The sequence below is a fragment of the Comamonas brasiliensis genome, from assembly GCF_018292285.1.
In the GTDB taxonomy this organism is placed as follows: Bacteria; Pseudomonadota; Gammaproteobacteria; order Burkholderiales; family Burkholderiaceae_C; genus Comamonas; species Comamonas brasiliensis.
In genome coordinates, this window is record NZ_JAANES010000004.1 from 503,005 (window position 1) to 557,680 (window position 54,676).

General features: G+C 63.7%; 54 protein-coding genes (2 of these 54 running past the window's edge). 35 read left to right on the top strand and 19 right to left on the bottom strand.

Annotation, left to right across the window (positions count from 1 at the left end; genetic code table 11):
- Both DJFAAGMI_RS18755 and fur read right to left on the bottom strand, forming a co-directional pair.
- Nucleotides 1-270: the beginning of a DUF1800 domain-containing protein gene (locus tag DJFAAGMI_RS18755; protein WP_211458274.1), read on the bottom strand. Its footprint begins 1,326 nt before the window's first position; 270 of the gene's 1,596 nt are visible here — the first part of the coding sequence; the start codon lies at nucleotides 268-270; its stop codon lies off the left edge, out of view.
- A gap of 155 nt (nucleotides 271-425) precedes the next feature.
- On the bottom strand, nucleotides 426-851 hold the full coding sequence (gene fur / locus DJFAAGMI_RS18760) for a ferric iron uptake transcriptional regulator (protein ID WP_003060349.1): 426 nt from the start codon (nucleotides 849-851) through the stop codon (nucleotides 426-428).
- Nucleotides 852-996: 145 nt separating this feature from the next.
- Between fur and DJFAAGMI_RS18765 the strand changes: the two genes are divergently transcribed.
- The 5 genes from DJFAAGMI_RS18765 to DJFAAGMI_RS18785 all read left to right on the top strand — a co-directional run bounded on the left by DJFAAGMI_RS18765 (nucleotide 997) and on the right by DJFAAGMI_RS18785 (nucleotide 4,315).
- On the top strand, nucleotides 997-1,542 hold the full coding sequence (locus DJFAAGMI_RS18765) for an outer membrane protein assembly factor BamE (protein WP_043004642.1): 546 nt from the start codon (nucleotides 997-999) through the stop codon (nucleotides 1,540-1,542).
- Between the two features lie 106 nt (nucleotides 1,543-1,648).
- Complete coding sequence (dapB, locus tag DJFAAGMI_RS18770; RefSeq protein ID WP_043004643.1) at nucleotides 1,649-2,482, top strand: 4-hydroxy-tetrahydrodipicolinate reductase; 834 nt, start codon at nucleotides 1,649-1,651, stop codon at nucleotides 2,480-2,482.
- Nucleotides 2,483-2,542: 60 nt separating this feature from the next.
- Nucleotides 2,543-3,202 carry a MotA/TolQ/ExbB proton channel family protein gene (locus DJFAAGMI_RS18775; RefSeq protein ID WP_211458276.1) on the top strand — a complete coding sequence of 220 codons (660 nt, stop codon included), beginning with the start codon at nucleotides 2,543-2,545 and terminating at the stop codon, nucleotides 3,200-3,202.
- Between the two features lie 11 nt (nucleotides 3,203-3,213).
- On the top strand, nucleotides 3,214-3,657 hold the full coding sequence (locus DJFAAGMI_RS18780; RefSeq protein ID WP_211458278.1) for an ExbD/TolR family protein: 444 nt from the start codon (nucleotides 3,214-3,216) through the stop codon (nucleotides 3,655-3,657).
- 280 nt (nucleotides 3,658-3,937) lie between these two features.
- Nucleotides 3,938-4,315, top strand: a complete 378-nt coding sequence (locus tag DJFAAGMI_RS18785) for an HPF/RaiA family ribosome-associated protein (protein WP_003060358.1) — start codon at nucleotides 3,938-3,940, stop codon at nucleotides 4,313-4,315.
- Between the two features lie 119 nt (nucleotides 4,316-4,434).
- Here DJFAAGMI_RS18785 and DJFAAGMI_RS18790 read toward each other — a convergent pair whose 3' ends face one another.
- The gene (locus DJFAAGMI_RS18790) at nucleotides 4,435-5,835 is read right to left on the bottom strand and encodes an aspartate ammonia-lyase (protein WP_211458280.1); all 1,401 of its coding nucleotides are present in this window, start codon (nucleotides 5,833-5,835) and stop codon (nucleotides 4,435-4,437) included.
- Between the two features lie 300 nt (nucleotides 5,836-6,135).
- Complete coding sequence (locus tag DJFAAGMI_RS18795) at nucleotides 6,136-7,068, bottom strand: pirin family protein (RefSeq protein WP_211458282.1); 933 nt, start codon at nucleotides 7,066-7,068, stop codon at nucleotides 6,136-6,138.
- Between the two features lie 232 nt (nucleotides 7,069-7,300).
- Here DJFAAGMI_RS18795 and DJFAAGMI_RS18800 point away from each other — a divergent pair, with 232 nt between their 5' ends.
- On the top strand, nucleotides 7,301-7,582 hold the full coding sequence (locus DJFAAGMI_RS18800; protein ID WP_003060364.1) for a hypothetical protein: 282 nt from the start codon (nucleotides 7,301-7,303) through the stop codon (nucleotides 7,580-7,582).
- 53 nt (nucleotides 7,583-7,635) lie between these two features.
- On the opposite strand, the gene DJFAAGMI_RS18805 is transcribed toward DJFAAGMI_RS18800, so the two are convergent.
- Nucleotides 7,636-8,052: an OsmC family protein gene (locus DJFAAGMI_RS18805; protein ID WP_043004694.1), complete on the bottom strand. Its 417-nt coding sequence runs from the start codon at nucleotides 8,050-8,052 to the stop codon at nucleotides 7,636-7,638.
- A gap of 415 nt (nucleotides 8,053-8,467) precedes the next feature.
- Here DJFAAGMI_RS18805 and DJFAAGMI_RS18810 point away from each other — a divergent pair, with 415 nt between their 5' ends.
- Entirely contained in the window at nucleotides 8,468-9,676 is a 1,209-nt protein-coding gene (locus tag DJFAAGMI_RS18810) for a hypothetical protein (protein ID WP_249334513.1), read from the top strand.
- Nucleotides 9,677-9,693: 17 nt separating this feature from the next.
- Here DJFAAGMI_RS18810 and DJFAAGMI_RS18815 read toward each other — a convergent pair whose 3' ends face one another.
- From DJFAAGMI_RS18815 to tkt, 3 genes are all read right to left on the bottom strand, one after another.
- Entirely contained in the window at nucleotides 9,694-11,196 is a 1,503-nt protein-coding gene (locus DJFAAGMI_RS18815; protein WP_211458286.1) for a rhomboid family protein, read from the bottom strand.
- 209 nt (nucleotides 11,197-11,405) lie between these two features.
- Nucleotides 11,406-12,404, bottom strand: a complete 999-nt coding sequence (gene gap, locus DJFAAGMI_RS18820; RefSeq protein WP_099739225.1) for a type I glyceraldehyde-3-phosphate dehydrogenase — start codon at nucleotides 12,402-12,404, stop codon at nucleotides 11,406-11,408.
- Between the two features lie 141 nt (nucleotides 12,405-12,545).
- Nucleotides 12,546-14,594, bottom strand: coding sequence for a transketolase (gene tkt, locus DJFAAGMI_RS18825; RefSeq protein ID WP_167008024.1), 2,049 nt, complete (start codon nucleotides 14,592-14,594; stop codon nucleotides 12,546-12,548).
- Between the two features lie 153 nt (nucleotides 14,595-14,747).
- Here tkt and DJFAAGMI_RS18830 point away from each other — a divergent pair, with 153 nt between their 5' ends.
- Nucleotides 14,748-15,512, top strand: coding sequence for a nucleotidyltransferase family protein (locus DJFAAGMI_RS18830; protein WP_211458287.1), 765 nt, complete (start codon nucleotides 14,748-14,750; stop codon nucleotides 15,510-15,512).
- A gap of 22 nt (nucleotides 15,513-15,534) precedes the next feature.
- Here the strand turns inward: DJFAAGMI_RS18830 and DJFAAGMI_RS18835 are convergent, their stop codons facing one another.
- From DJFAAGMI_RS18835 to DJFAAGMI_RS18850, 4 genes are read right to left on the bottom strand one after another with little or no spacing between them, the layout of a single operon-like run.
- Nucleotides 15,535-17,343, bottom strand: coding sequence for a flotillin domain-containing protein (locus DJFAAGMI_RS18835; protein WP_211458289.1), 1,809 nt, complete (start codon nucleotides 17,341-17,343; stop codon nucleotides 15,535-15,537).
- Between the two features lie 53 nt (nucleotides 17,344-17,396).
- Nucleotides 17,397-18,023, bottom strand: a complete 627-nt coding sequence (locus DJFAAGMI_RS18840) for a YqiJ family protein (RefSeq protein ID WP_211458291.1) — start codon at nucleotides 18,021-18,023, stop codon at nucleotides 17,397-17,399.
- On the bottom strand, nucleotides 18,020-18,688 hold the full coding sequence (locus DJFAAGMI_RS18845; protein WP_211458293.1) for a PspA/IM30 family protein: 669 nt from the start codon (nucleotides 18,686-18,688) through the stop codon (nucleotides 18,020-18,022). The genes DJFAAGMI_RS18840 and DJFAAGMI_RS18845 overlap by 4 nt, the downstream gene beginning before the upstream one ends.
- A gap of 1 nt (nucleotide 18,689) precedes the next feature.
- On the bottom strand, nucleotides 18,690-19,196 hold the full coding sequence (locus DJFAAGMI_RS18850; protein ID WP_211458295.1) for a hypothetical protein: 507 nt from the start codon (nucleotides 19,194-19,196) through the stop codon (nucleotides 18,690-18,692).
- A gap of 391 nt (nucleotides 19,197-19,587) precedes the next feature.
- Here DJFAAGMI_RS18850 and DJFAAGMI_RS18855 point away from each other — a divergent pair, with 391 nt between their 5' ends.
- The 4 genes from DJFAAGMI_RS18855 (at nucleotide 19,588) to pyk (ending at nucleotide 24,418) form a co-directional block, all read left to right on the top strand.
- Nucleotides 19,588-20,424 carry a sulfite exporter TauE/SafE family protein gene (locus DJFAAGMI_RS18855; protein WP_211458296.1) on the top strand — a complete coding sequence of 279 codons (837 nt, stop codon included), beginning with the start codon at nucleotides 19,588-19,590 and terminating at the stop codon, nucleotides 20,422-20,424.
- 27 nt (nucleotides 20,425-20,451) lie between these two features.
- Entirely contained in the window at nucleotides 20,452-21,861 is a 1,410-nt protein-coding gene (locus DJFAAGMI_RS18860) for an aminopeptidase P N-terminal domain-containing protein (RefSeq protein ID WP_003060382.1), read from the top strand.
- A gap of 22 nt (nucleotides 21,862-21,883) precedes the next feature.
- Nucleotides 21,884-22,663, top strand: coding sequence for a hypothetical protein (locus tag DJFAAGMI_RS18865; RefSeq protein ID WP_043004654.1), 780 nt, complete (start codon nucleotides 21,884-21,886; stop codon nucleotides 22,661-22,663).
- Nucleotides 22,664-22,981: 318 nt separating this feature from the next.
- Entirely contained in the window at nucleotides 22,982-24,418 is a 1,437-nt protein-coding gene (gene pyk, locus DJFAAGMI_RS18870; protein WP_003060387.1) for a pyruvate kinase, read from the top strand.
- A gap of 156 nt (nucleotides 24,419-24,574) precedes the next feature.
- Here the strand turns inward: pyk and DJFAAGMI_RS18875 are convergent, their stop codons facing one another.
- From DJFAAGMI_RS18875 to DJFAAGMI_RS18885, 3 genes are read right to left on the bottom strand one after another with little or no spacing between them, the layout of a single operon-like run.
- Nucleotides 24,575-25,150: a phosphatase PAP2 family protein gene (locus DJFAAGMI_RS18875; RefSeq protein WP_211458298.1), complete on the bottom strand. Its 576-nt coding sequence runs from the start codon at nucleotides 25,148-25,150 to the stop codon at nucleotides 24,575-24,577.
- 26 nt (nucleotides 25,151-25,176) lie between these two features.
- Nucleotides 25,177-25,932, bottom strand: coding sequence for a phosphatase PAP2 family protein (locus tag DJFAAGMI_RS18880; RefSeq protein WP_211458300.1), 756 nt, complete (start codon nucleotides 25,930-25,932; stop codon nucleotides 25,177-25,179).
- Nucleotides 25,933-25,979: 47 nt separating this feature from the next.
- Entirely contained in the window at nucleotides 25,980-26,570 is a 591-nt protein-coding gene (locus tag DJFAAGMI_RS18885; protein ID WP_211458302.1) for a phosphatase PAP2 family protein, read from the bottom strand.
- Nucleotides 26,571-26,725: 155 nt separating this feature from the next.
- Between DJFAAGMI_RS18885 and DJFAAGMI_RS18890 the strand changes: the two genes are divergently transcribed.
- The 22 genes from DJFAAGMI_RS18890 (at nucleotide 26,726) to DJFAAGMI_RS18995 (ending at nucleotide 50,627) form a co-directional block, all read left to right on the top strand.
- Nucleotides 26,726-27,421: a response regulator transcription factor gene (locus DJFAAGMI_RS18890; RefSeq protein ID WP_211458304.1), complete on the top strand. Its 696-nt coding sequence runs from the start codon at nucleotides 26,726-26,728 to the stop codon at nucleotides 27,419-27,421.
- Nucleotides 27,418-28,776, top strand: a complete 1,359-nt coding sequence (locus DJFAAGMI_RS18895; RefSeq protein ID WP_211458306.1) for a histidine kinase dimerization/phospho-acceptor domain-containing protein — start codon at nucleotides 27,418-27,420, stop codon at nucleotides 28,774-28,776. Before DJFAAGMI_RS18890 ends, DJFAAGMI_RS18895 begins: the two co-directional genes overlap by 4 nt.
- 130 nt (nucleotides 28,777-28,906) lie before the next feature.
- On the top strand, nucleotides 28,907-29,971 hold the full coding sequence (gene fba, locus DJFAAGMI_RS18900) for a class II fructose-bisphosphate aldolase (protein ID WP_003072472.1): 1,065 nt from the start codon (nucleotides 28,907-28,909) through the stop codon (nucleotides 29,969-29,971).
- A gap of 213 nt (nucleotides 29,972-30,184) precedes the next feature.
- Nucleotides 30,185-31,861, top strand: a complete 1,677-nt coding sequence (locus tag DJFAAGMI_RS18905; protein ID WP_211458308.1) for a long-chain-fatty-acid--CoA ligase — start codon at nucleotides 30,185-30,187, stop codon at nucleotides 31,859-31,861.
- Between the two features lie 237 nt (nucleotides 31,862-32,098).
- Complete coding sequence (locus DJFAAGMI_RS18910) at nucleotides 32,099-32,632, top strand: cupin domain-containing protein (protein ID WP_003060408.1); 534 nt, start codon at nucleotides 32,099-32,101, stop codon at nucleotides 32,630-32,632.
- Between the two features lie 8 nt (nucleotides 32,633-32,640).
- Nucleotides 32,641-33,519, top strand: a complete 879-nt coding sequence (locus DJFAAGMI_RS18915; RefSeq protein ID WP_211458310.1) for an alpha/beta fold hydrolase — start codon at nucleotides 32,641-32,643, stop codon at nucleotides 33,517-33,519.
- A 5-nt stretch (nucleotides 33,520-33,524) separates the two neighbouring features.
- Nucleotides 33,525-34,331 (top strand): IclR family transcriptional regulator, encoded by an 807-nt coding sequence (locus tag DJFAAGMI_RS18920; RefSeq protein ID WP_043004662.1) that lies wholly within the window; start codon nucleotides 33,525-33,527, stop codon nucleotides 34,329-34,331.
- A gap of 43 nt (nucleotides 34,332-34,374) precedes the next feature.
- Nucleotides 34,375-35,175, top strand: coding sequence for an aspartate dehydrogenase (locus DJFAAGMI_RS18925; RefSeq protein ID WP_211458312.1), 801 nt, complete (start codon nucleotides 34,375-34,377; stop codon nucleotides 35,173-35,175).
- Nucleotides 35,176-35,365: 190 nt separating this feature from the next.
- Nucleotides 35,366-36,352, top strand: coding sequence for a Bug family tripartite tricarboxylate transporter substrate binding protein (locus DJFAAGMI_RS18930; protein WP_211458314.1), 987 nt, complete (start codon nucleotides 35,366-35,368; stop codon nucleotides 36,350-36,352).
- 120 nt (nucleotides 36,353-36,472) lie between these two features.
- Entirely contained in the window at nucleotides 36,473-37,231 is a 759-nt protein-coding gene (locus tag DJFAAGMI_RS18935; RefSeq protein ID WP_211458316.1) for a 5'-methylthioadenosine/adenosylhomocysteine nucleosidase, read from the top strand.
- A 316-nt stretch (nucleotides 37,232-37,547) separates the two neighbouring features.
- Nucleotides 37,548-38,324 (top strand): SDR family oxidoreductase, encoded by a 777-nt coding sequence (locus DJFAAGMI_RS18940; protein ID WP_043004667.1) that lies wholly within the window; start codon nucleotides 37,548-37,550, stop codon nucleotides 38,322-38,324.
- Nucleotides 38,325-38,466: 142 nt separating this feature from the next.
- A complete protein-coding gene (locus DJFAAGMI_RS18945) occupies nucleotides 38,467-39,342 on the top strand; it encodes an IclR family transcriptional regulator (RefSeq protein ID WP_211458319.1) in 876 nt (291 codons plus the stop codon).
- Nucleotides 39,335-40,135, top strand: a complete 801-nt coding sequence (locus tag DJFAAGMI_RS18950; RefSeq protein ID WP_043004669.1) for an SDR family oxidoreductase — start codon at nucleotides 39,335-39,337, stop codon at nucleotides 40,133-40,135. Before DJFAAGMI_RS18945 ends, DJFAAGMI_RS18950 begins: the two co-directional genes overlap by 8 nt.
- A gap of 126 nt (nucleotides 40,136-40,261) precedes the next feature.
- Nucleotides 40,262-41,959, top strand: a complete 1,698-nt coding sequence (locus DJFAAGMI_RS18955) for a thiamine pyrophosphate-binding protein (RefSeq protein WP_211458321.1) — start codon at nucleotides 40,262-40,264, stop codon at nucleotides 41,957-41,959.
- 35 nt (nucleotides 41,960-41,994) lie between these two features.
- Nucleotides 41,995-43,470 (top strand): aldehyde dehydrogenase, encoded by a 1,476-nt coding sequence (locus tag DJFAAGMI_RS18960; RefSeq protein ID WP_211458322.1) that lies wholly within the window; start codon nucleotides 41,995-41,997, stop codon nucleotides 43,468-43,470.
- Nucleotides 43,471-43,479: 9 nt separating this feature from the next.
- On the top strand, nucleotides 43,480-44,439 hold the full coding sequence (locus tag DJFAAGMI_RS18965) for a VOC family protein (RefSeq protein ID WP_211458324.1): 960 nt from the start codon (nucleotides 43,480-43,482) through the stop codon (nucleotides 44,437-44,439).
- A gap of 162 nt (nucleotides 44,440-44,601) precedes the next feature.
- Complete coding sequence (locus DJFAAGMI_RS18970; protein WP_043004673.1) at nucleotides 44,602-45,579, top strand: Bug family tripartite tricarboxylate transporter substrate binding protein; 978 nt, start codon at nucleotides 44,602-44,604, stop codon at nucleotides 45,577-45,579.
- A 136-nt stretch (nucleotides 45,580-45,715) separates the two neighbouring features.
- Entirely contained in the window at nucleotides 45,716-45,937 is a 222-nt protein-coding gene (locus DJFAAGMI_RS18975) for a recombinase-like helix-turn-helix domain-containing protein (protein ID WP_003060438.1), read from the top strand.
- Between the two features lie 24 nt (nucleotides 45,938-45,961).
- Nucleotides 45,962-46,987, top strand: a complete 1,026-nt coding sequence (locus tag DJFAAGMI_RS18980) for an aromatic ring-hydroxylating oxygenase subunit alpha (protein WP_019044145.1) — start codon at nucleotides 45,962-45,964, stop codon at nucleotides 46,985-46,987.
- Nucleotides 46,984-47,943: a PDR/VanB family oxidoreductase gene (locus DJFAAGMI_RS18985; RefSeq protein ID WP_211458326.1), complete on the top strand. Its 960-nt coding sequence runs from the start codon at nucleotides 46,984-46,986 to the stop codon at nucleotides 47,941-47,943. Before DJFAAGMI_RS18980 ends, DJFAAGMI_RS18985 begins: the two co-directional genes overlap by 4 nt.
- Nucleotides 47,944-48,139: 196 nt before the next feature.
- A complete protein-coding gene (locus tag DJFAAGMI_RS18990) occupies nucleotides 48,140-49,204 on the top strand; it encodes a porin (protein WP_211458328.1) in 1,065 nt (354 codons plus the stop codon).
- Between the two features lie 151 nt (nucleotides 49,205-49,355).
- A complete protein-coding gene (locus DJFAAGMI_RS18995; protein ID WP_211458330.1) occupies nucleotides 49,356-50,627 on the top strand; it encodes an MFS transporter in 1,272 nt (423 codons plus the stop codon).
- 229 nt (nucleotides 50,628-50,856) lie between these two features.
- Here DJFAAGMI_RS18995 and corA read toward each other — a convergent pair whose 3' ends face one another.
- From corA to tsaB, 4 genes are all read right to left on the bottom strand, one after another.
- Nucleotides 50,857-51,843 carry a magnesium/cobalt transporter CorA gene (corA, locus tag DJFAAGMI_RS19000; RefSeq protein WP_167008106.1) on the bottom strand — a complete coding sequence of 329 codons (987 nt, stop codon included), beginning with the start codon at nucleotides 51,841-51,843 and terminating at the stop codon, nucleotides 50,857-50,859.
- 212 nt (nucleotides 51,844-52,055) lie between these two features.
- Nucleotides 52,056-52,979, bottom strand: a complete 924-nt coding sequence (locus DJFAAGMI_RS19005; protein ID WP_211458332.1) for a uracil-DNA glycosylase family protein — start codon at nucleotides 52,977-52,979, stop codon at nucleotides 52,056-52,058.
- Complete coding sequence (gene rimI, locus DJFAAGMI_RS19010; RefSeq protein ID WP_211458333.1) at nucleotides 52,970-53,482, bottom strand: ribosomal protein S18-alanine N-acetyltransferase; 513 nt, start codon at nucleotides 53,480-53,482, stop codon at nucleotides 52,970-52,972. Before rimI ends, DJFAAGMI_RS19005 begins: the two co-directional genes overlap by 10 nt.
- Before the next feature lie 7 nt (nucleotides 53,483-53,489).
- Entirely contained in the window at nucleotides 53,490-54,197 is a 708-nt protein-coding gene (gene tsaB / locus DJFAAGMI_RS19015; RefSeq protein ID WP_211458334.1) for a tRNA (adenosine(37)-N6)-threonylcarbamoyltransferase complex dimerization subunit type 1 TsaB, read from the bottom strand.
- 173 nt (nucleotides 54,198-54,370) lie between these two features.
- Here tsaB and dacB point away from each other — a divergent pair, with 173 nt between their 5' ends.
- A protein-coding gene (gene dacB, locus DJFAAGMI_RS19020; RefSeq protein ID WP_211458335.1) for a D-alanyl-D-alanine carboxypeptidase/D-alanyl-D-alanine endopeptidase crosses the window boundary here: on the top strand, nucleotides 54,371-54,676 show its start. The gene runs 1,143 nt beyond the window's last position; the window shows 306 of its 1,449 coding nt (coding positions 1-306); the start codon lies at nucleotides 54,371-54,373; the stop codon falls past the right edge of the window.

Below are 54,676 nucleotides of genomic sequence, written 5' to 3' on the forward strand. Positions count from 1 at the left end.
GGAGGGGCTGAGCTGAGCGGCCAGCCAGCGCTTGAGGCCTTGCTGCTGCAGCTGGGCGGCATCATGGTCGGTTGCACCCCAGGTGACCCGGTCCAGCCATTGCTGGCTTTGCAGCGCGCTGGTCCTGCCGGGCAAGGAGCTGCTGCTCAGCACCTCCAGTACCTCAGGACTGGCGCGGCCTGACGTCGTGGACAGCGGCGCGCAGGCGGTCAGGGCGACGGCAGCCAGACAGAGCAGGGTCTTGGTGGGTGAAAAGTGCAGCAGCCGCATGGACCAAGCCTCCTCAAGAGCGGGAATGACTGCAGCATAAGCAGTCCGGCTCGATATTGGTTTGAGGCCTGGTGCAGCTATGTAAAGAAGTCCTCTCCAAATGTAAAAAGGGCAAGACATCTGCATGTCTTGCCCCGGAGTTCACGCTCGCGCCCTTACTTGGCGGCGCGTGTGGCGCACTCGGCGCACTGGCCATAGAGCGCCATGGAGTGATCCTGAATCACCCAGCCCTTTTCCTTGGCGATCAGGTTCTGGCGTTTCTCGATCTCGGCGTCATAGAACTCCTCGACCTTGCCGCAGCTGGTGCAGACGAAGTGGTCGTGGTGCTGGCCTTCGTTGAGCTCATAGACGGCCTTGCCGCTTTCGAAGTTGCTGCGGATCAGGATGCCGGCCTGCTCGAACTGGGTCAGCACGCGGTAAACGGTGGCCAGGCCAATATCCGAGCGCTCGTCCAGCAGCACGCGGAACACGTCTTCGGCCGTCATGTGGCGTTGGGCGCCCTTCTGGAAGATTTCCAGGATCTTAAGACGCGGCAAAGTGGCTTTGAGGCCCGTGCTTTTGAGTTCATCAATATTTTTCATGTCGGCATCTCTTGGTGGACTACGGGCACATGGAAGGCTGGAATCACTTGTTGGAAGAAGCTTTACACGGGGATAAAGGGAATCTCCAAGTGCCTCCGGGGCCTGCCGCTACAATGAACCCGATCATATCCCTATGCCATTACCCATGCATGTTCAAGCCCGTAGCCGCGCAGGTCTGGCCCTGACGTTGGCAATCGCAGCGGCACTGGCCGGCTGCAACAGTATCGACGGCGCCGCGCACCGTGTCGCAAATGCCGTCACTCCCTACAAGGTCGATGTCGTGCAGGGCAACTTCGTGTCCAAGGAGCAGGTCGAGGCCTTGCAGCCCGGCATGAGCCGTCAGCAGATTCGCGACATTCTGGGCACACCCCTCGTGACTAGCGTGTTCCACGGCGATCGCTGGGAATACGTGTTCACCATCAATCGCCCCGGCGTGGAGTCGCAGATTCGCAAGCTCACCGTCTTCTTCAATGGCGATGCCTTTGCGCGCGCCGAAGGGGACGAGATGCCTTCCGAGTCCGACTTCGTGGCCAGCCTCAAGGGCATGAAGGGCACGCCCAAGGTTCCGCAGCTGGAAGCCAGCGAAGCCCAACTGGCCAAATACCCTGCCCGCAACAACAGCGAAGCCGAGCAGGCTGCGGCCAATCTGCCGCCTGCTGCCACCAGCTATCCACCGCTGGAATCGCGTTAAGCACAAAACAGGCTGTTCCCCGCTTGTAGAAAGCGGTGGATGCTCTCTTTTTATGACGGCCCGGACGCACTCCTGCCGTCTATTCATTTGACCGAGTGATAGCGCCATGACCGCATCCACCACCCATTCCTCCACTCCCCAGCGCGTTGCCGTGGCGGGAGCATCCGGCCGCATGGGCCATATGCTGATCGAAGCGATTCTGAACAGCAGCGACTGCGTGCTGGCTGCGGCGCTGGATCGTGCGGACAGCCCTGCCATCGGGACCGATCCCTCGGCCTTTCTGGGCAAGCCCAGCGGCCTGAAGATCGAAAGCGATGTGCGCGAGGCCCTGTCCAAGGCCGATTGCCTGATCGACTTCACACGGCCCGAAGGCACGCTGGAGCATCTGGCCGTGGCGGCCGATCTGGGCGTGGGCGTGGTCATCGGCACCACCGGCTTCAGCGATGAACAGAAGGCGCAGATCGCCGAGTTTGCCAAGCAGACCTCCGTCGTGCTGTCGGCCAATATGAGCGCTGGTGTGAACGTCACCTTCAAGCTGCTGGAAATGGCCGCCAAGGCGCTGAAGGAAGGTGGCTACGACATCGAAATCGTCGAAGCCCACCACAAGCACAAGGTCGATGCCCCCTCGGGCACGGCCCTGAAGATGGGCGAGGTGATTGCCGAAGCCCAGGGCACCAAGCTGGCAGACCGCGCCGTGTATGAGCGCTTCGGCCACACCGGTGAACGCAAGGCCGACAGCATTGGCTTTGCCACCGTGCGCGGCGGCGATATCGTGGGCGATCACACCGTGCTGTTTGCCGGTACTGGCGAGCGCATCGAGATCTCGCACAAATCCAGCAGCCGTGCCGGCTATGCCACTGGCAGCCTGCGTGCCGTGGCCTATCTGGCCGACAAGAAGACCGGCCAGTACGATATGTACGATGTGCTGAAGCTGCGCTGATCGCGCAATTTGCAAAGGGGCCGTGATGGCCCCTTGCTGTTTCTGGGAGCGAGGTGAGAGATGTCTGCAGGAATGTGGCAATGGCTGGCAGAGGGCGATGCGGTCACATGGGCCACGGCGGCCCTGATGCTGCTGATGTCCGTGCTCAGCTGGGTGGTCATTCTCTACAAGCTCTGGTTCATGGCGGCAGCCCGCCGCAGCGTGCCGCAGGCCGTGGCCGCGTTCTGGCAGATGCCTGATCTGACCCAGGCACTGGCGCAGGTCAGGGCGCGCGACAGGCAAGGTCTGGTGCAGTCCATGGCTGCGGCCGTGGAGCAGGGCAGCGGTGCCGATCAAGGCTCTCTGGAGCAGCGCGCTGCTCCGGGCCAGCGCCTGATGCGCAGGCTGCGCGAGGCCCTGGGCCAGGCATCGACCCAGTTGCAATGGGGACAGACCTTGCTGGCCACCATCGGCGCGACAGCGCCGTTCGTGGGCCTGCTGGGTACGGTATGGGGCATTCATCATGCGCTGGGCACGCTGGCTGGCAGTGGTCAGGTCGACATCGCCCAGCTCGCGGGGCCCGTGGGTGAAGCCCTGGTCATGACGGCTGCCGGTCTTGCCGTCGCCTTGCCGGCCGTGCTGGCCTATAACCTGCTGGGCCGCTCGGCCAGCCAGCTGGAGGCTGTCCTGGAAGGGTTTGCCCATGACCTGCATGCCCAGTTCGGGGCGCAGGCTTCCTGAGGGACAGCGCCATGGCATTCGGTCGCATGAGCCACCGTGAGGGGGCACAAACCCCGATCAACACCATCAACGTCACGCCACTGGTCGATGTGATGCTGGTGCTGGTCGTGATCTTCATTCTGGCCGCTCCCATGCTGGCTGCCAGCTTGCGCGTGCAACTGCCCAAGGCGCAGGCAGCAGTGAAGCCGCTCGCAGTGAGCAAGAGCGATGCCTTGATGGTCGAGGTCAGCCCTGCCGGCGAAATCTGGATTCGGGGTGTCGTGACGGATGATGCTGCAGTGCAGCAGCAACTCGAGGAGCAGGGACGCCGCAATCCTCAGGCCGAGGTGCAACTGCGCGCAGACACCAGCGTGCCTTATGGCCGCGTGGTGCAGGTCATGGGCTGGGCCCACGCGGCAGGTCTGACGCGGATCGGCTTTGTGGCCGAGCCTGAATCGAAGGCTGGCAGTAACTGACGACCCAAGGCGTAAAAACGCCTACTTTTTGCAAGTCACGGGCCAGAATTTTTTTGCTCTGGCGCAAGGGCAAAGCTCGCCGAACATACCCTTGTTGCTATCTCTTTCAAATCGCTGCGAAGCAGCCTCCACAATGGTCAAAGCCCCTGTCCATGGCTGGCGTAAAAAGCCCTGATGGGCAGAACAAGGTTCTGGCGTTACGATGTTTTCGCCTGCCTTTAGGGCACCCCTACAGATTTCGCCGCAGCGGTTGCGGCATTTGGTGACTAGGAGGATTTGCATGCAAGTACAGGTTCATGCCGACGATTCCATCCAGGGTGGAGAGTCTCTGGCTCAATGGGCGCAGGAGGAGATCAATGCCAAGCTGGCCCGCCTGAAGGAGTATGTGGTGCGTGTGGAGGTCTTTCTCACGGGCGTTGATGCCCTGAAGACCACGGGCGGCCCAGGCAAACGCTGTGTGCTCGAGACCCGGGCCACAGGTCGCCCTCCCATTGCAGTGAACGCGGAAGCCGAAAAGGTCAAGGAAGCCTTCAGCGCCGCGATTGAAAAGCTCAAACGTGCGGTGGAAACCGATCTGGGCAAGCTCAAGGACAAGAATCTGCGGGAAAGCGTGCGCGGCGTGGATGACCCCAGTGACGAAAATGCCGCCGTGGCTTGAATGAGGTGTTTTGGGCTTGGTGCGTCTTGAATGCAGGCGCCCCAAGCATGTGAAACCCTGCCAATCAAAAAGGGCATGTTCATGACGAACATGCCCTTTTTTGCTGCTCGGTCGCCTGCTTATGCGGCAGTCAAGGCGCCAGCCCGGGTCAGCTTGTCGGCGACCAGCAGTTTGTTCATGTCGAGCTGGCTCATGATGCCCAGCTCCTCCGCCACCACGGCAATCCGTTTGCCGTTGGCGATGGCGGTCTTGGCAATCCTGGCGGCCTTTTCATAGCCGATCAGCGGGTTCAGCGCCGTCACCAGCGTCACCGATTCGGCAATGCGGGCATCCAGCAGCGCCTCGTTGGCCGCAATGCCTTCCACACAGTTGGTCTGCAGCGTCTTGCAGGCGCTGTTCAGGTGGCTGAGGCTCTTGTGCAGGGCCCAGGCCATCAGCGGCTCGAAAGCGTTGAGCTGCAACTGACCGGCCTCCACGGCCATGGTGATGGCGGCATCGTTGCCGATCACCTCAAAGCAGACCTGGTTCATCACCTCGGGGATTACGGGGTTCACCTTGCCGGGCATGATGGACGAGCCAGCCTGGCGCGCTGGCAGTTTGATGTCTGCCACACCCGCTTGAGGGCCCGAAGAGAGCAGACGCAGGTCGTTGCTGATCTTGGACAGTTTGACGGCAATACGCTTCAAGATGCCGGAAATGTCGGCAAAGGCGCCGGTGTCGCCGGTGGCGGCGATCAGGTCTGCTGCCTTGATCACGGGCACGCCCGAGATTTCCGCCAGCGCCTTGATCACGGCGTCGGTGTAGCCCACGGGGGCGTTGATGCCGGTGCCGATGGCCGTGCCGCCCATGTTGACCTCGGTCATCAGATAGGCGGATTCGCGCAAACGCTTTTCATCGTCGGCGATCATGGCTGCAAAAGCCGAGAATTCCTGGCCCAAAGTCATGGGCACGGCATCTTGTAATTGTGTGCGGCCGATTTTCAGGATATGGGCGAATTCGCCGGCTTTGGCTTCGAAAGCAGAGCGCAACTCGGCCAGGGCGATCAGCAGCTTCTGGATGCCAGCATAGGTGGCGAGCTTGACGGCCGTGGGATAGGAGTCGTTGGTGGACTGCGATGCATTGACATGATCGTTGGGGTGGATCACGTCGTAGCTGCCTTTGGGCAATCCCAGGTGCTCGAGTGCACGGTTGGCGATCACCTCATTGGCGTTCATATTCGTGGAGGTGCCGGCGCCGCCCTGGATCACATCGACCACAAACTGCTCGTGCAGCTGGCCGGAAATCAGATCATCACAGGCTTGGGAGATGGCGGTGGCTTGTTTGAGATTGATGGCGCCAAACTGCAGATTGGCCTGGGCCGCTGCCTTTTTGACAAAGGCAAACGCGCGGATCAGCTCGGGCATGTGCGCGACCGAGTGACCGGTGATGGGGAAGTTCTCCACTGCGCGTGCGGAATGAACACCCCAGTACGCGTCGGGAGGGATGGTTTTGATGCCAATGAAGTCATGTTCTTGACGCATCGATCTGCTTTCTTTGCAAAGTTGAATTGGCCACCGACCCAAGGACAGGACGTGGCAACGCCCTGGATGAAAAAGCGGCGGTCGCAATCTCGTGGCCAGGGCGTTGGCTGGATTATGAAAGCTAGGTGTGCATGAGTCCAAACGTTTCATGCATAACGTCAGGGCTGTGATCTCTTGCAGAAGATGTGTTGCGCCTAAATGCTTTCAAAAGCCATCAAAATTCGCAAAGATGGTTCTATTCATCTGCTCGGAAAATTCAATCCGCACCAATTTGGTGCGAATTGAAACAGGGTCAGATGCCTATCTGGAGGCGCGCAGGCTGACGCCAGCCAGCGACGGAGAGTGCAGGGACTTCAGTGCCGAGGCCACGGGCCTGCCGAAACGGCGTGGCTGGCCGTTGACGAGTTCTGCATCCGTGGCGGCCTCTGCCTCCCACTGCTTCTGGGCCTGTTGCATCTCTTCGGTGGTGCGGGCCACAAAGTTCCACCACAGCAAGATGGCCTCATCCATGGGTTCGCCGCCGATGATGATGAGGCGGCTGCCAGGCGTGCACTCCAGCTGCACCTCCCGGGTGCCGACGGGCAGATAGATCAGTTCCTGGGAGGGCAGCACCTGGCCTTCCACCTTGACTTCGCCTGACAGGCTCATCACCGCATGTTCAAAGTCGGCGCGCAGGGGCATGGTCGCGAGCGACTGGTTGGCCGTGCCGCAGGCCAGCAGGTCCACGCCCATTAGCGGGGAATGGACTTCTGCGGGGGCCGTCAGGCCAAGGGCTTCTCCGGCCAGCACGGTCACGGCAAAGTCGCCGATCTCGGTCCTGGGCAGGTCGGGGTAGTGCTGGAAGCGGGGCGCTATATCGCGATGGCTGTCGGGCAGGGCAATCCACAACTGGGCCGCATGCACGCCCAGTGTCTGAGCTTCTTCGGAATGGGCAATGCCGTGGCCGGCCGTCATCAGATTGACCTGGCCGGGCCGGATGATCTGCTCGCTGCCCAGGCTGTCGCGGTGCAATACCTCGCCCTCGATCATCCAGGTGAAAGTCTGCAGCCCGATATGGGGATGGGGGCCGACCTGCATGCCGGGAGGAGGTGGGAGGGCCGGGCCGGCGTGGTCGAGGAAGCACCAGGCCCCTACCTTGCGCAATGCCGCCTGCGGAATGGCACGGTGGATGGAGATGCCGCCGACATCGGCTATACGGGTGGGAAGGCGTTGTAAGTTCTTTGATTCACTCATGACAAATCCTGACGGCGAGGGGATTCGAGTGTCAGGGATATGCAGTATTCGCGCAATCCGACGGCAGAATGCAGCAGCGCCTTGCACGCAGTTACATCACTGTGAGGATTCAGCCAATCGGCTGACAAGGACTCCGCCCGGAGTCGGCTAACTTAAAGGCGTAGGCCGCTAGCAGTGGCTTTCACGCGGCGCTTTCGTGCGCAGCGACCTAACAACTGCAGGAGGAATCAACATGAACGAACACAGCACTCAAGGCAACCAGATCTCGGCAGTCGAGATCCAGCTGTATCCCGAACACTTTGCCGCCCGTGTCACCGGCAAGGTGGAGCACCGTGTCGGAGATGGCCCGTCCGAGCAGATTCCCATGGGCATAGAGATGAAGGTCGATACCGCCATCGCCAGCTACGTGCTGTCCTGGGTCGATCCTGAGGACCAGCAGCCCGAAACCGCATCGCTGGCCAAACGCGAGTTCGAGCACTATGTGGAAGTGGGCGCGCTGGAAGTATCGGTGTAATCAAGTTACACGCGCCAGCGACCAAGGCCCTGCAGGTGACTGCAGGGCTTTTTTCATGCCTGCGCGGCTTCGGTCAAGGCGGTGGGAATGGAAACCTTGCCTTCCAGCAGCTTGTGCACGGGGCAGGCATTGGCAATCTGCAGCAGGCGCTGGCGCTGCTCGTCGTCCAGCTCGCCATGCAGGGTGATGCTGCGCGTGATCTGGTTGGCATCCGCGGGCTTGCCATCGGGGTTGAGCTGCAGGTCCACATCGACATGGCTTAGCGGCCACTGCTTGCGACCCGCGTACATATGCAGGGTGATGGCCGTGCAGGCTCCCAGGGCCGAGAGCATCAGCTGCATGGGGTTGGGGGCGGAGTCGGCGCCGCCATCATTCACGGGTTCATCGGCATGCCAGACATGGCCTTGGGCATCGGTCAGGGTGATGCGGTACGGGGTGGGGCTGCTTTGTGCGTGTGCGCTGTGAATCATTCGCTGCTTCTCCATAAAACCTGTACCACTTTAAGCGCTGCCTGCAATTCTTGCAGTCGTATCCGTTATCGGTTCAAGGCGGTTTGGCAGGTCGGCTTGGCTGCAAAAGCATTTACGGGGTTTCTGGCAAGAGAAAAAAACAATATGCCGGTGGTTTATCGGTATTTGAATTCAGGGCGAATTTCTACCGCAGAATTCCGCAATGATCCGATTTCAAAGAAAAATCGGGCAATACCAGAGCGGATTCGGTCATTGCAAGCAGGCTTGCAAATGACTCATCAAACCGAGAGTGGGAGAACAGGCATTGAATTCGATACGTGGTGTTCACCAAAAAGGTGATTCTTCCGAGTGGAAAATCCCTCCGTTCTGGCAAAAGCTCAATAGCTTCTTCTTGTTTCCCCTGCAGACAGAGCCTTTGCTCTATGCATTGCTGCTGTCGGCATGCAGTTATGGGCTGATGTTCGGGTGGATGGGGGCTGTGTTCGTGGGTCTGGGCTTGATGCTGGCCGTCAGCCGCTATGCATTCAAGGTTTCGGCACTCGCCTCGCGTGGAATTACCCATAGTTCCGATTTTCGGTCCAGTCAGGTCGATGAAGACTGGAAATGGCTACCCTGGAAGTTTTTCGGGGTACTCGTCGTTTTCGGAATCTTTGTGGGCTTTATGGCAACCCGCAGCCTGACCTTGGGAGTGATTGCCAATCTGCTGGTGGCCTTCCTGATTCCTGCCACCTGGATGGTGCTGATCAATACCAATAGCCTGAGCTCGGCCGTTAATCCCTTCGAGCTGCTGGCGACGATTTTTGGTATCGGCAAGTCCTATCTGCTGCTGTGCTTTTTTCTGTTTCTGCTGCAGCAGGGCTCGCCCATGGTCCTGGCGATGCTGCTCAAGGTTGCGGCGCCCGGACTGGTGCTGCCCCTGGTGAGCTTCGTGATGATTTATTTCAGCTGGGTGATGGCGGCCATGATCGGCTATGTCATGTACCAGCACCATGCGGCTTTGGATATCGATCCCGTGCAAGCGCCCGAGGGGCCTGCGACCGTGCAGATCGACCCTGCGGCCCTGGAGGCCAAGCGCCGCGATGCGCTGGTGGCCAGACTGGTGCAGGACAACAAGATGGACGAGGCTGTTAACCAGGCCCGCGAATGGCAGCGGGAGGACTATGAGAGCCTGCCCGATTGCCGCCGCTACTTCCGGGTACTCAAGCTGACCGAACGCGCGGATGCCCTGGCGGAGCTGGGCCAGCGTTTCATTCCCATGCTGCTCGCCCAGCAGCGCGCCAGCGAGGCCCTGGAGGCCTGGGTGAGCTGCGTCAAGCGCAAGCCGGACTTCAAGCCCGACTCGGCCCAGCTCAGTTACGAACTGGCACAGCAGGCCTGGAAGGCCGGCAAGCCCAGGTATGTGCTGATACTGGCCAAGGATTTTGAAAAGCGCTTTGCCGGCAGTACTTTGATTCCGCCCATGCTGGAGCTGGTGGTGCGCGCTTACAAGCAGGGTTTGGAGCAGCCCATGCAGGGGGTGTCGGTGTACATGCGCATGAAGCAGCACTTTCCCGAGCACGCGAGCACCCAGGAAGCGCAGTGGGTGTTGCGTGATGAGCTGCAGGAGCTGGAGGCCAAGACCTGAGAGCGGCAAGGCGTTGGCTAGTGCTGCTGTGCCAGCCAGCGCGTGAGAGCTTCCTCGGGGGCCGATTGCTGCAGTACGGGCAGCCAGGCTTTGGCATCCTGAATGCGTCCGGCCTGGGCCATGCCGTTGACCAGCAGCAGCAAGCTTGCCGGCCATTGGGGATGGTCTGCCAGCTTGTGCAGCGAGCGGCATAGTTTTTCGGCCTCGGGCAGGGCTCCCAGGCGCACGAAACTGCGCACCAGGCCATGCATGGTGTCCGCGCTCATGCGCATGCCGGGCTGGGCGCGCTGCTGATAGCTGCGATAGCTGGCCAGCTGCAGCTGGCGTTCGGCGTCCGTGGTGGCCGGCAGCTTGAAGATGCGTCGCGCTGCAGCATGAAAGTCCTCGCTGGCGGGCTGATGGCGCGAGCTTTCAAACCAGGCCCGCAGAATGGCCGGGTCCGAGGGGGCCAGACGTGCCGCTTCGCGCCAGGCCGGAGCGGCGCGGCCAAATTCCAGCGCATCGGTATGGCGCTGGGCCCGGGCCACGGCCTCGGCCAGCGGCCGGGCGGCGGCCTGGGCCTGCTCTTCTTCGTTGACCGGCGCAGCAACGGTCTGCAGTCGCATATAGCTCCACATCAGCAGGCTGCCCGCCAGCAGGCCGCCAAAGTGGGCCATATAGGCCACCTGCTTGCCGCCCAGCAGATGCTGCAGCAACTCCACCCCCATCCAGACCGGCAGCATGATCAGGGCCGGCCAGCTTGCATAGTTGAAGTAGAACAGCAGCATGTAGAAGAAGCGGATGCGCCGCATGCGGTACATCACCGCATACATGGCCATGAGGGCCGAAATCGCACCCGATGCCCCCAGGCCGTAACCGCCCATGCCGGCATAGAACATCAGCGCGAACAGCGAGGCGCCGATGCCGCCGATCACGTAGAAGGCCAGATAGGTGAAGGCCCCCAAAGCCAGCTCCAGGGTGAAGCCGAACAGGAACAGAAACACCATATTGCCCAGCAGATGACTGGTGCTGCCATGCAGAAAGATGGAGGTGAAGGCCTGCAGGGGCTGCCAGCCGGCACCATTCTCATAGCTCATGGACCAGCGCTCGGTAAAGCTGCCGCGCGGCTCGTGGGGCGCGAAGGTGGCACGTGCAGCCTGCCACTGCGCATGGCGCGGGTGGCTGGCGGTGATGACCTGGCCGTACAGCAGGCGCTGACGGAATTTCTTCTCCTGCCACAGCAGCGCATAGAGCTGGGCATAGGCCTTGTGCTGATAGAGCTTTCGCACGGTCTGCAGCGTGTGCTGGTCGAAGCGCTTGCTGCCCTGGGCGACTTGTTCCTCCAGATAGTTCAGGAACGGTGGCAGCTCCAGCGTCGGCAAGGCGGTCTGGGCATATTGCTGGGCCGCCTTTTCCACGGCATGTTCCTCGGGCGCCTGCCAGCCCCAGAAGATCACGCAGTTGATGATGATGAGCAGCACCGTCATCCAGGGCGGCGAGCGCCAGGAAGGCTTGTTCTCAAGAGGAATCGCAATAAACATGGCGGCCTTGTCCGAGGAAGTGGCAGCGCTTCAGCTCTTGGGCGCCGGTGGCAGCTGCGTGTTACAAATGTATCCGAGACATGCTCCGGCCGGCTCCAGTCTTGCGGAATGAAAAAAAGCCAGCATGGCGTCCCATGCTGGCTTTTTGATAGCTGTCATCGCTTATCTGGTAAGCGATTGGGCCTTTTTCGGCAGGTAATCCTTGAGGATTACTTGGCCACCACGCGTACCATTTCCAGGCACTTGTTGGAATAGCCCCACTCGTTGTCGTACCAGGACACGACCTTTACAAAGGTCTTGTCCAGGGCGATACCGGCTTCGGCATCGAACACGGAGGTGCAGGTTTCGCCGCGGAAGTCGGTTGCGACGACCTTGTCTTCGGTGTAACCCAGCACGCCCTTCAGAGCGCCTTGGGACTGGGCCTTCATTTCGGCGCAGATTTCTTCGTAGGTGGCTTCGCTGTTCAGCTCCACGGTCAGGTCAACCACGGACACGTCGGAAGTGGGCACGCGGAAGGACATGCCGGTCAGCTTCTTGTTCAGCTCGGGGATCACCACGCCCACGGCCTTGGCAGCGCCAGTGCTGGAGGGAATGATGTTTTCCAGAATGCCGCGGCCGCCGCGCCAGTCCTTGTTGGAAGGGCCGTCCACGGTCTTTTGCGTGGCGGTCGCTGCGTGCACGGTGGTCATCAGGCCGCGCTTGATGCCCCACTTGTCGTTCAGCACCTTGGCCACGGGAGCCAGGCAGTTGGTGGTGCACGAAGCATTGGAGATGATGGCCTCGCCCTTGTAGGTGGCGTGGTTCACGCCGAACACGAACATGGGGGTGTCGTCCTTGGAGGGAGCGGACAGGATGACCTTCTTGGCGCCTGCGTCTATGTGCTTCTGGGCGGTTTCCTTGGTCAGGAACAGGCCGGTGGACTCGATCACGATGTCGGCGCCGACTTCATTCCACTTCAGGTTGGCGGGATCGCGCTCTTGGGTCAGGCGGATCTTCTTGCCGTTGACGACCAGGGTGTTGCCTTCGACAGAAACTTCACCGTCGAAACGACCGTGCACGCTGTCGTACTTCAGCATGTAAGCCAGGTAGTCGGGCTCCAGCAGGTCGTTGATGCCGACGATTTCGATGTCGGAGAAGTTTTGCACTGCGGAACGCAGCACGTTGCGGCCAATGCGGCCGAAGCCGTTGATACCAACCTTGATCGTCATAGTTGCCTCGTAGATAGTGAGTAATGAAAAACCGGAGCGGATTGTGCCCGGACTCGGCACCCTGGGCCTGGTCCGGATGGCTGAGGACTGCGGGTGAGCAAACTTCAGCCGGAAAAAAGGGGCACGAGGCCCCTTTTGCGCTTACTTGCCAGCGTTCTGCAGGGCGACCTGCACGGTGTCGGCCACATTCTCGGCGGTGAAGCCGAAGTGCTTGAACAGCACGCCTGCGGGGGCGGACTCACCGTAGGTGTCGATACCGACCACGGCGGCGCAGCCGTACTTCCACCAGAAGTCGGTCACGCCCATTTCCACGGCGATGCGGGGCAGGCCGGCGGGCAGCACGGCCTTCTTGTACTTCACATCCTGCTTGTCGAAGGTCGTGGTGCTGGGCATGGAGACCACGCGCACGGCGATCTTGCGTTCGGCCAGCTGCTTCTGGGCAGCCAGAGCCAGCTGCACTTCGGAGCCGGTGGCGATGATCACGGCCTGAGCCTTCTTGCCCTTCAGGCCCACATCCTTGGGCTCGGAGAGCACATAGGCGCCGCAGGCGATGTCGTCCAGCGCGTCTTCGCTCTTGGGCGAGTAAGCCAGGTTCTGGCGGCTCAGCAGCATGGCTGTGGGCTTGTTCTTCTGGCTCAGGGCCACGGTCCAGGCCACGGCGGTTTCCGTGGTGTCGGCGGGGCGCCACACGTCCAGACCGGGGATCAGGCGCAGGGAAGCGGCGTGCTCGATGGACTGGTGGGTGGGGCCGTCTTCGCCCAGGCCGATGGAGTCGTGCGTGAAGACATGGATCACGCGCTGCTTCATCAGAGCCGCCATGCGGATGGCGTTGCGGCTGTAGTCGGAGAAGGTCAGGAAGGTGCCGCCGTAGGGGATGAAGCCGCCGTGCAGCGCCACACCGTTCATGATGGCTGCCATGCCGAACTCGCGCACACCGTAGTTGATGTGGCGGCCGATCTGGCCTTCTTCGGTCTTGACCACGGCACCCTTGTCGTCCACGCGGAAAGAGGGTGTGGACTTGGTGTTGGTCAGGTTGGAGCCGGTCAGGTCGGCAGAGCCGCCCAGCAGTTCGGGCAGAGCGGCTGTCAAGCCTTCCAGGGCCAGCTGGCTGGCCTTGCGGCTGGCCACGGTGGCGCCGGCGTCATGGGCGTCGGAGGCGATCTTGGCGGCGATTTCACCGAAGTTGGCGGGCAGATCGCCAGCCATGCGGCGCGTGAACTCGGCGGCTTGCTCGGGGAAGGCGGCCGTGTAGGCAGCGAACTTCTCGTTCCAGGCGGCTTCGGCCTTGGTGCCCAGATCCTTGGCGTTCCAGTCGGTGTAGACGTCGGCAGGGATCTCGAAGGGGCCGTAAGTCCAGCCCAGAGCCGCGCGGGTCAGTGCAATTTCTTCGGCACCCAGAGGTTCGCCGTGGGCCTTGGCCGTGTCCTGGCGGTTGGGCGAGCCCTTGCCGATATGGGTCTTGCAGCAGATCAGCGTGGGCTTGTCGGCGCTCTTCTTGGCAGCGGCGATGGCCTTGTCCAGGGCGTCCACATTGTGGCCGTCCACGGCGCGGATCACGTTCCAGCCGTAGGCTTCGAAGCGCTCGGGCGTGTTGTCGATGAACCAGGGGGTCACCTTGCCGTCGATGGAGATGCCGTTGTCGTCGTACAGGGCGATCAGCTTGTTCAGCTTCCAGGCACCGGCCAGGGCGGCGGCTTCATGCGAGATGCCTTCCATCAGGCAGCCATCGCCCAGGAACACATAGGTGTGGTGGTCGACGATCTCGTGCTTGTCCTTGTTGAACTCGGCAGCCAGCAGCTTTTCAGCCAGTGCAAAGCCCACGGCATTGGTGATGCCCTGGCCCAGAGGGCCGGTGGTGGTTTCCACGCCGGGAGTGATGCCCACTTCGGGGTGGCCGGCAGTCTTGCTGTGCAGCTGACGGAAGTTCTTCAGCTCTTCGATGGGCAGGTCGTAGCCGCTCAGGTGCAGCAGCGCATAGATCAGCATGGAGCCGTGACCGTTCGACAGAATGAAGCGGTCGCGATTGGCCCAGTGAGGGTTCACGGGGTTGTGCTGGAGGTGGCGGCTCCACAGCGCTACGGCCATGTCGGCCATGCCCATGGGGGCACCGGGGTGGCCGGAATTGGCTTGTTGAACGGCATCCATTGCGAGTGCACGGATTGCATTCGCCATATTTTGAGTGTTGGCCATCAGGGCGCTCCGAAAAGGAGGGGTAATTCTGCTAAGCCCGTCATTTTAATGGAGGCCCAATTTTCGCAGGCGGGATGCGGGTCAATGCTCTACAGTGCAACCCCAGAAACAGGTGTCTTGCGCACCTCAAACCGTGTTGAAAAGCTGATTGCAATGACTGTAGAAAACGCTGTTTCCCTCCTGGTGCAACCCCCTGCAATGCTGCTGGCCGCAGGCCGGGGCGAGCGCATGCGGCCGCTGACCGATGTCACGCCCAAGCCGTTGCTCAAGGTGCAGGGCGTGCCGCTGCTGCAGTTGCACATGCAGGCGCTGCTGGCTGCCGGCGTGCCGCGAGCCGTCATCAATACCGGCTGGCTGGGGGCGCAGATTCCCGCGTATTTCGGCGATGAATTTGTGCCGCAGCCCGATGGGTGCGCGAGCGCGAAGCTATTGCTTTCCTATTCGGAGGAGCCCGAGAAAGCCTTTGAAACCGCTGGCGGAATCAGCCGCGCCCTGCCGCAGCTGGACCGGATTTTCTGGCTGGCCGCAGGTGATGTTTATGCGCCGGATTTCAGCTTTGCGGTGCAGGATGCCCAGGCGTTTGCCCAAAGCGATGAACTCGCTCACCTGTGGCTGGTGCCCAATCCTGCGCACAATCCGCGCGGCGACTTTGGCCTGGGCGAGGACGGCAAGGCACTGGATCTGCCTGCCGACGACGGGCGACCAAGCTACACCTACAGCACGATTGCGCTTTTGAAAGCCGAGCTGTTTGCATCACCGTGGTTCGATGTGCAGCCCGGAAACCCCGAAGGCCTGCGCGCACCGCTGGCACCGCTGCTGCGCCGCGCCATGCAGCAAGGCCGGGTGGGGGCCTCGCTATACACCGGCCGCTGGGTCGATGTCGGAACGCCCGAGCGACTGGCCCAGCTCAATCAATGAGCCCCTGGGCCGGGCCAGGTTCTCAAATCTGCCTCATGGGCAGCACGGTTTGGGAGGGCATAGCCGTGGCTTCGGTGGGTGTGAGGGCACTGCCTGCCAAAGCAGGTGCTGTCTGCGCCAGTGCGCTGCTGTCCGGCGTGGAGAGCATGCCGGCCAGGCTGTGAGCCATGCCCGTGATGCCTTCGTTGGACAGGCCTGCGTCCTTCATTACTGCATCCACGATCGGTTTTGCGATTTGGTATTGCAGTGCCGAGTTCATGACCTGCTCAGGAAACGTGCCCTGTGACGCGCTGGAATGAGATTGGCCGGAGCCTCCGGTGCCGGGCATGCCGCCCACCTGCACGAGGCGGATGGACTCGATCTTTTCCATCGGGCGTACGGCCTCGGCCAGGATCTGGGGCAACTGATGCAGCAGCTGGGTTCGCACCTGCAGATCGATCTGGGCTGCCGACAAGGTGTTGAGGGCCTCGTTGATCGCGCGTTTGCCTTCCGCTTCGGCCAAAGCGGCCGCTTGGCGCGCCCGGGCTTCGATGGTCAGAGCCTCGGCACGGTCCATGGCCGCCTCTTTTTCGGCGGCTGCCGAAACCTTGACGGCAATTGCGTTCTGTTCGGCCTCTTTGGAGGCCTCGATCAGCTGAATGTCTTTTTCGCGTTCGGCGACGGCCACCTGGCGAGCCGTGTTGACGGCTTCCTCGGCCTTGACCGCGTCGGCTCGGGCCAGGTTGGCTGCGGCATCGGCATCGGATTGTTCGCGTGATTTGGTCGAGATGGCAATTTGCGTGTCCTGGCGTGCGATCTCGACTTGTTTGCGCTGCTCGGCACGTTTGGTTTCCGTGTGACGTTCCAGCTCGATTTCACGGGTCTGGATGACCAGGTTCTTCTCGATTTCGGCAGCCCGGATTTCGCGTTCAGCCTCGATGCGCTGCTGACTGACCTGGCGCTCGGCCTCGATGCGTTGCTGGCTGACTAGTCGTTCGGCATCGATCTTGGCGCCTTCGGCATCGCGATTGCGTTCGGCTTGCTGCGTGGCGATCAGGGCCGACTGTTCTGCACGCGTGTTTTCGATCTCGCGCTGTTGGGACAGCGTGGCAAATTCCTGATCTTTCTCGATCGTGAGCTTCTGGCGCGTGGCATCAAGATTCTTGGTGCGCACCTGCACTTCTGTGTCCTGCTCGACGTCGTTGCGCTGTTTGCGGCGCGCCTCGGTTTGCTCCGTCAGGCGTGTCAGACCTTCTGCATCGAATGCGTTGTTGGGATTGAAGAATTGCTTGTCGGTTTGATCCAGGCTTGTCAGGGATACCGATTCCAGTTCCAGGCCGTTCTTCTCCAGGTCTTCGGCCACTGCGTTCTGCACAGCCTGCACGAAGTCCCTGCGCATGTCCTGCAGTTCCTGAATGGTCATGGTGGCGGCAGTAGCGCGAAGCGAGTCGACAAACTTGTCTTCGACCAGGGTCTTGAGCTCGTCGGGGCTCATGGTGCGTGTCCCCAGCGTTTGCGCTGCAATGCTCACCGCCTCTTCGGTCTGCTTGACGCGTACGAAGAAAGCCGCGGTCACGTCCACACGCATGCGGTCCTTGGTGATCAGACTTTCCCGCTCACGACGTTGTACTTCGAGCTTGAGCGTGTTCATGTTGACCAGCACGCGCTCATGGAATACGGGCAGCACGATGGCGCCGCCATCCATGATGACTTTCTGCCCACCCAGGCCTGTGCGCACGAAGGCTATTTCCTTGGTCGAACGCTTGTACAGCCGAGAGAAGATGATGCCGATGGCCAGCAGCGCCACTAAGACAACGGCAGTCATGATGCCCAGGTCTATCAGGTTGTTCATTTGCTAACTCCCCCGAGATGGTTGTGAATATTCTTGGTTGCTTGTCGACAGGGTCACAGAATCGATGGATGCGGGTTGACGATGCAGCGATAGATGGCGCCGATCTTGCGCACCACCAGGATCTGCACACCTTCTTCAAATACATCGCCGTCGATGTCTGGCTCTACCATCAGATAGTGCGTTCGGCCATGGGCATCCAGCACGCGCGCCTGAGCGGCCATGCCGCGCCTGGCCCTGCCGCCGGAGACCACTCCGGCACGGCCCACCAGCGATCGCTCGCTGATGATGCTGGTTTCGTCCTGCGGAATGATGTGAGCGACCAGAGCACCCAGGCCGCGTACCGTGGCCAGCCCCGAGGGCACTGCCAGCAAGCTTGCTGCCCAGGTGGGCAGATAGGAGCCCATGAGCCCGTGGGCGACCATCTGCAGGCCATAGCCGAACAGTGCATAACCGGCCAGGAAAAGGATCAGCAGCACCAGAGACGGAACGCGGCCCAGATGCAGCCAGCCAAGCATCTGGTCGAGCCCGCCATCCCCGTGAATCTCCGGCAGCACGTTATCGATCAGGTTGCTGGGGCTCATGGCGATCAGCATGCCCAGGCCTTCGATCAGCGCGATTGCCACGATGAGGGCAAAGGCAACCCCGAAGGGCAGGGTTTCAGGGGCAGTGAACAGATTCACGATGAGCGGGTGCGCAGTTGTGCCAGGCGTTCGTTGATCTGGTTCGTTCGCACCAGCTCCTCAAGTTCACGCAATTGGGCGGCTTGCTCCAGCGCAGAACCTGTCGCAGCGGGAGTCAAGCCTGTATGGCGTTGATAGAGGCGGTTGAAAGAGCCGGTTGCGGACTCCAGCCTTTGCTGTGTGGGTACGGCCGGCGTTGCCGTGGTGCCGGAGGTCGTTGCGGCGCGGCTGCGTATGAACTCCTCGATGGCCTCGCTCATTTCGCGCTTTTTGGCCAGCAAGGCGGCTGCATAGCCTTTGAGCTCTTCCTCCTTGTGGGCATGTTCGGCCAATGTCGTCTCCAGCACCGGGATCTGCGCTTCGATGTCCAGCTGGCGCGCGATGGCCGCGCGAGCCAGGTCATCGCGATCCAGGGACAGCGCCTGCTGCACCTGGTCCACCAGTTCAGCGTGGTGGCCGTTGAGTTTGGAGTGCTGCTGCTGGGCCAGATGGCGGTTGGCGCTGACGATTCCCAACTCGTGGCGAACGTCGGCGATGATGGTGTCCACCTCACGCACGGTCTGTTCCATCGTCGCCTGCGGCGCCTGATTTTCCAGATGATCAACCAGTGCATGGGCGCTGCCCGCGATGATGCGGCCAACACGGGTCTTCAGAGAATCAACCATCTCACGCTCCTTTAAGGGGGTTGGGAATATTGTTGGCCAGCTCGATGGTGGTGCCCATATGCCGACGCACGACTGCCGGGTCATAGGCCTGAGCCTGCTCGGTGGCGGCCTGGCGCAGCAGGCTGGAGCTCAGGCCGAAGAGGCGACGCACCAGCAGCTCTTCAAGCTCTGCTGCCTCGGTTTCGTTACCAGGGGTGTGGCTCACGATCATGGCCAGGCTGGCGGTGACGTGATCGAGCAGCAAGTTGAGAACTTCCGAGGTCTTGCCGGTCTTGTCTTCAAGGCTTACCAGCGCATCGCGCAGCGGCGCGGCAATATCGCGCGCCCAGCTATGGGCTGTGGGATAGTCCATTGCTCCGTCGTGCTGGCGTTTGATTCGGCTCAGCAAAACCCGCAATTTGTCGCTATTGGTCGTGGCCCCCTCGACCGGCAGTTGTGCGAGCCATAGATAAAGGTCGCTTGGGATGCGGGCCGATAGCGGTTCCATGGTGGTTGGCGGTGCTGGCATGAGACGTTTCCCGATGTGTTGAATTGATTGTATTCAAACGAATTCAAACGTCAACATTGTGATTGAGAGAGGGCTGAAATGGGGCTTTGCGCAGGGTGTCGATGAGCGCAGAGCTAGCACCATGGCGTTTTGCAGTGCATAGCAGGGAGCGGGTGCAGCACGAGGTGGTCTGCCTTGTTGGATGAGCCAGCCCATGGCTGCAAACTGCCCCCACACAGACCGGGCAGCAATCTTTGTCTCGAATTGGTGTCGTCGGCCATCTCACTGCTTGATTCGTTGTACTTGTCATCGCAAGTTCATCGCCAGCGTCTGCTAAGCTCCTTCGCTCTTCAGACAGGCACTACCGGATGCATCTTTGCGCATTCTCCTGGGGCCGTCATCGGGTGAGTGCATGCAAATCGTTTTCTTCATGGCTCTGGTAGGGCTGGCCGCTTTCTGTCAGAACCTCACGGGCTTCGCGTTCGGGCTGATCTTTGTGGGCGTCGCAGGCGCCACGGGCCTGATGAATATTGCCGATGCGGCCAATGTGGCCTGTCTGCTGTCCATCATCAACGGCGTCAGCTATATGCGCGCCTACCGCTTCGAGCCTGACTGGGCCATGCTCAAGCCCATGCTCATCAGCAGCGTGCTGGGCGTGGTCGGCGGGGTGCTGCTGCTGCACTGGCTCAGCGGCAATACGCTCAATGGCCTGCGCATGCTGCTGGGACTGGTGATCGTGCTTTGCGCCATGCTGCTGCTGATGCAGAAGAAGGCGCTGGACAGGCCTTCGGGCCCGGTCTCCCTCTGGCTGGCCGGCGTGTCGTCGGGTCTGCTCGGTGGTCTATTTGCCACGCCCGGCCCGCCCATGGTCTATCACCTCTACCGCCAGCCGCTGGATCGCCTGCTGGTGCGCCACTGCCTGTTTGCCATGTTTGTCTCCTGCTCCTTGCTGCGCGCTGCCATGGTGGCGGTGGAGGGCCAGCTGAACTGGGCCGTCATGGGCTGGACGGCGCTGGCTTTTCCTGTCGTCACGGGTGTGACCTGGTGGAGTGCCAGACATCCGCCTGCCTGGCCCAGAAGACTGGTGGAGTGGCTGGTCTGCGGTCTGCTGATCCTGTCGGGCGCAAGCCTGCTCTGGTCGGGTTGGCGCGCGAGCCAGCCCGAGGCCCTGGTGCCCGACGATGCGACGGCGCTGCTGACGGCCCCGCTTTTGGGCGGCGCGGAAACAGGGCTGTGTCGAAATAGCTGACATCTGCAGATGTAAGCTGATGTACAGATGTCCGGCCAGCATTACGATATGCCCATGACTTCTGTATATGCCCAACGCCGCGCACGCTTGGCCGCCCAGTTGGGCGACGGCGGTGTCGCCATCATTCCCACGGCTCCCGAGCTGCATCGCAACCGCGATACCGAGTATCTGTATCGCCACGACAGCTACTTCTACTACCTCACGGGCTTTTCCGAGCCCAATGCCTGCCTGGTGCTGACCAGCGATGGCAAGAGCGTGCTGTTCTGCCAGCCCAAGGATCTGGAGCGCGAGGTCTGGACTGGCTATCGCCTCGGCCCCGAGGCGGCCAAGGCCAAGCTGGGCGTGGCCCAGGCCTTCTCTAGCGACGAGATCGACTCCCGCCTGCCGCGCCTGCTGGAAAACCGCGAGCGTGTCTGGTTCCCCTTCGCCACGCACAAGGGCCTGGCTGAACAGGTCGAAGGCTGGCTGGGTCAGGTGCGCGCGCGCTCGCGCTTTGGCGTGATCTGCCCCACGCAGCAGGGCGATGCCTGTGCGCTGCTGGACGAGATGCGTCTGGTCAAGGACGCGCACGAGCAGGACATCATGCGCCGTGCCGCGCAGATCAGTGCCCAGGCCCATGTGCGCGCCATGCAGCGCTCGGCACGCATGCTGCGCAATGGCGAGGAGGTGCGCGAATACCACCTGGACGCCGAGTTGTTGCACGAGTTCCGCCAGCATGGCTCGCAGTACGTGGCCTACGGCTCCATCGTGGCTGCCGGCGCCAATGCCTGCGTGCTGCACTATCAGGCCGACAAGGCTCCGGTACGCGCGGGCGAACTGGTGCTCATCGATGCAGGCTGCGAGCTGGATGGCTATGCCAGCGACATCACGCGCACCTTCCCGGCCGACGGCAAGTTCAGCGGGGCGCAGCGCGCGCTGTACGAACTGGTGCTGGCCAGCCAGGAGGCTGCGGTCGCCGTCACCAGGGCCGGCAAGCGTTTCAACGACCCGCATGACGCCACCGTGGCCGTGCTGGCCCAGGGCATGCTGGACCTCGGGCTGCTGGACCGTACCAAGTACGGCACGGCCGAGGATGTGATCGAGTCGCGCGCCTACTTCCAGTTCTACATGCACCGCACCGGCCACTGGCTGGGCATGGATGTGCATGACTGCGGCAGCTATGTGGAGCCCAGCGAGCTGGGCGTGGTCAGCGAGCGCAAGGACCCGATCTCGGGCGAAACCATTGCCAATCGCCCCAGCCGCATCCTGCGCCCCGGCATGGTCACGACGATAGAGCCGGGCATCTATGTGCGACCGGCCCCCGGCGTGCCCGAGAAGTTCCACAACATCGGCATCCGCATCGAGGACGATGCCATCGTCACCGAGACCGGCTGCGAGCTCATCACCCGCGGCGTGCCCGTCAAGCCGGACGAGATCGAAGCTCTGATGCGTGATTGAGCGACGGGCGCCAGAGTTCAGCATGCCGCAGACCTTCAACCACCTGTCCCATGGCGCTGCAGTCAGGCCTCTGCCTGCCGCGCGCATGGGCTTGCTGCTGTGGCTGCTGGGTCTGCCCGGGGTGGTGGCACTGGCCTGGACGGTGCCGCCGGCCTGGCTGGGCTTTCTGACCGGAGACGGTCTGGAGATCGCGGGCAGCTGGGCGGTGACGGCGGGGCTGAGCGCCTTGCTGGCGCTGAGCGTGGGCCTCGGGGTCCGGCTGGGCCCGAAGCTGGGCCTGAGTGCGCCCTTGATTCATGCCCTGGCCGAGGGGCGCGTGCCCTGGCGCGGCATTCGTGTGCTGAGCCTGCCCGGCGTGGCAGGCGGCGTGATCGGCGCGGCCTGGCTGGTGACGCTGGCCGTGGTCTGGCCCGAAAGCATGCCTTTTGTGGACCCGGTCTACGGCCTGCCGCTATGGCCCAAGCTGCTCTATGGTGCGATCACCGAAGAGCTGCTGCTGAGACTGGGCATGCTGACGGGCGTGATGTGGCTGCTGTGGACGCTCTTCGGCAGTTCCAGGCAGCGCCCGGACTGGCGGCTGGGCTGGTCGGCCATCGCGCTGGCTGCCCTGCTGTCGGGTTGCATTCCTGTGTTTCTGAATTGGGGCGTGGTCGGCGATCTGTCGGCGCCTGTCGTGCTGCAACTGCTGATGTGCGAAAGCGTCTATGGGCTGCTGGCCGGCATCATGTTCTGGCGCTACGGGCTTGAGGCCGCCATGCTCACGCATGTGGTGACCTATCTGCTCTCGCACGGCCTGATCTGAGGCCAGCACGCCAGCACATTTGAACCTGCCGGGCAAAACTGTTTCGACGCGCTCATTGATGCGCTGCACAAGGCCTGTCGGTTCCGGCGCAAGTTTCCCTCTTATGCTTCCGAATCAGTAGCTGCAAGCGCTTGAAATATAGACATTTCAAGCATTAATTACCCTGATATTGAGAATGGGTAGGTGCAAGCAGCTACTGTTTTTTCTGTTCTACGGCTCGCTTGCCCGGTGCTGCAGCACTGTGCAAGATGCAGTCATGTAACCGCATTCGTGCCAGAATTGAAACCCGATTACATTCCATCGCGAGAGAGACATTTCATGCAAGTGAGTCGTGCTACCAAGATCGTCGCCACACTGGGCCCCGCTTCCAGCGATCCGCAACTGCTTGAACAAATGGTGCGCGAAGGCGTGAACGTCGTGCGCCTGAACTTCAGCCATGGCAAGGCGCAGGACCATATCGACCGTGCCACCATGGTGCGCGAAGCCGCCCAGCGTGCGGGCCGCGAAGTGGCCATCATGGCCGACCTGCAGGGTCCCAAGATCCGCGTCGGCAAGTTTGCCGAGGGCAAGGTCATGCTCGAGCCCGGCGAGCGTTTCGTGCTGGATGCATCGCGCACCGAACTGGGCGACATCAACGGCGTGGGCCTCGATTACAAGGAACTGCCCCGTGATGTGAAGGCCGGCGACGTGCTGCTGCTCAACGACGGCCTGATCGTGCTGACCGTGGACGCCGTGCGCGGCGAAGAGGTGCACACCATCGTCAAGCTGGGTGGCGAGCTGTCCAACAACAAGGGCATCAACAAGCAGGGCGGCGGCCTGACGGCTCCCGCACTGACCGCCAAGGACATGGAAGACATCAAGACCGCGATGTCCTTCCAGGCCGACTACGTGGCCGTGAGCTTCCCCAAGAACGCCACCGACATGGAAATGGCACGCCAGTTGTGCAATGTTGCCGCTGCGCAGTACGGCCACAAGCCCGGTCTGATCGCCAAGATCGAGCGTGCTGAAGCCATTCCGCGTCTGGAAGAGATTCTCAAGGTCTCCGACGGCATCATGGTCGCCCGTGGCGACCTGGCCGTGGAAGTGGGCAATGCCGCCGTGCCCGCACTGCAAAAGAAGATGATCCGCATGGCGCGCGACATGGACAAGGTGGTGATCACCGCGACCCAGATGATGGAGTCCATGATCACCAACCCCGTGCCCACCCGTGCCGAAGTGAGCGACGTGGCCAATGCCGTGCTGGACGGCACCGATGCCGTGATGCTGAGCGCCGAAACCGCTGCCGGCAAGTACCCGCTGGAGACCGTGCGTGAAATGGCCGCCATCTGCGCCGCTGCGGAAGCGGCCGAGGATCGCGTCAAGGACGCCGACTTCAGCAACAGCCAGTTCAAGCGTACCGACCAGGCCATCGCCATCGGCGCGCTGTTCACCGCGCATCACCTGGGTGCCAAGGCCATCGTGGCGCTGACGGACTCCGGCTCGACCGCGCTGTGGATGAGCCGTCATCGCATCCACATCCCCATCTACGCGCTGACGCCCAAGCTGGCCACGCAGCGCAAGATGGCGCTGTACCGCAACGTGCGTCCTCTGCTGATGGACACCAGCGCCGAGCGCGACATGGCACTGGACCAGGCCAAGGGGCATTTGCTGGCCCGCGGCATCGTGCAGTCCGGCGATGTCTACGCCATCACCTGCGGCGAGCCCATGGGCCAGCCCGGTGGTACCAATATGCTCAAGATCTGCAGGGTGGAGTGAGCCCCCTGAGCGGCCATGCCGCTTCCCCCCGAGGGGGACGGCATCTTCGCTGCGAGGCGGCTCTTGCTCGATGCCTCTGACTTGAAGCATGCCTCATCAAAAAGCTGCCAGTGCTTATGAATAAAGCGCTGGCAGCTTTTGTTTTGGTAGCGTTCTTCAGGCGATCTGGGGTTGCAGGCGGCGCTTGAGCTGTTTGCGGCGCCGGGCTTGCCGGATCTGCAGGGCGCTGCGCCAGACCAGTACGGCGCTGGCGGTACCGACCAGCATGCCGGCCAGAACGTCCGAAGGGAAATGCACGCCCAGCACCACGCGGCTGAGTGCCACGCTGGTGGCGAGAAACCATGCGACAACGACCAGCCAGCGCTGGTGTCTGCCCACGCCCAGATTGATGCCCTGCGCCAGGGCAAAGGCGCCGGCGGCATGCATGCTGGGAAAGCTGGAGCTGGCCCCATGCGCGATCCACTGCATGCCCATGCTCAGCTGCGCCGGCCTGGGCATGGGCAGGCCCCAGCGAATCAGACGGCAGGCCACCCAGGCACAGGCCATGGACAGCAGGGCCAGCTGCAGGCTGCGCCGCCAGCCTTTGCCAAGCGCCAGCATGGCGGCGATCACGGGCAGGGCACAGAGTCCGGGCAGCCAGGTGGAGGCAAAGCGCGAGGCCTGAATCCACCATAGCGGGCTCTGGGTGTTGGCATTCAGAAATTGAAAAACAGGGGCATCGAAGAACAGCATGAATGGCCTTTGCGTGTGCGCAGCGTTCAGTCCGAGGCAAGCAGCTCGTCGGGAGACATGGCGGCATCCGCCGGTGCCTGGCGCGCCAGGCGGCGGGTGGTCAGCAGATCGCAAAACCAGCTGGCCGTCCAGCAAAGCCAGGCGGTCCACAGCGTGTGGCTCATGAAGTGGGCGCCGCGCATCTGCTGCGCCAGGCCCAGGGCAAAACCGGCCACCAGAGCCGCGGGCAGCCACAGGCGTGCTGCGCGCGGCAGATCGTGGCGCAGCGCAAAGTAGCCGCTGATGAAGGCAAAACCCGCAGAGGCGTGGCCGGCCGGAAAGCAGTGGCCGCTGCCGCCATCCGTGACGCCCCAGGCCCAGTGCGAGACATAGTGGCCCACGCCGCCGAAGTCGGCGATGTCCCAGGGGCAACTGGTGGCGCTGATGCGCTTCATGACGGCCATGATGACCAGCGACAGCAGTGCACCGACTACCAGCTGTATGCGCCGTGCATAGGGAAGCTGGCGCATCCAGCCGGCGGGCCACCAGATCATCAGGCTCAGCCCCATCACGATGATCCAGGCCAGCTTGCGCGCGCCTTCATGGGCAATATTGACCATGAACCAGTCGTTTTGCAGTGCAAAGCCCTGGCTGTTGCCGAACCAGTGCGCCATGGCCATGTCCAGGCCGCTCATGTCCCAGGCCAGTACGCAGGCCAGGGCGACGACGGTCCAGCTCAGCAGGGCCGGAGCGGAGGCTTGGCGAAGAAAAGGGCGAGGGAGCGAGGGGGCGGACGACTTCATGGCCGCCACGATAGAAAGCGCTTCTTAACAAGCGCTTAAGGTCTTGCTCAGCCCTGGGCCGTCCATGCGCTGCGCAGGCGTTTGAGATGCGGCACGACGCGCAGATGGCGGCGGCGGCGCAGCCGCGAGGCGATATTCCAGACGATGAGGGCGCCGCTGATGCCGACCAGCGCGCCGGCCAGCAGGTCGGAGGCAAAGTGCACGCCCAGATGGACGCGGCTCCAGGCAATGCCGATGGCGGCCAGCCAGGCCAGCCAGACCAGCGGCTTGCGATGGCGGGTCGTTCCCAGGCTGATGGCCATGGCCAGGGCAAAGGCACCGCTGGCATGCAGGCTGGGAAAGCCCGCACGTCCGCCATGCTGAATCCATAGCGTGCCCAGATTGAGCTGGAACGGGCGCGGCGCCGGAAAGCCCCAGCGTATGAGTCTGGCGATCAGCCAGGCCGTCGCCATGGACAGCAGCAGCATCAGCATGGTGCGGCGTGTTGCCGGTGAGCCGAACACCAGGGCCAGCAGGACCAGAACGCCGCTCAGATTGGGCAACCAGGCCGAAAGCGAACGTGCCAGCTGGATGCTGAACCAGTGCGTCTGGGCATCGGCATTGAACAGCGCAAACAGAAACGGATCGAAGAAGAACATGAAGGCGCTGCGGCGGATTGCGGCAATGAAAGGTGGCCGATGTTAAGGCGAAATCCCGGCTTGCGGATGTCAAGTCCATGCGGGAGCAGGGGAAGCGGGCTCCGGCGTTGACCGGCCAGTTGAGCGGATTCGGCATTGGCCCGCACAATGCGGTCATGCGAATTCTGGTGGTCGAAGACAACGAAGGCATTGCAGCAGGGCTGCGAGCCAATCTCATGCAGCGCAGCTATGCGGTGGATGTGTGCGCCAGCGTGGCCGAGGCCTGGAATGCCCTGAGCACCGAGCGCTTCGATGCCGTGCTGCTGGACCTGGGGCTGTCCGATGGCGATGGCAGCGAGGTGGTGCGTCGCCTGCGCCTGCAGAGCAGCCGGCCCGGTGTGCCGCAGCTGCCCGATCCGGCCACACCGGTGCTGATTCTCACGGCACGCGATCAGGTGCAGGATAGGGTGGCGGGGCTCAATCTGGGGGCCGATGACTACCTCGTCAAGCCATTTGACATGGACGAGCTGGAGGCCCGCTTGCGCGCCATGATGCGCCGCGCCGCCGGTCAGGCCTCGCCGGTGATCCGCCATGCGGATCTGGAGGTGGACCCGGCAGCGCGCACCATCAGACAGGCAGGGCAGAAGGTGGAGGTTTCACCGCGCGAGTTCGCCGTGCTCTGGGCCTTGCTGCTGGCACGCGGGCGCGTGCTGTCGCGCCCGCAGATCGAAGAGCACCTCTACAGCTGGGGCGATACGGTGGAGAGCAATGCCGTGGAGGTCTATGTCCACCATCTGCGCAAGAAGCTGGGTCAGAAGATCATTGTGACCATGCGGGGCGTGGGCTACTTTATGCCGCAGGAGCAGGAATGAAGACCATAGCACCGACCGGCAAGCGCCGCAGCTCGCTGCAGCTGAATTTGCTGGCCTGGATGCTGGGGGGACTGGTGCTGGTCTGGTGCAGCTTCGTCATCTGGGGCTATCAGACCGGAGTCCACGAGGCCGACGAGCTGACCGACGGGCATCTGGCCGGGGTGGCCGCGCTGACCTTGAACTGGCATGTGCAGGACGATGTGCCGGCCGGGGAGGCCACAGCGGTCCAGCCGCCTGCAGGCCTGCACGCCCACGACTATCAGGAGTCGCTGAGCGTGGTGCTCTGGAATGCGCAAGGTCTGCTGATCTCGCGCACCGGTCAGGCACCCTTGCCGGACTTCGACATCGAACAGGGCTTTGCCACGATTGGGGTGCATGAACGGCAGGCCTGGCGCAGCTACACGCAGTGGAGCCATGACAGGACAGCCAAGGTCACGGTGATGATTGACCTGGCTGAACGCGACAGTCTGGCCGACGACATCGCCATGCAGATGATAGAGCCGGGCTTCTGGCTGCTGCCCGTGATCGTGATTGCGCTGGGCGTGGCCATGCGCCGCGGCATGCGCCCGCTCAATCAGCTCACGCAGCGCGTGGAAGCGCTGGATCTGAGCCGCGACCAGCGGCTCTCCGACGCCCATGTGCCGCGCGAGCTCGCGCCCATGGTCAGCTCCATCAACACCTTGCTTGACCGCCAGCAGGAGGCGCTGGAGCGCGAGCGCAATCTGGCCAACGAAGTGGCCCATGAGCTGCGCACGCCGCTGGCGTCCATCGCGCTCCAGGCCCAGGCGCTGAAGTCGCCGGCGCAGACCGACAGCGCAACCCTGCAGGCCGCGCTGCAGCGCATAGGCCGGGACGCCCTGCATGCCGGCCATGTGCTCGATCAGCTGCTGACCCTGGCCAGGGCCGGGCGCGGCATGCTGGATGCGCCTTTGCAGACCGTGAACTGGGCCGATGTGGCGCGCAATGTGGCGGCGGCGCAGGCTCAGCATGCCTGGCAGCGCGAAGACATGATTTCCGTGGACGCCCCGCAGGAGCTGCCTGTGCGTGGCAATGCGCTGCTGCTCGATTCGGCGCTTCGCAATCTGGTCGAGAATGCCGTGCGCCATACGCCGGAGGGCACGCAGATCGAGGTGCAGGCCGGCCTTGATTCGACCCGGGCGCTGGCCTGGGTACAGGTCTGCGACGATGGCAGGCGCGATGCGGCGCCGGCCCATGTGCCGCCCGCGGACAGTCTGCACCTGGGCCATGAAATCGTCAGCCGCGTCATGCAGGCCCATGGCGGCAGCTTCACGGTGGCCGAGGCACCACAAGGCTTCACCACCTGCTATCGCATGGAAATACCGCTAGCCGGTTAAAATACCCGGTTACTAAGCGGTTACCGAAGCGTGACCGCTGGTCTTTCCCCGGGCCACAGCTGTCGTGCGGCGCACTGCAGTGATTCATCGCCGGGGGCGTTGCCTCTCAAAACTTTGAACGGAACCCACCATGCCTTTGATCTCGATGCGCGAAATGCTGGACCATGCTGCTGAAAACGGCTATGGCATCCCCGCCTTCAACGTGAACAACCTGGAACAGGTCCAGGCCGTGATGTCGGCGGCTGACGAAGTCGGCGCGCCCGTGATCCTGCAGGCCAGCGCTGGCGCCCGCAAGTACGCCGGTGAGCCCTTCATCAAGCACCTGATCCAGGCGGCCGCCGAGATGTATCCCCACATCCCCCTGGTGATGCACCAGGACCACGGCACCACGCCTGAAGTCTGCCAGGGCGCGCTGAATCTGGGCTTCGGCTCGGTGATGATGGACGGCTCGCTGATGAGCGACGGCAAGACGCCTTCGTCCTTCGACTACAACGTGGACGTGACCCAGAAGGTGGTGGCCATGGCCCACCAGATCGGTGCTACCGTGGAAGGCGAGCTGGGCTGCCTGGGCAACCTGGAAACCGGCGAAGCCGGCGAAGAAGACGGCATCGGCGCCGAAGGCAAGCTGGACCACAGCCAGATGCTGACCGACCCCGAAGAAGCTGCCGTGTTCGTCAAGGCCACCCAGCTGGACGCACTGGCGATCGCCATCGGCACCAGCCACGGCGCCTACAAGTTCAGCCGCAAGCCCACAGGCGACATCCTGGCCATCTCCCGCGTCAAGGAAATCCACGCCCGCATCCCCAACACCCACCTGGTGATGCATGGCTCCTCCTCCGTGCCTCAGGAACTGCTGGCCATCATCAACCAGTACGGCGGCAAGATGAAGGAAACCTACGGCGTGCCCGTGGAAGAAATCCAGGAAGCCATCAAGTACGGCGTGCGCAAGATCAATATCGACACCGACATCCGTCTGGCGATGACCGGCGCGGTGCGCAAGTTCCTGGCCGAGAACCCCGACAAGTTCGACGCCCGCGAATGGCTCAAGCCTGCCCGCGAAGCGGCCAAGCAAGTCTGCAAGGCCCGCTACATCGAGTTCGGTTGCGAAGGCCAGGGCGGCAAGATCAAGGGCTACAGCCTGGAGCAAATGGCCAAGAAGTACGCCGCCGGCGATCTGGCCCAGCTGGTCAAGTAAACTCAAGTTTGATAGCTTTCAGCGCTTTACCAGTAAGCACTGAGGGCTGAAAACACTCAAAGCCCGCAGGCTGTTGCCTGCGGGCTTTTTTCATGGGTTTTGACTTCTGTTACCAAGGTGACCCGGCTTGTTTCCTAGGGTTACTACAGTATCGAACGACCGTGCTTTTTATCACAATGGCCGGATCAGACGATAAGACACGGAGACAGAAGAATGAGTGACCGTCCTTGGCTGAATGCATATCCAGAGGGAGTTCCTGCGGACATTGACGCGTCCCAGTATCCATCGCTGGTGGCCCTGATGGAGGAGGCATTTGCCAAGCATGCCGACAAGGTGGCCTATTCCTTCATGGGCAAGGAGCTGACTTTCGCCCAGGTCGATGCCCAGAGCAAGGTCTTTGCCGCCTATCTGCAAAGCCTGGGGCTGCAGCGCGGCGACCGCGTGGCGCTGATGATGCCCAATATTCCTCAGTACCCGGTGGCGGTGGCCGGGGTGCTGCGTGCCGGCTATGTGCTGGTAAACGTCAACCCGCTCTACACCGCACGCGAGCTCGAGCATCAGCTCAAGGACTCGGGCGCCAAGGCCATCGTCATCATCGAGAACTTCGCCAAGACGCTGCAGGACGGCATGCATGGCAGCGCCGTGCAGCACATCGTGCTCTGCGCCATGGGCGACGAGCTGGGCCTTTTGAAAGGCATGCTGGTCAATTACGTGGTGCGCTCGGTCAAGAAGCTGGTGCCGGCTTTCAGCCTGCCCGGTGCCGTGCGCTTCAACGATGCGCTGGCCAAGGGGCGTGGCGCCAGCCTGAAGGCGCCGGTGCTCAAGGCCGATGACATGGCGCTGCTGCAATACACGGGCGGCACCACGGGCGTGAGCAAGGGTGCCGTGCTGCTGCACAGGAACATCATCGCCAACGTGCTGCAGTCAGAAGCCTGGAACGAGCCCGCCATGAAGAAGGTGCCGGCAGGCGAGCAGCCCACCAGCATCTGCGCGCTGCCGCTCTATCACATCTTCGCGTTCACGGTGAACATGATGCTGGCCATGCGTACCGGCGGCAAGACCGTGCTGATCCCCAATCCGCGCGATCTCAAGGCCACGCTCAAGGAGCTGTCCAGGCACCGTTTCCACAGCTTTCCGGCCGTGAACACCTTGTTCAACGGACTGGCCAATCACCCCGACTTCGATACCGTGGACTGGAGTCATCTCAAGGTGTCGGTGGGCGGCGGCATGGCCGTGCAGAGCGCAGTGGCCGAGCTGTGGCTCAAGAAGACCGGCTGCCCCATCTGCGAGGGCTATGGCCTCTCGGAAACCAGCCCCTCGGTGACCTGCAACCCGGTCACGGCCACGGCTTACTCGGGCACCATAGGCGTGCCCCTGCCCAGCACCTATGTGAAGCTGGTCGACAGCGATGGCCGGGATGTGAACGAACTCGGCCAGCCCGGCGAAGTCGCCGTGCTGGGCCCGCAGGTCATGGCCGGCTACTGGCAGCGTCCCGACGAAACCGCCAAGGTCATGACGCCCGACGGCTACTTCCTGACCGGTGACATCGGCACCATGGACGAGCGCGGCTTTGTGAAGATCGTGGATCGCAAAAAGGACATGGTCATCGTCAGCGGCTTCAACGTCTATCCCAACGAGGTGGAGGACGTGGTCTCCAACTGCCCTGGCGTGCTCGAGTGCGCGGTGGTCGGTGTGCCCGACGAGAAGTCCGGCGAGGCCATCAAGCTCATCGTCGTCAAGAAAGACCCGGCATTGACCGAGCAGGTCATCCGCGACTACTGCCATGCCTATCTGACCGGCTACAAGCGTCCGCGCCACATCGTCTTTCGCAGCGATCTGCCCAAGACCCCAGTGGGCAAGATCCTGCGCAGGGAGCTGCGCGACGCCTGAGAGTTTTCATCTTGTCCTTCAAGGCGAGTTCACAGGAGCGCTTGGCGCTCCTTTTTTTGCGTCTGAAATCAGGCATTTGCCTCGGTGAAAAGGCGACAAGACCTCGCTGGCAAAGAAATGTGCTTGTTGCGATCAGGCAAGTCTTCTTATAATTGTTTCGCCAAATGAACCTAGTTTTATTAGTAAAACAAAAAGCAGATCGCTTTTTGTGTTCACCAACGGTTTCAGGAGAGACATATGAGCGATATCGCACAGGACAACAATGCCCGCACTTGGGATCGCCCCGAGGGCTCCAGCTTTGAAGACTGGATGAACACACGCATTGCGCGTTTTGCCACGCGCAAGTACGACTTCGATGCCCTGAAGTTCCAGGCCGATTTCGACCCCAAGTACCGTCGCGGCCAGATGCGCTACATCGGCACCGGTGGCACGGGTGTGGCCTCGGACAGCAACACCATTCCGTCGGAGAACTTCACCTTCTCCACCATGGTGATTCCTGCCGGCCATGAAGGCCCTTCGCATCTGCACACCGATGTCGAAGAGGTGTTCTTCGTGATGCGCGGCAAGCTCAAGCTGGTGCTGGAAAAGGACGGCGAGCGTTTCGAGACCATCCTGACCGATCGCGATGTGGTTTCGGTGCCGCCCGGCGTCTACCGCGAAGAGATCAACGTCGGTGACGAAGATGCGCTGATGTGCGTGATGCTGGGCGCCAAGAAGCCCGTCACGCCGACCTATCCGCCCGAGCATCCTCTGGCCAAGATCAAGCGCTGAGCTTCGTCATGCACGAGGATTTGCTGTCGCCGAAGCTGCAGCTGCTGCAGACCGGATTTCCCGAGCGACTGGTAAAGCTCCCGCAGAACGCTCAGGTCGCCTGGCGCGAAGCTGGCGATGCCAGCTCCGATTTTGCGGTGGTGCTGCTGCATGGCATCAGCTCCGGGGCTGCCTCCTGGCTGGATGTGGCGCTGCAGCTGGGTGACAAGGCGCGCGTTCTGGCCTGGGATGCACCCGGCTATGGCGTGTCGACGCCGCTGGCGTCAGCCGCGCCTGCCGATGCCGACTATGCGCAGGCGCTGGCCCAGTCGCTGCTTGCGCTGGGCGTGCGGCGCTGCCTGCTGGTCGGCCATTCCCTGGGAGCCCTGATGGCTGCCAGGCTGGCAGTCACGGCGGCCCCCGGACTGGTCGAGCAACTGGTGCTCATCAGCCCGGCCGGCGGTTACGGCGCAGCGGCCAAGGCCGAGCAGCAAGCCAAGGTGCGCGAGGGACGGCTGGCGGCTCTGGCCGCGAAGGGTGTCGCCGGCCTGGCGGCCGTCATCGACCAGCGTCTGGTGTCTTCCGAAGCCCCTGAAGCCGTGCGTGCATGGGTGCGCTGGAATACGGCGCGCATGCAGCCGCAGGGCTATGCGCAGGCGGTCGAGCTGCTCTGCGGCAGCGATCTGGCGCAGGCACAGGGCAGGCTGGGCGTGCCGGTTCAGGTCTGGGTCGGCGAGCACGACGTGGTGACTCCGCCTGCAGCTTGCAAAGCCTGGTCCGAGTTGCTGGGCGCGCACTACGGTACGCTTGCGGCTGCCGGTCATGCTTCACCCGTGGAACAACCTGTGGAGGTTGCGCATAGGCTGGCATCTTTGTTGAACCAGAGCTATTTGCCCAACACCAGCTGATTGCCATGAGCGAAACCCCAGAGATTTCAACCAACGACCAAGACCGTTACACCGTGCCTGCCCTCGAGCGAGGACTGCGCCTGCTGGCCTGCTTTGGCCCGGAGCAACCTGTCTGGAGCGCGCCCGAGCTGGCGCGCAACCTCGAGCTGCCGCGTTCCACGGTGTTTCGGATGTTGACCACGCTTGAAAACTCGGGGTATCTGCAGCGCAGCGGTACCGAATACCGACTCGGTCTGGCCGTGCTGCGTCTGGGCTACGACTACCTGTCCACCCAGCCGCTGGCGCAACTGGCCGAGCCTGCTCTGCAGGCCTTGTGCGATGAGCTGGGCATGACCAGCAATCTTGCATTGCGTGACGGCACCTCCGTGGTCTATGTGGCACGCGTCACTCCGGCCGGAGCGTTCCAGGGGGCTGTGCGTGTGGGCTCGCGCTTGCCTGCACATGCGACGGTGCTGGGGCGAGCCCTGCTGCATGACATGGATGCCGCGCAACTGCGCTCGGTGTTTGGCGGCGAGGAATTGCCCCAGTTCTCCGAGAGCACGCCGCGCAACATCGACGAGCTGCTGGGCCTGCTGGTCCAGGACCGTGAGCGTGGCTACGCCATGGGCGAGGGCTTTTACGAGCCAGGTGTTTCCAGTATTGCAGCGCCGGTGCGCGCCGCAGACGGGCGGGTGGTTGCGGGACTGGCCATGGCCATTCCGTTTACCGAGCTGGTGCCCGAGAAAACCCAGCTCTGGGTGCAGAAGGTGCAAGAGGCGGCAGAAGCCCTGTCCGCTCATTTGCGCCAGCAGCACCCGGACCATTTGCGCTGACCCCCGATCACGCCGGGCCAGCGCATTTTTCAGGAAGCTAGAGATGAAAAATATTGCTTTGATTGGCTGCGGCGCGATTGGCTCCAGTGTTCTGGAGCTTTTGAGCGGAGATACCCGGCTGCAGGTGGGGTGGATACTGGTTCCCGAGATCACGCCAGCGGTGCGCGAGACGGCTGCCCGCCTGGCATCACAGGCGCAGCTGCTGCAGGCCTTGCCCGGCGATGCGGTGCCGGATCTGCTGGTGGAATGCGCGGGTCATGCCGCCATTGAAGAGCATGTGCTGCCGGCTCTGACGCGCGGCATTCCGGCGGTCATCGCATCCATAGGCGCCCTGAGTGCCCCGGGCATGGCCGAACGCGTACAGGCCGCAGCCGAGGCCGGCAAGACGCAGGCCCAGCTGTTGTCGGGCGCCATCGGCGGCATAGATGCGCTGGCGGCGGCGCGTGTCGGCGGCCTGGAGACGGTGGTCTACACGGGGCGCAAGCCGCCCAAGGCCTGGAGCGGCACTCCGGCCGAGCAGGTCTGTGATCTGGACGGCCTGACCGAGGCCTTCTGCATTTTCGAGGGCTCGGCGCGCGAGGCCGCACAGCTCTATCCCAAGAATGCGAATGTGGCGGCCACCTTGTCGCTGGCCGGACTGGGGCTGGACAAGACCATGGTGCGTCTGTTTGCCGATCCTGGCGTCCACGAGAACGTGCACCAGGTCGAGGCGCGGGGTGCTTTCGGCGCCATGGAGCTGACCATGCGCGGCAAGCCGCTGGCGGCCAACCCCAAGACATCGGCGCTGACGGTGTACAGCGTTGTGCGCTCGGTGCTCAACAACGTGGCGCCGCTGGCCATCTGATCCGGCGCCAGGTCTGCGGCGTCATGCGCGCCATGGGCTTGGCACCTCTCTTGCTTGTTGCTGAAACCTGCAAGCAGATCTCCCCACTTCAGCATGGTGTCACGCCTGTGCGAATATTTCCTTGCGCGTCATCAAACAGGGCGCGCATCGAACCTCGGCCGGCTTGACATCTCCACCCTCTGGAACCCTCATGCAACGCTCCGAATTTCTCAAATCCTGCCTGGCACTGGCCAGCGTCCTGGCCCTGCCCGTCGCTCATGCAGCGACCGCCACCGAGCAGCTTTCCGCTGCGCAGTTCACCGTCATCGCGCCTTTCCCCGCTGGCGGTCCTGTCGACATCCTGGCGCGCATTCTGGCGACCGGCCTGACCGAGCACTACAAGCAGGCCGCCATCGTCGATAACCGCCCCGGAGCCAGCGGCAATATCGGCATCGATATGGTCAAGCGCGCCAAGCCCGACGGCCATACGCTGCTGGTCGTGCCGCAGGGCAATCTGACCATCAACCCGACGCTGATGCCCAAGCTGCCCTACAGCGTGTTCGGCGACTTCGTGCCCGTGGCTTCCATGGGGCGCACGGCCAATGTCATTGCGGTCAATCCGCAGGTGCCGGCCAAGTCGGTGCAGGAGCTGGTGGCGCTGTCCAAAGCCAAGCCCAACTCCATCAGCTATGCCTCGCCCGGCGTGGGCTCCAGCCTGCATCTGGCCGGCGAGTTGTTCAAGGACAAGTCGGGCGCGGACATCATGCATGTGGCCTACAAGGGCTCGACTCAGGGCGTGACCGATGTGCTGGGCGGCACCATTCCCATGATCGTGGCCAATCTGCCCACCGTGCTGCCCCATGTGCAGTCGGGCAAGCTGCGCGCGCTGGCCGTGACCGACGGCGCGCGCTCGGGCTTCTTGCCCAATGTGCCGACCCTGGCCGAAGCCGGCGTGCCGGGGATTGCCATTTCCTCCTGGTATGGCGTGCTGGCTCCGAAGAACACGCCGCCAGAGGTGGTCAAGCAGTTGGGCGAGGATATCGACAAGATTCTGAAGACCCCGGCGGCGCTCAATCAGCTCAAGGCACAGGGCATGACGCCCTGGGTGGTCAAGGGCGAGGCCTTCGGCGAGCTGATCCGCAAGGAAACCGGGCTCTGGGCGCCCATCATCAAAAGTCATGACATCGAGGCGCAATAAGCCCTCGTGCTCTAATCGCGCCTCTTGCGCATCCCACAAAAGCGGCCTGGTGCCGCTTTTGTGCTTTCTTTCGTGCTTTCACCAGGGCCGCCTGGCCCATGTTCCGGAGTACCCTCATCCATGACGCTCGCCATTCTCAGCGCTCTTGCCGAAGAACAACACGGCCTGGTCGACGCCATGCAGGACATGCAATGCCTGCGCCATGCCGGACGCGACTTCTGGCTGGGCCGGCTGCACGGGCATGAGGTGGTGTGTGCGCTGTCGGGCATAGGCAAGGTAGCCGCCGCCACCACCACTGCCGCGCTGATCGAGCGCTTTGGCGTGCGCGGCATTCTGTTCACCGGCGTGGCGGGCGGCATCGGCGCGGATGTGAATGTGGGCGATGTGGTGATCGCGCGGACTTTCCTGCAGCATGACATGGATGCCTCGCCGATCTTTCCGCGCTGGCAGTTGCCCGGCTACGGTCGCAGCACCCTGGCCTGCGACGAGGCGGCGACGGACCGACTGGTGCAGGCCGCCGACTCGGCACTGCGATCGGGCATCGTGGCTTCGTATGCTTCGGCCCGCGTCCATGAAGGCCTGATTGCCAGCGGCGATCAGTTTGTCAGCTCGCGCCAGGCCAGCGCGCAGCTCAGGGCCGATCTGGAGGCCGCCGGCCACGCCGTGCTGGCGGTGGAGATGGAGGGTGCTGCCGTGGCCCAGACCTGCCTGGATTACGAAACGCCTTTTGCCGCGATGCGCACCATCTCGGACCGGGCGGACGACAGCGCCCATGTGGACTTCTCGGATTTCGTGCGCACTGTGGCAAGCCGCTACGCGCAACGCGTGGTGCTGGATTTTCTACGTCTGACGCCTGCGAAGGGTCAGAGGGTTTGCTAGCGATTTTGTAGCTTGTATCGCTTGATGCACGGTATTTTCATGCCGTTATTAGCCTGTATTCATTTATTGACAGGCGCTAAAAGCTATCAATATTGATCAGCTTCGATCTGGCCTGCACACAGCGGCAGGCCGGATACCTTTTGTTGCCCCGTTTTCCTTTCAACCGCGCTTGTCGCGGTTTTTTTACGCCCGTGTGTCGCTATGGGGCGGGAACTACGGGTTTCTCCGGGTATTGACTCAAAAGAAGGCTCACTAAACTGCAGGCTTGTTTCAAGAAAAAAGTGTCATTTCATATTTGAAACAAACAAGGTTTAAGATGACCCTCAACACCATGCCTTCCACCGGTCAGCTCGCTGGGCGCCGGATCCTTGTGACCGGCGCTGCGCGCGGCCTGGGTTTTGCTTTTGCGCAGACGCTGTGCCAGCAGGGGGCGCAGCTTGTGATGGCCGATCTGCGCGCTGAACTGCTGAACGAAGCCGTTGCCAGGCTGCGCGCCATGGGCTTCGAGGCTCACGGCGTCGCCTTTGATGCCAGCAACCCGGCTTCCATAGAACAGTGCGCACAGCAGGCCGTGCAGACCCTCGGCGGTCTGGATGGCCTGGTCAACAACGCGGCCGTGACGGACTCCGGCGGCAAGGGCATGGACGACATTGCCCTGGACAAATGGGACCAGGTGATGAACGTCAATGTGCGCGGCGTCTGGCTGATGACCCGTGCCTGCCGCGCGGCTCTCAAGGACAGCGGTCGCGGTGCCATCGTCAATCTGGCTTCCGACACTGCCATGTGGGGCGCTCCCAACCTGATGGCCTATGTGGCCAGCAAGGGCGCCGTGATGGCCATGACGCGGTCCATGGCGCGCGAGCTGGGCGCGGATGCCATCACCATCAATGCCGTGGCTCCTGGCCTGGTGCTGGTCGAGGCCACCGAGTACGTGCCCGAGCATCGCCATCGCCTCTACATCGACCAGCGCGCGCTGCAGCGCGAGCAGGGGCCCGAGGACGTCTCGGGTGCCGTGTCCTATCTGCTGTCCGACGGTGCGCGCTTTGTGACGGGCCAGGTGCTGCCCGTCAACGGCGGCTTCGTCATGAACTGAAAAATGAAGAGTCCCCTGAGTCGCTTCGCGCCTTCCCGTTGCACGGCGCCCCCGCAAGAGGGACGACACCCTCGGTGCGCAGCGGCACTTCCTCGGTGTCCCCGGCTTCTGGCCACGCCTGCAACGAATTGAGGAGTTGGAGATGTCAGGTTCTTCCCCATCCGAAAACGCGATCGACAGCGTCGTCGACGGCGGCTCCGAAAAGTACATGGTGCCCGCGCTGGAGCGCGGTCTGCGCCTGTTGCAGGAGTTCGGTCGCGACAACGCCGCGCTGGGTGCGCCCGAGCTGGCGCGTCGCCTGCAGCTGCCGCGTGCCACGGTGTTCCGCATGCTCAACACGCTGGAGAGCATGGGCTTTCTGCAGCGCGCCGAGGGCGGCAACGACTACCGGCTGGGCCTGTCCGTGCTGCGTCTGGGCTTCGAGTTCCTGTCCTCCATGGACCTGACCGAGCTGGGCCAGCCCGTGATCGCGCGGCTGTGCGAGGAAATCCGCTTCCCCTGCAACATCGTGGTGCGCGACGGTCGCTCTATCGTCTATGTGGCCAAGGTCACGCCGCCGACGCCGCTGACCAGCTCGGTGCGCGTGGGTACGCGGCTGCCTGCCCATGCCACGCTGCTGGGTCGCATCCTGCTGGCCGACCTCTCGCTGCCCGAGCTGCGTGCCCTCTATCCCGAGGAGCATCTGGAAGGCCATTCGCCCAATACGCCCAGGACCGTGATCGAGCTCTTCGATCTGGTTCAGTCCGATCGCGAGCGCGGCCATGTGGCCGGTGCCGGCTTCTACGAAAGCTCGATCTCCACCATCGCCGCGCCCGTGCGCGACCACAGCGGCCGCGTCATCGCGGCCCTGGGCGTGACCCTGGCCTCGGCCCAGATCGATCCCGAGCGCCAGACGGAGCTGGTGCCGCGTGTCTGCGCGGCGGCCGACGAACTGTCGGAGCTGCTCAACTACCGGCCGCAGTCCAGCGCGCAGGTTCTGTCCATTACTTCAAGGCGCGCAGGAGGCGGCCATGCATGATTTCAAACTCGACGCCACGGCCGTCGTCACCGGCGGCTCTTCGGGCATAGGCCTGGCCACCGTGGAGCTGCTGCTGGCCCAGGGAGCCCGCGTGGCCCTGTGCGGCCGCAACCCCGAGCGTCTGGAGCAGGCGGTCAAGCAACTGCTCGAGCGCCACCCCGAGGCCCGCGAGCGCCTGTTCGCCCAGGCCTGCGACGTGCTCGATGCCGAGCAGGTGCAGCAGTTCGCTCGCGCCAGCGAAGCGGCGCTGGGACCGGCTTCCATTCTTATCAACAACGCCGGTCAGGGCCGTGTCTCGACCTTCGAGAACACCAGCGACGAAGCCTGGACCGAGGAGCTGCACCTGAAGTTCTTCTCGGTGCTGCATCCCACGCGCGCCTTTCTGCCCCAGCTCGAGCGCGGCAGCGAGTCGGCGATTGTCTGCGTGAACTCGCTCCTGGCCTCCCAGCCCGAGCCCCACATGGTCGCGACCTCGGCGGCGCGCGCCGGCCTCAAGAACCTGGTGCGCTCCATGGCCACCGAGTTCGCGCCCAAGGGCGTGCGCGTCAACGGCATCCTGGTAGGCCTGATCGAGTCCGGCCAGTGGCGCCGCCGCTTCGATGCCCGAGAGGACCGCAGCCAGACCTGGGAGCAGTGGAGCGCCGAGCTGGCCCGCAAGAAGTCCATTCCACTGGGCCGCCTGGGCTCACCCGCCGAAGCCGCGCGAGCCATCTTCTACCTTGCCACGCCCCTGTCTTCATACACGACCGGCAGCCATATCGATGTTTCCGGAGGCCTTTCGAGATATGCGTAGCACCCCCTGCGCGGCCCCCTCTCTTGCTTCGCGGATGGGGGACTGGCGGGGTCGCCTGGGCCCTTGCTTGGCATCCCGTGCATGAGGCGCGCCGGCTTCGACCACTAACGAAATTCAGACCAGAACATGACATCCACCGCAAACCAAATCACCGTCGGCGCCGTCGTTGCCGAATTCCTCGAGCATTGCGACGTGAAGGCCGCCTTCGGGGTGATCTCCATCCACAATATGCCCATCCTCGACGCGATGTTTGCTCGCGGCAAGGTGCGCTTCGTGATGGCACGCGGCGAGGCCGGCGCAGGCAATATGGCCGACGCCTGCGCGCGCTCCACCTCCAGCCTGGGCGTGTGCATCACCAGCACCGGCCCGGCTTCGGGCAATATCGCCGGCAGCCTGGTGGAAGCCTATACGGCCGGCACGCCGCTGCTGCACATCACGGGTCAGATCGAGACCCAGTATCTGGACAAGAAGCTGTCCTATATCCATGAGGCGCCGGACCAGCTGACCATGCTGAAGTCCGTCTCCAAGGCTGCCTTCCGCGTGCTGAGCGCAGAGACCTGCCTGTCCACGCTCAAGGCCGCAGTGCAGACCGCGATGACCGCCCCCACGGGCCCGGTCAGCGTGGAGATCCCGATCGACATCCAGCAGGCGCTGATAGACATGCCGGCCGATCTGTCCCCCCTGCCGGTGGCGGTGCTGGCTCCCAGCGAGGCCGCGCTCGATGCACTGGCCGAGCAACTGGCCAAGGCCAGGCGCCCGCTGCTGTGGCTGGGCGGCGGCGCCCGCCATGCCGGCGCTGCGGTGCAGCGTCTGAAGGCCCTGGGCTTCGGCATCGTGAGCACCGGCCAGGGCCGCGGCATCGTGCCCGAGGACGACCCCGCATCCCTGGGCGCCTACAACATCCAGAAGCCCGTCGAGGCCTTCTACCAGCGCTGCGACGCCATGCTGGCCGTGGGCACGCGCCTGCGCAGCAACGAAACCCTGAAGTACGAACTCAAGCTGCCGCGCCCGCTGCTGCGCATCGATGTGGACGCCGCCCAGCAAGGCCGCTGCTATATGGATGACGGCTTTGTCTGCGGCGACTCGGCCCTGGCCCTGAACGGTCTGGCCGACCGCCTGGAAGCGCGCGGTTACAAGGCTGATCCCGAGCTGCTGGCCGACCTGCGCCAGGTGCACGACGAAGTCGTGGCCACCATGCGCGACGGCCTGGGCCCGTACAGCGCCCTGGTGCAGCAGCTGCAGCAGGCCGTGGGCCGCAACTTCAACTGGGTGCGTGACGTGACTGTCTCCAACAGCACCTGGGGCAACCGCGAGCTGCGCTTCTTCGAGTCCAACGCGGGTGTGCACGCCACGGGCGGCGGCATCGGCATGGGCATGCCCATGGCCATCGGTGCGGCCATTGGCGCGGCCGAAAGCGGCTCGGGCCGCAAGACCCTGGGCCTGGCCGGCGACGGCGGCTTCATCCTGAACCTGGGCGAGCTCGCCACCCTGGTGCAGGAGGAGTGCGACACCATGATCGTGCTGATGAACGACCAGCGCTATGGCGTGATCCAGAACATCCAGGATGCGTCCTACGGCGGCCGCCGCTGCTATGTGGAGCTGCACACCCCCGACTACGCCCAGCTGTGCGCGTCCATCAAGCTGCCCCATGCCCGTATCAGCGATCTCGAGGAGCTGCCTGCGGTGCTGGAAGGCGCCTGGGGCAAGAAGGGCCCCTTCCTGCTCGAGATCGACATGCGCGCCATCGGCAGCTTCAAGACCACGTTCTCGGGCCCTCCGGTGAACAAGCTGGACCAGATCCCGGCCACCACCAAGGGCCAGTGAGCCAGCACGACCAGCAAGAACGAAAGAGCTTCACGATGTCGAACCTAGAACTGCTCCCCATCAATATCGGCGGCGAATGGCGTCTTGGCGGCGGCGACGAGTCCGCCACGCTCTACCCCGCGACCGGCGAGGTGGTGGGCCGCCTGCGTGCCCCCAGCCTGGCCGATGTGCAGGAGGCCATAGAGAAGGCTGACCATGCCTTCCGCACCAGCGGCTGGGCCCAGAAAAAGCCCCATGAGCGCGCCGCCGTGCTCTACCGCATCGCGCTGCTGATCCGCGAGCGTGCCGAGCCGCTGGCCCAGCTGCAGCGCCTGGACAACGGCAAGCCCATCAGCGAGACGCGCGCCCTGGTGGCCAGCGCCGCCAGCACCTTCCAGTTCTTCGCGGCGGCCTGCGAGACCATGGAGGAGACCATCACGCCCTCGCGTGGCGACTTCATGACCATGAGCGTCTACGAGCCCATGGGCGTGGTCGCGGCCATCACGCCGTGGAACTCGCCCATCGCCAGCGAGGCGCAGAAGCTCGCCCCGGCGCTGGCGGCCGGCAATGCCGTGGTCGTCAAGCCCGCCGAAGCCACGCCGCTGCTGGCGCTGGAGCTGGCCAGGATCTGCGAAGAAGCCGGCGTGCCCAAGGGCATCGTCAGCGTGCTGCCCGGCCGCGGCTCGGTGATCGGCGACGCCATCACCAAGCACCCGCTGGTCAAGCGCGTGTCCTTCACGGGCGGCACTTCCACCGGCAAGCACATCGCCCGCATCGCGGCCGACAAGATGATGCCCGTCTCGCTGGAGCTGGGCGGCAAGTCGGCCACCATGGTGCTGGAGGATGCCGACCTCGACCACGCCGTCAACGGCGTGCTCTACGGCATCTTCAGCTCCTCGGGCGAGTCCTGCATCGCCGGTTCGCGCCTGTTCGTGGCGAGGAAGCTCTACGGCGACTTCATGGAACGCCTCACAGCGAAGGCCGCCGCCTTGCGCGTGGGCGATCCGGCAGACGAGCGCACCCAGATGGGCCCGCTGATCACCGCCAAGCACCGCGAATCCATCGAGAGCTATGTGCAGCTGGGCCTGTCCGAAGGCGGTCAGCTGCGCACCGGAGGTCACCGCCCCGAGGGCGCGCTGTACGAGCGCGGCTACTACTACCGCCCGACCATCCTTGAAGGTGTGACCAACAACGACCAGATCTGCCAGCAGGAGATCTTTGGCCCCGTGCTCGTGGCCATGCCCTTCGACGACGAAGAGGCGCTGCTGGAGCAGGCCAACGACAGCGTCTACGCACTGGCCGCCGGCATCTGGACGCGCGACTACAAGGCCGCCTGGCGCATCGGCCGCGCGGTCCAGGCCGGCACCGTGTGGATCAACACCTACAAGCAGTTCTCCATCTCCACGCCCTTCGGTGGTTGGCGCGACAGCGGCCTGGGCCGCGAGAAGGGGCGGCTGGGAATACAGCAGTACATGGAGCAGAAAAGCATGTACTGGGGTTTGAACGCATCGCCCCTGGCCTGGGCCAACTAAGGAAAAATCATGAGCGTACTGGGCATTGACGAAATCAGCTACGGCGCCGACGACCTGGCGGCCTGCCGTCAGTTCTTCCTCGACTGGGGCCTGAGCCTGGCCGAGGAGCAGGCCGAGCGGCTGGTGTTCGAGACACTCAACGGCTGCCGCGTGATCGTGGCCGCCACCAATCACCCCGATCTGCCGCCCGCCATCGAAGCCGGCCCCACGCTGCGCGAAGTGGTCTGGGGAATGGAAAGCGAAGCCGACCTGGCTTTGTATGCAGATCGCATCCGCGCGCTTCCAGGCTTCGTCCAGGGCAATGGCCGTATCGGCTGCACCGACCCCAACGGCCTGGCCGTGCGCCTGCAGCTCACGCAAAAGCGCGATGTGCAGATGCAAAGCGCCGAGTACAACACCTGGGACCGCAAGGGCCGTATCAATCAGGCCAGCCCGGCCTACGAGCGCGCCCAGCCCATCGAGGTCGGTCATGTGGTGTTCTTCGTCAAGGATGTGCAGGCCTGCGAGCGCTTCTATGTGGAGAACTTCGGCTTCGCGGCCTCAGACCGCTACCCCGAGCGCGGCGCTTTCCTGCGCACCGCGCCCGACGGCGGCCACCACGACATCTTTTTGCTGCAGCGCCCCGACAAGCACGCCGGCCTGAACCACGTGGCCTTCACCGTGCGCGACATCCACGAGGTCTTCGGCGGCGGCATGCATATCTCGCGCTGCGGCTGGGATACCCAGCTCGGCCCGGGCCGTCACCCCGTGTCCTCGGCCTATTTCTGGTACTTCAAGAACCCGGCCGGTGCCCTGGTCGAGTACTACGCCGACGAGGACCAGCTCACGGCCGACTGGCAGCCGCGCGAGTTCGAGCCCGGCCCGACGGTGTTCGCCGAGTGGGCCATCGACGGCGGCCTGGACGGCAATACGCGGCGCCAAAAGGGCGTGGGCGCCGCCGACGGCAAGTTCCTGACAGACAAGAAATGAAACACCCTCTGAGTCGCTTTGCGCCTTCCCCCTCTCTCGCTTCGCGGGAGGGGGACAACACCCTCGCTGCGGGGCGGCCCTTGCTCGGTGTCTCTGATGTGAGCGAATTCTCCAGATCCTCTGGCTGGCTAGAGGCTTAACCACAACCCCACGGGCTATTTCATGAAAAACATTCGTCGCCAGGTAGTTATCGCTGCTGCATTGCTGGCTGCAGCCCAGATGTCCGGTTCCGCGCTGGCGCAAGCCTATCCGAGCAAGCCCATCACCATCGTCGTGGCCTATCCGGCCGGCGGCGATACCGATGCCATGGCGCGCCTGTATGCCGAGAAGCTGGGCCAGCGACTGGGTCAGCCCGTGGTGGTGGACAACCGGCCCGGTGCCAGCGGCACCATCGGCACCGTGCATGTGGCCAAGGCCGCACCCGACGGCTACACCTTGCTGCTGGCGCCCAATACCTTTGCCATCGCCCAGTTCGTGCTCAAGACCAACGCGGGTTCGAGCTACGACGTGCTCGGCGGCTTCACGCCCATCGTGCAGACCAGCGTGCAGCCCATGTTCGTGGCCGCCAGCCAGGGCTCGGGCATCAAGGACATCAAGACCCTGGCGAGCCAGGGCAAGCGCGACGGCCTGACTTATGCCAGCCCCGGCAGCGGCTCGCCCATGCATATCCTGGGCGAGATGTTCAACAAGGCCGCAGGTACCAAGCTGTCCCACATTCCCTACAAGGGCGTGGCGCCCGCAGTCAACGATCTGATCGGCGGACATGTACCCACGACCTTCATGACCTGGGGCCCCATCGCGCCCTACGCAGGCGGCAAGGTCAATGTGCTGGCCGTGGCCGATGCCCAGCGCAGCCCGCTGGCCCCGAATGTGCCCACGCTGGCCGAGCAGGGCGTCAAGGATGTGGAAGTGTCGGCCTGGCAAGGCCTGTTCGGTCCCAAGGGCATGAAGCCCGAGACCGTCAAGCTGCTGAACACCCATCTCAATGAAATTCTGAGGATGCCGGACGTGGTCGCCAAGATGGCGGCCTTCGGCGCCCTGCCTGCGGGCGGCGAGCCGGCACGTCTGGAAAAGACCAATGCTGCCGACTACAACCGCTTCGGCAAGCTCATCAAGGACCTGGATATCCGGGCCGACTAAATGACCAACCCCCTGAGTCGCTTCGCGCCTTCCCGTTGCACGGCGCCCCCAAGGAGGGCGACACCCTCGGTGTGGGGCGGCGCTCAGGGCGATGAAGCAGAACCACGATTCAAGACAGTTTTCGAAGGAGAGAACCATGGCCGCTGATCGATATCTCGAGCCGCATCAGGCGCGCGAGCGCGCCTCCACCCTGTTTGAGGACCTGCTGGGCGACTCCATTGAGCGTGCCTTTGGCGAGGGCGTGCAGACGCTGCCCGAGCTGGTGGCCTACATCAACCGCAGCGGCCCCGCCGGCGAGAACGGCGAACCCTGGACGGAAGACAGCTTTCAGGCGCTGATGGCCCGTCTGGGCTATTGAGACAGAACAGGACAGGAGCACCCCATGAACGTACAAACCATCACCATCGATCCGGTGGACCGTCTGCTCAATACGGGTCTGAAGAACCTCTGGTATGCGGTCTGCCCTTCGGATTTCGTCAAGACCGAGCCCGTCTCGCTGCGCCGCTTCGGCCGCAAGATCGCGCTGTGGCGCGATGCTGCCGGTCAGGTCCATGCGCTGGAAGACCATTGCCCGCATCGCGGCGCGCCGCTGTCCCAGGGCGTGATCCTGGGCGACCGCCTGGCCTGTCCCTACCACGGCGTGGAAGTGCGCTGCGACGGCACGGTGACCAAGGTGCCCGGCAGCCCCGGCTGCAAGCTCGAAGGCTCGCGTGCTGCGCTGGCCTTCCATGTGCGCGAGATGCACGGCGCGATCTTCCTCTACAACAGCGACAAGCATGTGGACGAGGCTCCCGATTTCAGCCTGCCCGAGGAACTGAGCTCGCCCGAGTACTCGAACTTCCTGTGCTATGCCGAGTGGCGCAGCGACTACCGCTATGCGCTGGACAACGTCATGGACCCCATGCACGGCACCTTCCTGCACAAGCAGTCGCACTCCATGGCCGAGGGCGACAGCAAGGCCAGCTTCCAGGTGCGTGACACCGATCACGGCTTTGTGTTCGAGAAGGTCGGCCAGCGCGGCGTGAACTTCGACTGGACCGAATACGGCGAAACCGGCGCGCAGTGGATGCGCCTGGAGATTCCCTATCCCAAGACCGGCGGCCCCGGCGGCAACTTTGCCATCGTCGCCTGCGTCACGCCCATCAGCGCCGACCTGTGTGCCGTGTTCTTCTGGCGTGCGCGCAAGGTGCAGGGCTGGATGCGCGACACCTGGCGCTTCCTCTACCGCAACCGCCTCGAGGCACGCCACTGGGCCGTGCTGGAGCAGGACCGCATCATGATGGAGCAGATGGAAGCCGACGCCAACGAGCGCGAGAACCTCTACCAGCATGACATCGGCCTGGTGCGCCTGCGCCGCCATCTGCGTCGCCAGGCCCAGGAACAGATCGACGAAGGCATCGCATCATGAGCAACAGCTTGCAGGCCTTTGTGCACACGCTGCGCTTCGAGGCCCAGGACACCATCAGCGTGGAACTGCGCCCGGTCGATGGCGGCGAGTTCCCTGCCTTCACGGCCGGCTCGCATATCGACCTGCACCTGCCCAACGGGCTGGTGCGCAGCTATTCCCTGTCCAACGACAGCAGCGAGCGCCACCGCTACGTGGTCGGCGTGCTGCGCGACCGCGCCAGCCGCGGCGGCTCGCGCTGCGTGCACGAGTCGCTGCGCGTGGGCATGCCCATCACCATCTCCGAGCCGCGCAACCACTTCGCGCTCGACGAGGCGGCGACGCATTCGGTGCTGGTGGCCGGCGGCATCGGCATCACGCCCATGCTGTGCATGGCACGCCGGCTCAAGGCCCTGGGGCATTCGTTCGAGATGTTGTACTTTGCGCGCGAGCGCAAGAGCGCGGCCTTTCTGGCCGAGCTGCAGGCCCTGGGCATGCCGCTGCATCTGCACTTCGATGCGGAAGCGGGCGGCCCGCCCGACCTGCGGGCATTGCTGGCGCAGCGCGCCCCCGACGCGGGCCTGCACCACTATTCCTGCGGCCCGACGCCCATGCTCGACGCCTTCGAGAAGTTCTGCTCCGAGCTCGGCCATGCCAACGCCCATATCGAGCGCTTCACGCCGGTGGAAGTCAAGGCGTCGTCCGATGCGCGCAGCAACTACACGGTAGAGCTCAAGCGCAGCGGTCGCTTCATCGAGATCACACCCGACAAGTCCTTGCTGGACACGCTGCTGGACGCCGGTGTCGATGTGGACCACAGCTGCTGCGAAGGCGTCTGCGGCTCCTGCGAGACCCGCGTGCTGGAAGGTGTGCCCGACCACCGCGACTCGGTGCTCAGCCCGAAGGAGCGCGCCGCCAACAAGGTCATGATGGTCTGCGTCTCCGGCTGCAAGAGCGAGCGCCTGGTCCTCGATATATGACACCTCCTGAGTCGCTTCGCGCCTTCCCCCGCTCTATATCCGCTTTGCGGGAGAGGGGGGCGACACCCTCGGTGCGGGGCTGCGCAGCCGGCCCGGGCCCTTCCTCGGCGTCCCTTGGCTGGACCATGCTGAATTGACGAGTGAGGCCCTGGGCTAGCAACTGAAGACAACCCCCCACCCCTAGAGGAGACCAACCATGAAATCCATCCATACGCCGGCTCTCGGCGTGGCGCTAGCCTGCCTGGCGTCTTTGCCCGGCGCGGCTTTTGCGCAGTCCAAGGTCGAGCTTTTCGGCGTCGTCGACGTCGGCGTGGCCCATCTGGGCGGCTCGGGAGCCTCCAAGACCGGCATTTCCACAGGCGGCGCCAACATCAGCCGTCTGGGCTTTCGCGGCACCGAGGATCTGGGCGGCGGCCTGAAGGCGGGCTTCTGGCTCGAGGCCGGCCTGGACGTGGACAGCGGCGCGGGCAAGGCCACGGGCGGCGGCCTGAACTTCAACCGCCGCTCCACCGTCAGCCTGATGGGCAACTGGGGCGAGGTGCGCCTTGGGCGCGACGATTCGGCGACCTTTCTGAACACGCTGATCTTCGATCCCTTCCTGACCAACGGCGTGGGCGGCACCGGTGCCTTCACCATGCTGGGCATTCCGGGCGTTCCCTCGACCGGCGGCGCTCCCATACAGATCAGCAATGCCGTGAGCTATTTCCTGCCCCAGAACCTGGGCGGCTTCTACGGCCAGGCCCAGCTGGCATTCGGCGAGCAGCCCAGCGGCGCACCCAACAAGCGCGAGGGCGACTATCGCGGCCTGCGCCTGGGTTACCGCCAGGGGGCGTTCAACGGCGCGCTGGCCACGGGCCGGCTCTACGGCAACACCAGCGCCACCAATCTGACGGCGAACAATGTCGGCCTGTCCTACGACTTCGGGGTCGCCAAGCCTATGCTGCTGTGGGCCTCGGAAAAGCGCGGCGGCACCAAGATCACGGCCGTGCAGCTGGGCGTGACCGCTCCCCTGGGCAATGGCGAGGCCCGTGCCTCCTTCGGCCACTACAACCTGTCCGGCAGCAATGCCGACTGGAACAAGATCAGCGTGGGCTATGGCTACAACCTCTCCAAGCGCACCCAGGTCTACGGCACTTATGCCTTCCTGAAGAACAAGGGCTCGGCGGCGAAGTCCATCGGCGTGCAGGGGCTGAGCGCTCCCGGCACCACGCCGGGCGGCAACTCCAACGGCCTGGAACTGGGCATCCGCCACTTCTTCTGATCCTGCCCCGTCGGGCCGGCATGGGCCGGCCCCGGGGTTTCGGCGGCAGCACGGCTGCCCCACCGCGCGCCCGCCAGGACGTGCGCCCTGGCGGGGCCGGCGGGTGCCGGTCCCGGCTTTTCTCTCTCTCAACGCTAGCCGGACTCCTATCATGAAAGACTCACGCTCGTTGCGCTGGTGGGGCGTGGTCACGCTGTTCGTGATCGTCGCCATTTCCTACGTGGACCGGATCAATATCTCGGTCCTCATCACCGATCACGACTTTCTGTCGCACATCGGCCTCACCCCTGACGACCGAACGCGCCAGGGCCTGCTGGCCACGGCCTTCATGGTCGGCTACGGTGTTTCGTCCTTTGTGCTCACGCCATTCTGCGCGGCGCTGTTCGGCGTGCGCCGCAGCCTGTTTGCCGGTTTGCTGCTGTGGGGTGTGGTGACCTTTCTGTCGCCGGCCATGAACAGCTACGGGCTGCTGCTGGCATCGCGCATTCTGCTGGGCGTCTCCGAGGGGCCGCTGTTCTCGCTGGCAGGCAGCTACATCAAGGCGCATTTCGAGAGCCGCGAGAACGGCAAGCCCAACTCCCTGGTCAATATGGGCACCGGGCTGGGCCTGGCGGTGGGCTACCCCTTCGTCGGCTACCTGGTCGTGGGCCACAACTGGGAGACCTCGTTCCATGTGCTGGGCCTGATCAACGTGCTTCTGGGCGTTCCGCTGGTCTGGGCCTTTGTGCGCATGCCCAAGGTGGAGACCGGCATGCCCAAGCCCCAGTCGGTGGGCGAGGCCGTGGGCCAGGTCGGCCAGATCGTGCGCGGTGCCATGCACACGCGCTATCTGTGGCTGATCACCATTCTCACGGCGGCCTTTCTGTCCTATCTCTGGGGCAGCAGCAACTGGCTGCCCGCCTATCTCAAGGAGTCGCGCGGCTTTTCCATGCGCGAGATGGGTTGGCTGGCTTCGCTGCCGCAATACGCGAGCGTGGCTGCGGTCTTCGTGGGCGGCATGATCATCGATCGCATCGCACGCCGCCAGGTGCCGCTGATCTTTGTCTTCGGCAGCCTCGGCGTGGCGATCGCCGTGTGGCTGGCCATCCATATGGAAGACCGCTATGCGGCGGCCTACTGCCTGATTGCCGCCAACTTCTGCTGGGGACTGATGAGCCCGGCCATTCCGAGCACCGTGCAGCATTGCGCGCGGCCCGAGCATGTGGCCAGCGCCTATGGCGTGGTCAACGGTGCGGGCAGTCTGGTCGCGGGCTTCATGCCGGCCATCATGGGTGCGGTGATAGGTGCGCTGTCGACACGCGGCGGCGTGGCTGCTGGATTCTTCGCGGGCTTTTCAGCGCTGATCGGCACGCAGGTGATCGTGATGCTCTGCGGCATCGTGCTCTGGGTGCGCGAGCGCGGTGCCCAAGCGCAGTCATCGTGATGCACATGCAAAAAAAGGAGCGCCTGGTGCTCCTTTTTTATGGGTTTCAGCATCTTTTGAGTCTGAAATGACCATTGATCAGGCGTTAGCAGCTCCCTTTTTTGATCAGTAATGCCTTGGACCTGGTGCAGCGTATCTGAGCAGGCACGGAGCAAGGGCTGTCCCCGCAAAGGGCTGCCCCAGCAAAGCTGTCGTTCCCCTCGGGGGAAGGCGCACAGCGCCACAGGGGCTATTTCAGCCAGCCGCGCTTGCGGAAATACAGCATGGGGCCGACGGCGCTCAGAATCATCAGCAGCACCACATAGCCGTAGCCGAATTCCCAGTCCAGCTCGGGCATGAACTTGAAGTTCATGCCGTAGACGCTGGCAATCAGCGTGGGCGGCAGCAGGGCCACGCTGGCCACCGAGAAGATCTTGATGATCTTGTTCTGGTTGATGTTGATGAAACCGACCGTGGCATCCATCAGGAAGTTGATCTTGTCGAACAGAAAGGCCGTGTGGCTGTCCAGCGACTCGATGTCGCGCAGGATCTGGCGCGCTTCCTCGAACTGCTCGGCGTTGAGCATCTTGGAGCGCATCAGAAAGCTCACGGCGCGGCGCGTATCCATGACGTTGCGGCGGATGCGGCCGTTCAAGTCTTCCTGGCGGGCGATCGCGCCCAGCACTTCCTTGGCCATCTCGTCGGTCACATCGCCGGACAGCACCATCTTGCTGGCTTTTTCCAGGTCGTCGTAAATGCGCTCCAGCGTATCGGCCGAGTATTCGGCATCGGCGTCAAACAGCTTGAGCAGCACGTCCTCGGCTGCGTCGATCAGGCCTGGTGCGCGACGCGCGCGCATGCGCAGCAGGCGAAAGACCGGCACATCCTCGTCGTGAATCGAAAACAGCACGCCGTGGCTGCGCAGCGCGGCATTGTGCTGGTTGAGGATGAAGGCCACGCGCACCGAGCGGGGGTCTTCGTCATCGTCGATCAGAAAGTCGCTGCGAATATGCAGCTCGCCGTTGTCTTCCTCGTAGAAGCGGGCCGACTCCTCGATGTCCTCGTCCATCGCGTCTTCGGGGATGGACAGTTCGTAGTGCTGCTTGATCCAGCGCTTTTCTTCGAGGGTGGGCGACTCCAGGTCGACCCAGATGGGGCGAAAGCGTTCGAGGTCTGCCAGGGACTCGATTTCTTCCTGAACGAGTCGACCATTGGCCAGCGTAAAGATGTTGAGCATCAGCTCACTCCCGGTTGTTCTTGAGGTTCTGCAGGGATCAGGGCGCTTTCAACCCCCACAGTCTTCACCGGGAGCTGAAAGCTACCAACTAGGGTAGGTTTCCACGGATGTCTTTCAATAATTCGAAGCCAGTGATTATGCTACGTTGCACTGCAGCATGTCGCCTGCGTCATAGTTGGGAGAGTGGGTAAGCGGGGCTTGTCGCCCGCCTGTCACAGCCCCTTGGTAAAGGCGTCGGCCTGCACCAGGTCGGCCCAGGCTCCGGCCTTGGCCTGCGGCGCACGCAGCAGATAGTTGGGGTCGTAGGTCACCACCGTGGGCACGCCCGCAATATGGTGCGGTTCGGCCCGTAGCCGGCCCAGCGCATCATGGCGGCCCAGCACAGCGCGTGCACTGGCCAGGCCCAGAACCAGCACGCAGTCAGGGCGCAGCTCGCGCAGCAGCGTTTCCAGCGCGGGTTGCAGTGCCTGGGCATGGCTGAGATCGGCATCGGGCGGCGCGCGGTGCAGTGCAGCGCTGAAGACGCGCGGCTTTTCCTGCAATCCGAGGGCGCGCAGCATATTGTCCAGCAGCTTGGCGGCATCGCCCTGCAGCGCCGTCTGGGCGCAGTCGGCCGCAGGCCTTTGCGCCGGGCTCAGCAGGGGCGGGTTGGCGGCAGGCTCCAGCAGGATCAGCCAGCCGCCTTGCTCGGCGCTTTGCACATGCTGAGGCGCATGGGGGTAGACCAGCTGGGCCGGGCTTATGGTCCAGCCCAGGCCAGGCTCGCCGGCCGGGCCGGCGGCGGGTTGCTGCACGAACTGACGCGGTTCGTGCGCCCGGTGGCCGGACAGATTCTGAGGCGGTGGACTGGCGGGTCTGGTCGGCTGGGCGGGCGGCTGAACCGGTGCCGGCGCTGCCTCGGCTACGGGCGCGGCGGCCTGCGCCACGGGTGGGCTTACGGGCGGGCTTACGGGGGCCGGCGGCGCCACGCGCATTGCCGGTGCCGCGACGGGCAGGGGCTCGGCGACCGGCGACGGTGCGGCGGCGACTGCAGTGACTGCAGCCACTGCCACGGGTTCCACGGGCTCGGGCAACCAGACGGTGATGCCCATGGCTTCCAGCATGGCCCGCTGGCGGGCGTCCAGGTTCAGGGCCATAGTTTCAGACTCATGAGCACCGCATGTTCGCGCGGGCCGTTGGGGTTGGGGTAGTAGTTCTTGCGCAGACCGACTTCGGCAAAGCCGTGCCTGAAATAGACCTCGCGGGCGCGGGCATTGCTTTCGCGCACTTCCAGCCAGATCCATTGGGCATTCTGCTGCCGCGACCAAAGTGCCAGCGCGTCGAGCAGCACGCGCGCCCAGCCCTGGCGCTGGCAGGCCGGATTGACCGTGATATTGAGCAAATGCACCTCGTCCAGCGCCTGCATGGCGACAAAGTAGCCCAGCAACTGGTGATCGGCATCGACCAGCAGCTGTATCTGGTAGCCGGCCACCATGGCATCCTGGAAGTTGCCGCGCGTCCATGGGTGGGCATAGGCCTGCTCCTCGATCGGGAGCAAGGTGTCCAGCCAGAGTGCGGACAGCGGCTCGAAATGCACCAGGGATGCCGCATCCTGGGTGCTGGCGTCGGTGGCGAGTGTGGAGCTGCTGGGCAAGGTCATGAGGTGCTTATCGGGAGGCGGCGTCGGAGACAGCGGCAGCGGCGGCCTTCTCGGCTTCGCGTTCGGCCGTGGTTTTTGCCACTTTATCGCGGATATAGCGTGGCAGCGCCTCTTCGGCCGGCACCGCGCAGCCTTTTGCCAACAGTGCCGGAGCCAGACGCAGCATGGCGGTGGCCGTGGGCATGGCGTGCACATGGCGAGCGGCGGGTGCCAGCAGCTCGGGGTAGACGGGCTGGGCATTGCCCGCCACGGCATGGCCGGCTGCAGCCTGCAAAGCCTCAGGGGCGCACAGACCGAAGTCCTCGGGCTCGATCCACTGGCCGTCCACATAGCGGAACGCGGCGTGATAGACCTCGTGCATGCGCGCGTCGAGCACGGCCTCCACCTCGGTGCAGCCATGCAGATGACGTGCCTCTTCGGCCACGGTGAGCAGCGAGTCCACGGGCAGCACGGGAACCTTGGCGGCAAACGCCAGACCCTGGGTGATGGCGCAGGCCGTGCGCAGGCCCGTGAAGGAGCCAGGACCGCGCCCGAAGGCAATCGCGTCCAGCTGCGCAAAGCTCAGCCCGGCCTCCTTCATGAGCTGGCGGATGGCCGGCAGCAACTGGGCCGACGACTGCTGAGCGCCCGGACCGCTGTGCTGCCAGATGGCATCGCCACGCTGGACGGCAACAAACAAGGTATCGGTACTGGTGTCGATGGCGAGAAGATTCATGTTCGGCGGGGCGTCAGCCGCAGGCGGGCTGGAGCGCAATAAGGGCTGCACTGGGCTGCACTGGGCTGCAGGAGAGGGCAGCGTAGCCCTGCATTATCGGACGCCCGCCGCCAGCTTGCCGCGGGCGCTGCCAATGCCCGGCATGGGCGTAGCCCGGCGTAGACTCTGGCCCCATGCTGCAGACCCCCTTCTTTCTTCGCAAGACCCTGAGCGCGCTGGGCGCATCGCTGCTGGCGCTGCTGACCCAGCCCGCGCTGGCGCAGTCCCTGCCTGCCGACACCCGCATTCCCGCCGCCGTGGACGCGGCGCTGCAACGCGCCAAGATTCCGCGCGATGCCGTATCGCTGCTGGTGATGAATGTGGATGGCAGATCGCCACCGAACCTGGCCTGGCGCACGCACCAGGCCATGAATCCGGCCTCGGTCATGAAGCTGGTCACCACTTATGCGGCACTCGACCAGCTGGGCCCGGCCTATGTC

What these genes read in the sequence shown, in the direction of transcription:
- fur (WP_003060349.1), bottom strand. Translation starts at nt 851, where the DNA reads ATGAAAAATATTGATGAACTCAAAAGCACGGGCCTCAAAGCCACTTTG.
- DJFAAGMI_RS18765 (WP_043004642.1), top strand. Translation starts at nt 997, where the DNA reads ATGCATGTTCAAGCCCGTAGCCGCGCAGGTCTGGCCCTGACGTTGGCA.
- dapB (WP_043004643.1), top strand. Translation starts at nt 1,649, where the DNA reads ATGACCGCATCCACCACCCATTCCTCCACTCCCCAGCGCGTTGCCGTG.
- DJFAAGMI_RS18775 (WP_211458276.1), top strand. Translation starts at nt 2,543, where the DNA reads ATGTCTGCAGGAATGTGGCAATGGCTGGCAGAGGGCGATGCGGTCACA.
- DJFAAGMI_RS18780 (WP_211458278.1), top strand. Translation starts at nt 3,214, where the DNA reads ATGGCATTCGGTCGCATGAGCCACCGTGAGGGGGCACAAACCCCGATC.
- DJFAAGMI_RS18785 (WP_003060358.1), top strand. Translation starts at nt 3,938, where the DNA reads ATGCAAGTACAGGTTCATGCCGACGATTCCATCCAGGGTGGAGAGTCT.
- DJFAAGMI_RS18790 (WP_211458280.1), bottom strand. Translation starts at nt 5,835, where the DNA reads ATGCGTCAAGAACATGACTTCATTGGCATCAAAACCATCCCTCCCGAC.
- DJFAAGMI_RS18795 (WP_211458282.1), bottom strand. Translation starts at nt 7,068, where the DNA reads ATGAGTGAATCAAAGAACTTACAACGCCTTCCCACCCGTATAGCCGAT.
- DJFAAGMI_RS18800 (WP_003060364.1), top strand. Translation starts at nt 7,301, where the DNA reads ATGAACGAACACAGCACTCAAGGCAACCAGATCTCGGCAGTCGAGATC.
- DJFAAGMI_RS18805 (WP_043004694.1), bottom strand. Translation starts at nt 8,052, where the DNA reads ATGATTCACAGCGCACACGCACAAAGCAGCCCCACCCCGTACCGCATC.
- DJFAAGMI_RS18815 (WP_211458286.1), bottom strand. Translation starts at nt 11,196, where the DNA reads ATGTTTATTGCGATTCCTCTTGAGAACAAGCCTTCCTGGCGCTCGCCG.
- gap (WP_099739225.1), bottom strand. Translation starts at nt 12,404, where the DNA reads ATGACGATCAAGGTTGGTATCAACGGCTTCGGCCGCATTGGCCGCAAC.
- tkt (WP_167008024.1), bottom strand. Translation starts at nt 14,594, where the DNA reads ATGGCCAACACTCAAAATATGGCGAATGCAATCCGTGCACTCGCAATG.
- DJFAAGMI_RS18830 (WP_211458287.1), top strand. Translation starts at nt 14,748, where the DNA reads ATGACTGTAGAAAACGCTGTTTCCCTCCTGGTGCAACCCCCTGCAATG.
- DJFAAGMI_RS18835 (WP_211458289.1), bottom strand. Translation starts at nt 17,343, where the DNA reads ATGAACAACCTGATAGACCTGGGCATCATGACTGCCGTTGTCTTAGTG.
- DJFAAGMI_RS18845 (WP_211458293.1), bottom strand. Translation starts at nt 18,688, where the DNA reads ATGGTTGATTCTCTGAAGACCCGTGTTGGCCGCATCATCGCGGGCAGC.
- DJFAAGMI_RS18850 (WP_211458295.1), bottom strand. Translation starts at nt 19,196, where the DNA reads ATGCCAGCACCGCCAACCACCATGGAACCGCTATCGGCCCGCATCCCA.
- DJFAAGMI_RS18855 (WP_211458296.1), top strand. Translation starts at nt 19,588, where the DNA reads ATGCAAATCGTTTTCTTCATGGCTCTGGTAGGGCTGGCCGCTTTCTGT.
- DJFAAGMI_RS18860 (WP_003060382.1), top strand. Translation starts at nt 20,452, where the DNA reads ATGTCCGGCCAGCATTACGATATGCCCATGACTTCTGTATATGCCCAA.
- DJFAAGMI_RS18865 (WP_043004654.1), top strand. Translation starts at nt 21,884, where the DNA reads ATGCCGCAGACCTTCAACCACCTGTCCCATGGCGCTGCAGTCAGGCCT.
- pyk (WP_003060387.1), top strand. Translation starts at nt 22,982, where the DNA reads ATGCAAGTGAGTCGTGCTACCAAGATCGTCGCCACACTGGGCCCCGCT.
- DJFAAGMI_RS18875 (WP_211458298.1), bottom strand. Translation starts at nt 25,150, where the DNA reads ATGCTGTTCTTCGATGCCCCTGTTTTTCAATTTCTGAATGCCAACACC.
- DJFAAGMI_RS18880 (WP_211458300.1), bottom strand. Translation starts at nt 25,932, where the DNA reads ATGAAGTCGTCCGCCCCCTCGCTCCCTCGCCCTTTTCTTCGCCAAGCC.
- DJFAAGMI_RS18885 (WP_211458302.1), bottom strand. Translation starts at nt 26,570, where the DNA reads ATGTTCTTCTTCGATCCGTTTCTGTTTGCGCTGTTCAATGCCGATGCC.
- DJFAAGMI_RS18890 (WP_211458304.1), top strand. Translation starts at nt 26,726, where the DNA reads ATGCGAATTCTGGTGGTCGAAGACAACGAAGGCATTGCAGCAGGGCTG.
- DJFAAGMI_RS18895 (WP_211458306.1), top strand. Translation starts at nt 27,418, where the DNA reads ATGAAGACCATAGCACCGACCGGCAAGCGCCGCAGCTCGCTGCAGCTG.
- fba (WP_003072472.1), top strand. Translation starts at nt 28,907, where the DNA reads ATGCCTTTGATCTCGATGCGCGAAATGCTGGACCATGCTGCTGAAAAC.
- DJFAAGMI_RS18905 (WP_211458308.1), top strand. Translation starts at nt 30,185, where the DNA reads ATGAGTGACCGTCCTTGGCTGAATGCATATCCAGAGGGAGTTCCTGCG.
- DJFAAGMI_RS18910 (WP_003060408.1), top strand. Translation starts at nt 32,099, where the DNA reads ATGAGCGATATCGCACAGGACAACAATGCCCGCACTTGGGATCGCCCC.
- DJFAAGMI_RS18915 (WP_211458310.1), top strand. Translation starts at nt 32,641, where the DNA reads ATGCACGAGGATTTGCTGTCGCCGAAGCTGCAGCTGCTGCAGACCGGA.
- DJFAAGMI_RS18920 (WP_043004662.1), top strand. Translation starts at nt 33,525, where the DNA reads ATGAGCGAAACCCCAGAGATTTCAACCAACGACCAAGACCGTTACACC.
- DJFAAGMI_RS18925 (WP_211458312.1), top strand. Translation starts at nt 34,375, where the DNA reads ATGAAAAATATTGCTTTGATTGGCTGCGGCGCGATTGGCTCCAGTGTT.
- DJFAAGMI_RS18930 (WP_211458314.1), top strand. Translation starts at nt 35,366, where the DNA reads ATGCAACGCTCCGAATTTCTCAAATCCTGCCTGGCACTGGCCAGCGTC.
- DJFAAGMI_RS18935 (WP_211458316.1), top strand. Translation starts at nt 36,473, where the DNA reads ATGACGCTCGCCATTCTCAGCGCTCTTGCCGAAGAACAACACGGCCTG.
- DJFAAGMI_RS18940 (WP_043004667.1), top strand. Translation starts at nt 37,548, where the DNA reads ATGACCCTCAACACCATGCCTTCCACCGGTCAGCTCGCTGGGCGCCGG.
- DJFAAGMI_RS18945 (WP_211458319.1), top strand. Translation starts at nt 38,467, where the DNA reads ATGTCAGGTTCTTCCCCATCCGAAAACGCGATCGACAGCGTCGTCGAC.
- DJFAAGMI_RS18950 (WP_043004669.1), top strand. Translation starts at nt 39,335, where the DNA reads ATGCATGATTTCAAACTCGACGCCACGGCCGTCGTCACCGGCGGCTCT.
- DJFAAGMI_RS18955 (WP_211458321.1), top strand. Translation starts at nt 40,262, where the DNA reads ATGACATCCACCGCAAACCAAATCACCGTCGGCGCCGTCGTTGCCGAA.
- DJFAAGMI_RS18960 (WP_211458322.1), top strand. Translation starts at nt 41,995, where the DNA reads ATGTCGAACCTAGAACTGCTCCCCATCAATATCGGCGGCGAATGGCGT.
- DJFAAGMI_RS18965 (WP_211458324.1), top strand. Translation starts at nt 43,480, where the DNA reads ATGAGCGTACTGGGCATTGACGAAATCAGCTACGGCGCCGACGACCTG.
- DJFAAGMI_RS18970 (WP_043004673.1), top strand. Translation starts at nt 44,602, where the DNA reads ATGAAAAACATTCGTCGCCAGGTAGTTATCGCTGCTGCATTGCTGGCT.
- DJFAAGMI_RS18975 (WP_003060438.1), top strand. Translation starts at nt 45,716, where the DNA reads ATGGCCGCTGATCGATATCTCGAGCCGCATCAGGCGCGCGAGCGCGCC.
- DJFAAGMI_RS18980 (WP_019044145.1), top strand. Translation starts at nt 45,962, where the DNA reads ATGAACGTACAAACCATCACCATCGATCCGGTGGACCGTCTGCTCAAT.
- DJFAAGMI_RS18985 (WP_211458326.1), top strand. Translation starts at nt 46,984, where the DNA reads ATGAGCAACAGCTTGCAGGCCTTTGTGCACACGCTGCGCTTCGAGGCC.
- DJFAAGMI_RS18990 (WP_211458328.1), top strand. Translation starts at nt 48,140, where the DNA reads ATGAAATCCATCCATACGCCGGCTCTCGGCGTGGCGCTAGCCTGCCTG.
- DJFAAGMI_RS18995 (WP_211458330.1), top strand. Translation starts at nt 49,356, where the DNA reads ATGAAAGACTCACGCTCGTTGCGCTGGTGGGGCGTGGTCACGCTGTTC.
- corA (WP_167008106.1), bottom strand. Translation starts at nt 51,843, where the DNA reads ATGCTCAACATCTTTACGCTGGCCAATGGTCGACTCGTTCAGGAAGAA.
- DJFAAGMI_RS19005 (WP_211458332.1), bottom strand. Translation starts at nt 52,979, where the DNA reads ATGGCCCTGAACCTGGACGCCCGCCAGCGGGCCATGCTGGAAGCCATG.
- rimI (WP_211458333.1), bottom strand. Translation starts at nt 53,482, where the DNA reads ATGACCTTGCCCAGCAGCTCCACACTCGCCACCGACGCCAGCACCCAG.
- tsaB (WP_211458334.1), bottom strand. Translation starts at nt 54,197, where the DNA reads ATGAATCTTCTCGCCATCGACACCAGTACCGATACCTTGTTTGTTGCC.